56 protein-coding genes and 2 pseudogenes (1 of these 58 running past the window's edge) are annotated in these 57,671 nt (G+C 35.6%); 53 read left to right on the top strand and 5 right to left on the bottom strand.

The window, feature by feature from the left end:
- The 5 genes from PHD84_02975 to PHD84_02955 all read left to right on the top strand — a co-directional run.
- Positions 1-1,766: the 3' portion of a molybdopterin biosynthesis protein gene (locus PHD84_02975; protein MDD5636766.1), read on the top strand. Its footprint begins 214 nt before the window's first position; the window shows 1,766 of its 1,980 coding nt (coding positions 215-1,980); the start codon falls outside the window, past its left edge; the stop codon is at positions 1,764-1,766.
- A complete protein-coding gene (gene moaA, locus PHD84_02970; protein ID MDD5636765.1) occupies positions 1,750-2,760 on the top strand; it encodes a GTP 3',8-cyclase MoaA in 1,011 nt (336 codons plus the stop codon). Before PHD84_02975 ends, moaA begins: the two co-directional genes overlap by 17 nt.
- A gap of 3 nt (positions 2,761-2,763) precedes the next feature.
- On the top strand, positions 2,764-3,756 hold the full coding sequence (gene moaC / locus PHD84_02965; GenBank protein ID MDD5636764.1) for a cyclic pyranopterin monophosphate synthase MoaC: 993 nt from the start codon (positions 2,764-2,766) through the stop codon (positions 3,754-3,756).
- A gap of 1 nt (position 3,757) precedes the next feature.
- Complete coding sequence (gene mog / locus PHD84_02960) at positions 3,758-4,249, top strand: molybdopterin adenylyltransferase (GenBank protein MDD5636763.1); 492 nt, start codon at positions 3,758-3,760, stop codon at positions 4,247-4,249.
- Between the two features lie 63 nt (positions 4,250-4,312).
- Positions 4,313-4,894: a LysE family transporter gene (locus PHD84_02955; GenBank protein MDD5636762.1), complete on the top strand. Its 582-nt coding sequence runs from the start codon at positions 4,313-4,315 to the stop codon at positions 4,892-4,894.
- 31 nt (positions 4,895-4,925) lie between these two features.
- On the opposite strand, the gene PHD84_02950 is transcribed toward PHD84_02955, so the two are convergent.
- The gene (locus PHD84_02950) at positions 4,926-5,675 is read right to left on the bottom strand and encodes an HAD family hydrolase (GenBank protein ID MDD5636761.1); all 750 of its coding nucleotides are present in this window, start codon (positions 5,673-5,675) and stop codon (positions 4,926-4,928) included.
- Positions 5,676-5,798: 123 nt separating this feature from the next.
- Here PHD84_02950 and nadE point away from each other — a divergent pair, with 123 nt between their 5' ends.
- From nadE to PHD84_02935, 3 genes are all read left to right on the top strand, one after another.
- A complete protein-coding gene (nadE, locus tag PHD84_02945; GenBank protein ID MDD5636760.1) occupies positions 5,799-6,716 on the top strand; it encodes an NAD(+) synthase in 918 nt (305 codons plus the stop codon).
- A 129-nt stretch (positions 6,717-6,845) separates the two neighbouring features.
- Complete coding sequence (locus PHD84_02940) at positions 6,846-7,277, top strand: YbhB/YbcL family Raf kinase inhibitor-like protein (GenBank protein MDD5636759.1); 432 nt, start codon at positions 6,846-6,848, stop codon at positions 7,275-7,277.
- Between the two features lie 198 nt (positions 7,278-7,475).
- Positions 7,476-8,384: a RimK family alpha-L-glutamate ligase gene (locus tag PHD84_02935; protein MDD5636758.1), complete on the top strand. Its 909-nt coding sequence runs from the start codon at positions 7,476-7,478 to the stop codon at positions 8,382-8,384.
- A gap of 262 nt (positions 8,385-8,646) precedes the next feature.
- Here the strand turns inward: PHD84_02935 and PHD84_02930 are convergent, their stop codons facing one another.
- The gene (locus PHD84_02930; protein MDD5636757.1) at positions 8,647-9,618 is read right to left on the bottom strand and encodes a zinc metalloprotease HtpX; all 972 of its coding nucleotides are present in this window, start codon (positions 9,616-9,618) and stop codon (positions 8,647-8,649) included.
- Positions 9,619-10,021: 403 nt separating this feature from the next.
- Here PHD84_02930 and deoD point away from each other — a divergent pair, with 403 nt between their 5' ends.
- From deoD to PHD84_02905, 5 genes and pseudogenes are all read left to right on the top strand, one after another.
- Positions 10,022-10,735 carry a purine-nucleoside phosphorylase gene (deoD, locus tag PHD84_02925; protein MDD5636756.1) on the top strand — a complete coding sequence of 238 codons (714 nt, stop codon included), beginning with the start codon at positions 10,022-10,024 and terminating at the stop codon, positions 10,733-10,735.
- A gap of 146 nt (positions 10,736-10,881) precedes the next feature.
- Entirely contained in the window at positions 10,882-11,280 is a 399-nt protein-coding gene (gene speD, locus PHD84_02920) for an adenosylmethionine decarboxylase (GenBank protein MDD5636755.1), read from the top strand.
- A gap of 49 nt (positions 11,281-11,329) precedes the next feature.
- A pseudogene (locus PHD84_02915) lies at positions 11,330-11,674 on the top strand (S-adenosylmethionine decarboxylase).
- Between the two features lie 5 nt (positions 11,675-11,679).
- Entirely contained in the window at positions 11,680-12,525 is an 846-nt protein-coding gene (gene speE / locus PHD84_02910) for a polyamine aminopropyltransferase (GenBank protein ID MDD5636754.1), read from the top strand.
- A 120-nt stretch (positions 12,526-12,645) separates the two neighbouring features.
- Positions 12,646-13,308, top strand: coding sequence for a phenylalanine--tRNA ligase beta subunit-related protein (locus PHD84_02905; GenBank protein MDD5636753.1), 663 nt, complete (start codon positions 12,646-12,648; stop codon positions 13,306-13,308).
- Here PHD84_02905 and PHD84_02900 read toward each other — a convergent pair.
- Entirely contained in the window at positions 13,298-14,203 is a 906-nt protein-coding gene (locus tag PHD84_02900; protein ID MDD5636752.1) for a dihydrodipicolinate synthase family protein, read from the bottom strand. The genes PHD84_02905 and PHD84_02900 overlap by 11 nt on opposite strands.
- A gap of 250 nt (positions 14,204-14,453) precedes the next feature.
- Here PHD84_02900 and PHD84_02895 point away from each other — a divergent pair, with 250 nt between their 5' ends.
- The 16 genes from PHD84_02895 to PHD84_02820 all read left to right on the top strand — a co-directional run bounded on the left by PHD84_02895 (position 14,454) and on the right by PHD84_02820 (position 29,889).
- The gene (locus tag PHD84_02895; GenBank protein ID MDD5636751.1) at positions 14,454-15,437 is read left to right on the top strand and encodes a ketoacyl-ACP synthase III; all 984 of its coding nucleotides are present in this window, start codon (positions 14,454-14,456) and stop codon (positions 15,435-15,437) included.
- 12 nt (positions 15,438-15,449) lie between these two features.
- The gene (gene fabK / locus PHD84_02890; protein ID MDD5636750.1) at positions 15,450-16,409 is read left to right on the top strand and encodes an enoyl-[acyl-carrier-protein] reductase FabK; all 960 of its coding nucleotides are present in this window, start codon (positions 15,450-15,452) and stop codon (positions 16,407-16,409) included.
- A 17-nt stretch (positions 16,410-16,426) separates the two neighbouring features.
- Positions 16,427-17,380 (top strand): ACP S-malonyltransferase, encoded by a 954-nt coding sequence (gene fabD, locus PHD84_02885; GenBank protein ID MDD5636749.1) that lies wholly within the window; start codon positions 16,427-16,429, stop codon positions 17,378-17,380.
- Positions 17,365-18,114 carry a 3-oxoacyl-[acyl-carrier-protein] reductase gene (fabG, locus tag PHD84_02880; GenBank protein ID MDD5636748.1) on the top strand — a complete coding sequence of 250 codons (750 nt, stop codon included), beginning with the start codon at positions 17,365-17,367 and terminating at the stop codon, positions 18,112-18,114. The genes fabD and fabG overlap by 16 nt, the downstream gene beginning before the upstream one ends.
- A 14-nt stretch (positions 18,115-18,128) precedes the next feature.
- Complete coding sequence (gene fabF, locus PHD84_02875; protein MDD5636747.1) at positions 18,129-19,367, top strand: beta-ketoacyl-ACP synthase II; 1,239 nt, start codon at positions 18,129-18,131, stop codon at positions 19,365-19,367.
- On the top strand, positions 19,355-19,813 hold the full coding sequence (fabZ, locus tag PHD84_02870) for a 3-hydroxyacyl-ACP dehydratase FabZ (GenBank protein ID MDD5636746.1): 459 nt from the start codon (positions 19,355-19,357) through the stop codon (positions 19,811-19,813). The genes fabF and fabZ overlap by 13 nt, the downstream gene beginning before the upstream one ends.
- 29 nt (positions 19,814-19,842) lie before the next feature.
- Positions 19,843-20,943: a nitronate monooxygenase gene (locus tag PHD84_02865; GenBank protein MDD5636745.1), complete on the top strand. Its 1,101-nt coding sequence runs from the start codon at positions 19,843-19,845 to the stop codon at positions 20,941-20,943.
- A gap of 262 nt (positions 20,944-21,205) precedes the next feature.
- Positions 21,206-22,060: an orotidine-5'-phosphate decarboxylase gene (gene pyrF / locus PHD84_02860; GenBank protein ID MDD5636744.1), complete on the top strand. Its 855-nt coding sequence runs from the start codon at positions 21,206-21,208 to the stop codon at positions 22,058-22,060.
- Positions 22,048-22,755 (top strand): dihydroorotate dehydrogenase electron transfer subunit, encoded by a 708-nt coding sequence (locus PHD84_02855; GenBank protein ID MDD5636743.1) that lies wholly within the window; start codon positions 22,048-22,050, stop codon positions 22,753-22,755. The genes pyrF and PHD84_02855 overlap by 13 nt, the downstream gene beginning before the upstream one ends.
- A 1-nt stretch (position 22,756) precedes the next feature.
- Positions 22,757-23,656 (top strand): dihydroorotate dehydrogenase, encoded by a 900-nt coding sequence (locus PHD84_02850; protein MDD5636742.1) that lies wholly within the window; start codon positions 22,757-22,759, stop codon positions 23,654-23,656.
- Positions 23,657-23,674: 18 nt separating this feature from the next.
- Entirely contained in the window at positions 23,675-24,286 is a 612-nt protein-coding gene (gene pyrE / locus PHD84_02845; GenBank protein ID MDD5636741.1) for an orotate phosphoribosyltransferase, read from the top strand.
- Positions 24,287-24,389: 103 nt separating this feature from the next.
- Positions 24,390-25,559 carry a galactokinase gene (gene galK / locus PHD84_02840; protein MDD5636740.1) on the top strand — a complete coding sequence of 390 codons (1,170 nt, stop codon included), beginning with the start codon at positions 24,390-24,392 and terminating at the stop codon, positions 25,557-25,559.
- Positions 25,560-25,972: 413 nt separating this feature from the next.
- Positions 25,973-26,551 carry an HDIG domain-containing protein gene (locus tag PHD84_02835; protein ID MDD5636739.1) on the top strand — a complete coding sequence of 193 codons (579 nt, stop codon included), beginning with the start codon at positions 25,973-25,975 and terminating at the stop codon, positions 26,549-26,551.
- Between the two features lie 36 nt (positions 26,552-26,587).
- On the top strand, positions 26,588-27,304 hold the full coding sequence (locus PHD84_02830; GenBank protein MDD5636738.1) for a DUF2461 domain-containing protein: 717 nt from the start codon (positions 26,588-26,590) through the stop codon (positions 27,302-27,304).
- Between the two features lie 176 nt (positions 27,305-27,480).
- A complete protein-coding gene (gene pgeF, locus PHD84_02825; GenBank protein MDD5636737.1) occupies positions 27,481-28,365 on the top strand; it encodes a peptidoglycan editing factor PgeF in 885 nt (294 codons plus the stop codon).
- 18 nt (positions 28,366-28,383) lie between these two features.
- Complete coding sequence (locus PHD84_02820; protein MDD5636736.1) at positions 28,384-29,889, top strand: DUF4070 domain-containing protein; 1,506 nt, start codon at positions 28,384-28,386, stop codon at positions 29,887-29,889.
- 590 nt (positions 29,890-30,479) lie between these two features.
- Here PHD84_02820 and PHD84_02815 read toward each other — a convergent pair.
- On the bottom strand, positions 30,480-31,403 hold the full coding sequence (locus PHD84_02815) for a methylenetetrahydrofolate reductase (GenBank protein MDD5636735.1): 924 nt from the start codon (positions 31,401-31,403) through the stop codon (positions 30,480-30,482).
- A gap of 459 nt (positions 31,404-31,862) precedes the next feature.
- Here PHD84_02815 and PHD84_02810 point away from each other — a divergent pair, with 459 nt between their 5' ends.
- The 19 genes and pseudogenes from PHD84_02810 to phoU all read left to right on the top strand — a co-directional run bounded on the left by PHD84_02810 (position 31,863) and on the right by phoU (position 50,786).
- Entirely contained in the window at positions 31,863-32,105 is a 243-nt protein-coding gene (locus PHD84_02810) for a hypothetical protein (GenBank protein MDD5636734.1), read from the top strand.
- Positions 32,106-32,173: 68 nt separating this feature from the next.
- Positions 32,174-32,695: an integrase core domain-containing protein gene (locus PHD84_02805; protein ID MDD5636733.1), complete on the top strand. Its 522-nt coding sequence runs from the start codon at positions 32,174-32,176 to the stop codon at positions 32,693-32,695.
- 197 nt (positions 32,696-32,892) lie between these two features.
- Positions 32,893-34,206: a PocR ligand-binding domain-containing protein gene (locus PHD84_02800; protein ID MDD5636732.1), complete on the top strand. Its 1,314-nt coding sequence runs from the start codon at positions 32,893-32,895 to the stop codon at positions 34,204-34,206.
- 262 nt (positions 34,207-34,468) lie between these two features.
- Positions 34,469-35,101 (top strand): corrinoid protein, encoded by a 633-nt coding sequence (locus PHD84_02795; protein ID MDD5636731.1) that lies wholly within the window; start codon positions 34,469-34,471, stop codon positions 35,099-35,101.
- 31 nt (positions 35,102-35,132) lie between these two features.
- Positions 35,133-35,930 (top strand): methylenetetrahydrofolate reductase, encoded by a 798-nt coding sequence (locus PHD84_02790; GenBank protein MDD5636730.1) that lies wholly within the window; start codon positions 35,133-35,135, stop codon positions 35,928-35,930.
- Between the two features lie 24 nt (positions 35,931-35,954).
- Positions 35,955-36,743, top strand: coding sequence for an electron transfer flavoprotein subunit beta/FixA family protein (locus PHD84_02785; GenBank protein ID MDD5636729.1), 789 nt, complete (start codon positions 35,955-35,957; stop codon positions 36,741-36,743).
- 15 nt (positions 36,744-36,758) lie between these two features.
- Positions 36,759-37,778 carry an electron transfer flavoprotein subunit alpha/FixB family protein gene (locus tag PHD84_02780; protein ID MDD5636728.1) on the top strand — a complete coding sequence of 340 codons (1,020 nt, stop codon included), beginning with the start codon at positions 36,759-36,761 and terminating at the stop codon, positions 37,776-37,778.
- A gap of 116 nt (positions 37,779-37,894) precedes the next feature.
- Positions 37,895-38,716: a methyltetrahydrofolate cobalamin methyltransferase gene (locus PHD84_02775; protein ID MDD5636727.1), complete on the top strand. Its 822-nt coding sequence runs from the start codon at positions 37,895-37,897 to the stop codon at positions 38,714-38,716.
- Positions 38,717-39,166: 450 nt separating this feature from the next.
- Positions 39,167-40,339, top strand: coding sequence for a homocysteine biosynthesis protein (locus PHD84_02770; protein ID MDD5636726.1), 1,173 nt, complete (start codon positions 39,167-39,169; stop codon positions 40,337-40,339).
- A 43-nt stretch (positions 40,340-40,382) separates the two neighbouring features.
- On the top strand, positions 40,383-40,790 hold the full coding sequence (locus PHD84_02765) for a 4Fe-4S binding protein (GenBank protein ID MDD5636725.1): 408 nt from the start codon (positions 40,383-40,385) through the stop codon (positions 40,788-40,790).
- Positions 40,791-40,816: 26 nt separating this feature from the next.
- Positions 40,817-41,581, top strand: a complete 765-nt coding sequence (locus PHD84_02760) for a UPF0280 family protein (protein ID MDD5636724.1) — start codon at positions 40,817-40,819, stop codon at positions 41,579-41,581.
- A gap of 305 nt (positions 41,582-41,886) precedes the next feature.
- Positions 41,887-43,609: pseudogene (locus PHD84_02755) on the top strand (YgiQ family radical SAM protein).
- A 384-nt stretch (positions 43,610-43,993) separates the two neighbouring features.
- The gene (locus PHD84_02750; GenBank protein MDD5636723.1) at positions 43,994-44,671 is read left to right on the top strand and encodes a response regulator transcription factor; all 678 of its coding nucleotides are present in this window, start codon (positions 43,994-43,996) and stop codon (positions 44,669-44,671) included.
- 5 nt (positions 44,672-44,676) lie between these two features.
- On the top strand, positions 44,677-46,419 hold the full coding sequence (locus tag PHD84_02745) for an ATP-binding protein (GenBank protein MDD5636722.1): 1,743 nt from the start codon (positions 44,677-44,679) through the stop codon (positions 46,417-46,419).
- A 183-nt stretch (positions 46,420-46,602) separates the two neighbouring features.
- On the top strand, positions 46,603-47,436 hold the full coding sequence (locus tag PHD84_02740; GenBank protein ID MDD5636721.1) for a phosphate ABC transporter substrate-binding protein: 834 nt from the start codon (positions 46,603-46,605) through the stop codon (positions 47,434-47,436).
- Positions 47,437-47,554: 118 nt separating this feature from the next.
- Positions 47,555-48,439 carry a phosphate ABC transporter permease subunit PstC gene (pstC, locus tag PHD84_02735; GenBank protein MDD5636720.1) on the top strand — a complete coding sequence of 295 codons (885 nt, stop codon included), beginning with the start codon at positions 47,555-47,557 and terminating at the stop codon, positions 48,437-48,439.
- A gap of 4 nt (positions 48,440-48,443) precedes the next feature.
- Complete coding sequence (gene pstA / locus PHD84_02730) at positions 48,444-49,301, top strand: phosphate ABC transporter permease PstA (GenBank protein MDD5636719.1); 858 nt, start codon at positions 48,444-48,446, stop codon at positions 49,299-49,301.
- A complete protein-coding gene (gene pstB, locus PHD84_02725) occupies positions 49,291-50,052 on the top strand; it encodes a phosphate ABC transporter ATP-binding protein PstB (GenBank protein ID MDD5636718.1) in 762 nt (253 codons plus the stop codon). The genes pstA and pstB overlap by 11 nt, the downstream gene beginning before the upstream one ends.
- Positions 50,053-50,117: 65 nt before the next feature.
- On the top strand, positions 50,118-50,786 hold the full coding sequence (gene phoU / locus PHD84_02720; protein MDD5636717.1) for a phosphate signaling complex protein PhoU: 669 nt from the start codon (positions 50,118-50,120) through the stop codon (positions 50,784-50,786).
- Positions 50,787-50,802: 16 nt separating this feature from the next.
- On the opposite strand, the gene thrC is transcribed toward phoU, so the two are convergent.
- The gene (thrC, locus tag PHD84_02715) at positions 50,803-52,308 is read right to left on the bottom strand and encodes a threonine synthase (protein MDD5636716.1); all 1,506 of its coding nucleotides are present in this window, start codon (positions 52,306-52,308) and stop codon (positions 50,803-50,805) included.
- A gap of 468 nt (positions 52,309-52,776) precedes the next feature.
- On the opposite strand from thrC, the gene PHD84_02710 reads away from it, so the two are divergent.
- The 5 genes from PHD84_02710 (at position 52,777) to PHD84_02690 (ending at position 57,599) form a co-directional block, all read left to right on the top strand.
- Positions 52,777-53,940: a M20 family metallopeptidase gene (locus PHD84_02710; protein ID MDD5636715.1), complete on the top strand. Its 1,164-nt coding sequence runs from the start codon at positions 52,777-52,779 to the stop codon at positions 53,938-53,940.
- A 23-nt stretch (positions 53,941-53,963) separates the two neighbouring features.
- Positions 53,964-54,923: a threonine/serine dehydratase gene (locus PHD84_02705; GenBank protein ID MDD5636714.1), complete on the top strand. Its 960-nt coding sequence runs from the start codon at positions 53,964-53,966 to the stop codon at positions 54,921-54,923.
- A gap of 70 nt (positions 54,924-54,993) precedes the next feature.
- Complete coding sequence (gene panB, locus PHD84_02700; GenBank protein MDD5636713.1) at positions 54,994-55,848, top strand: 3-methyl-2-oxobutanoate hydroxymethyltransferase; 855 nt, start codon at positions 54,994-54,996, stop codon at positions 55,846-55,848.
- 90 nt (positions 55,849-55,938) lie between these two features.
- Positions 55,939-56,361: a C-GCAxxG-C-C family (seleno)protein gene (locus PHD84_02695; GenBank protein MDD5636712.1), complete on the top strand. Its 423-nt coding sequence runs from the start codon at positions 55,939-55,941 to the stop codon at positions 56,359-56,361.
- Positions 56,358-57,599: an NAD(P)/FAD-dependent oxidoreductase gene (locus PHD84_02690; protein ID MDD5636711.1), complete on the top strand. Its 1,242-nt coding sequence runs from the start codon at positions 56,358-56,360 to the stop codon at positions 57,597-57,599. Before PHD84_02695 ends, PHD84_02690 begins: the two co-directional genes overlap by 4 nt.
- Positions 57,600-57,671 lie beyond the last annotated feature (72 nt).

Genomic DNA, 57,671 nt, shown 5'->3' with positions numbered 1-57,671 from the left:
CCGTACATTCCCGCAGTGCAGAGGATGCCTCAGAAAAAAATCCAATTATTCTAAGTCATAAGAAAGATTTTTTATATGTAAATACCGGAGATCCTTTACCAGAAGAATTTGATTCAGTGATAAAAATTGAAGATGTAGTTCCTGTTAGAACGGATAGTAATGTGCCGAATCAGAAAGAGAATTTCGCGCAACTGAAAATATTTCAATCTGTTTCCCCGGGTATGAATGTTCGTAATATAGGAGAAGATATTGTCACTCACCAACTCATATTAACTGCGAATCATAAAATTAGACCGGTGGATATAGGTGCTTTAATGGCAGGAGGGATATCAGAAATAGAGGTTTGGAAGAAGCCGCAAGTTGCTATTATTCCCACTGGAGAAGAATTGGTCGGACTTGATGAAGGAGAGATAAAAGCAGGGGATATCCTTGATTTTAATTCTAGAATGTTATCAAATTCGGTGATTCAATGGGGTGGAGAGCCTGTTATATATCCAATTATTCGTGATATTAAAGAGGATTTAAAAAAGATATTACAGTCAGCAGTAAAAGATAATGACATTGTTACAGTAATTGCAGGAACCTCTGCTGGTAGTAAAGATTTTACTGCAAAAGTACTGGCAGATATGGGAGAAATATTATTTCATGGTATAGCTATGATGCCAGGAAAGCCTACATTAGCCGGGATGGTTCAAGGTATTCCCGTTATTGGTTTACCGGGATACCCGGTTTCTTACTTATTAGCAGCATGGGAATTTGTTTTGCCTTTGGTTTATAAAAGTTTAAGGCTGAGCCCTCCAGGAAGGATTAAGACCAAGGTATTAATGGCTAAAAAGATAGTTTCCAAGTTAGGAAATGAAGAATTTCTTCGGGTAAAATTAGCTAAGATTGATGATAAAATAATGGCATATCCCTTAAATCGCGGAGCAGGGATTATTTCGTCATTGGTAGAAGCTGATGCACTTATTAGAATACCGTCACTTAGCGAAGGTTTGAGCTTTAAAGAAGAAACTGAAGCAGAATTATTATTAGAGCATGATTTTAATATAGATAACACCATAATTATTATCGGCAGTCATGATCTGATATTGGATATTTTAAAGAATGAGTTGCAAACCAATTCGCCAGAATTTCGTCTAGCATCTTTTCATACCGGAAGTATGGGAGGACTGTTAGCATTGAAACAGGAGATTGCCCACCTGGCAACTTCTCATCTTTTGGATGTGGAAAGTGGAGAATATAATTTTCCCTATATCAAGCGTGTTTTAATAAGTCAAAGTGTCGCGGTAGTAAATATGGCTTTTAGACAGCAGGGCTTTATGGTAGCAAAAGGCAATCCTAAAAACATTTTGGCAATAAAAGATTTAGCAAGAGATGATATTCGTTATATTAATCGACAAAAAGGGTCGGGAACACGGATTCTTTTAGATTATTTGCTTAAAAAGAACAATATTAATCCTACCTCAATTCAAGGATATAATCAGGAGGAATTTACCCATCTAATGGTAGCTTCTGCAGTTGTCAACCAAAGAGTAGATGTAGGTTTAGGAATTTTTTCAGCTGCTAAAGCATTTAATCTGGACTTTGTCCCTCTCATTAAAGAGCGCTATGATTTAATTATTCCCGAAAGATATTTTCATAGCCAGAGAATAAAAAAGATATTAGAAATAATAAGAACAAATCATTTTAAGGAGCAGGTTGCCCAGCTTGGTGGATATGATCTAAACGAATGTGGCAACATATTATTAAATGGAAAAATTAATTGATTCGTATAATCGACAAATTATCTATTTCAGAATTTCATTGACTGACCGTTGTAACTTTAGATGCATTTATTGTTCTACTTCAGAGAAAAATTTTTACTTTATTCCTCATCAAGAGATTCTTCGTTATGAAGAAATTGCAGAGATTGCCCGGGTTGCTGGTGATTTGGGAATGACGAAGATTAGATTGACCGGAGGGGAGCCTTTAGTTAGAAAAGGAATTGTTGATTTAATCAAGCAATTAAGCCGGATAAGAACATTAGAGGATATTTCCATGACGACCAATGGTTATTTTCTGGCTGACTTGGCAACTTCTTTAAAAAATGCCGGCTTGAAAAGAGTTAATATTAGCCTCGATTCATTACAAAGAGAAAAATTTAAACAAATTACCGGATTTGATGGGCTGGAGAAGGCATTACGAAGCATTGATACTGCCTTGAAAATTGGCTTAACTCCAGTTAAAATAAATGTAGTTTTATTAAAAGGAATCAATGAGAACGAAATAGAAGATTTTATTCAGCTGACATTCGATAAGCCAGTTTATGTTCGGTTTATCGAATTAATGCCTACCAATAGGCAATTAACCAAAGTGAATATGAAACACTATGTTTCTGCTCAAACTATTCTAGAAAAGATGAAAATAAAATTTTCTGATTTAAAACCGTCATTAAATGAAGAGGCTTGTGGTCCTGCGGTTTATTATCAATTGCCTGGCGCAAAAGGAACGATAGGTTTCATTACTGCAATCAGTCAGCATTTTTGTGCGAGGTGTAACCGTATTCGATTAACTGCTGAAGGGAAATTAAGGCCTTGTCTTTATAGTTCTAAGGAAATTAACCTTAAAGGGAGATTACGGTCTCTACCTTTGGAAAACCGAAATTTGCGAAGAAAGATCATCCAGGAAAGTCTGGAAGAAGCGATACGCATTAAACCATTCAGACATCATATCAGAGATAATCATATTTCTGAATTTAATATGTCTGAGATAGGAGGTTAGCTAATGGATCGTGAGAAATGGTTCACCCACTTAAATGAAAAAGGAAGGGCGCGTATGGTTGATGTGGGAGAAAAACAGGATACTCACCGGATTGCTATTGCGGAAGGGGAAGTTATCATGAAACCGGAAACCCTTGCTTTGATTAGAGATAGAAAGATGGCTAAAGGAGATGTCTTGGGTATAGCTCAGGTTGCTGGAATCATGGCTGCCAAGCAGACCAGTCAATTGATTCCCCTCTGTCACCCTCTTATCCTGACCAATGTGGATATGGATTTTTACTTTATGGAAGAAAGGAACAGCATCTTAATTCGTTCCATTGTCATGACTACTGGTAAAACTGGAGTGGAAATGGAGGCTTTGCATGCTGTAACAGTGGCTGCCCTTACCATTTACGATATATGCAAGGCAGTAGAACGGGGTATGGAAATAAGTCATATTCACCTGGTGGAAAAAGACGGTGGGCAGAGTGGTCATTATCAGGGAAAATCATATCTCAAGATAGAACATGAAGGAGTACAGGATAATCAAGAGGAAGCAGTTAATAGAGAAAACCAGCAAAAAGGAGTGGTATTAGCAGTTTGTGTGGGAGATAGCCGAAAAATTCCCAAAAAGCAAGTACCCAGCGCCATTGTGATTGAAAATGTTGGGCTAAAAGGAGATATACATGCAGGAATAGATCATAAACAGGTAAGCCTGTTAAGTCTATCCAGTTTGGAAAAGAAAAAGGAAGAAGGGTATGAACTGAATTATGGAGACCTCTTTGAGAATATAGTCTTTCAGGGTCTGGAAGATTTATACCAATATCCCATAGGTACTATAATTAAGATAGGACCAGAAGTTATCCTTAGTATTACTCAGATAGGTAAAGACCATGATGTGGATATTGTGGTTCGTAAACAGAAAGTTCGTTCTATTATGCCACAGGAAGGGATTTTTACTCAAGTCGTTAGGGGAGGCACTATTCAGGTAGGGGACTCTATAGAGGTGATAGCTTGATATGATTAAGGTTGCCATTATTACCGTAAGTGATAAGGGAGCGCAAGGACAAAGAGAAGATATAAGCGGAAAGACTATAGAAAATTTACTGAAAAAAGTAAAAGCCCAGGTGGTATGGTATACAATTGTTCCAGACGAACTGGGTGTAATTAAAACTACATTAATCGAAGCTATTGAGATGTATGATGCCGATCTGGTTCTTACCACCGGCGGTACAGGTTTGGCACAGAGAGATGTGACACCTGAAGCAACTAGAGCTGTTATAGAAAAGTCAGTACCTGGAATAAGTGAGATTATAAGAATGGAAAGCTTTAAAAAAACACCTCATGCCATATTATCCCGAGCTATAGCGGGTATTAGAGGCAAAAGCATCATCATTAATTTACCGGGTAGTCCTAAAGGAGTACGGGAATCACTCAATGTTATTTTAGAAGCCCTACCTCATGGCATTGCTCTATTAAAGGGCGAGGCAATCGAATGTGGTAATGAATAATATGGAGAAAAATGTACCAAAGAAATGTTTATTTCTTTTTTACTAAAAGCAGTTCTTATTTCTTTGTCAGGAGTAATGGCTCCCGGACCCATTACCGCTGTAACGGTAAGCAAAGGCACTGAGCAGCCTCAAGCTGGTGCTTTTATTGCTTTGGGACACCTCATGGTAGAACTACCACTTATCTTATTAATAATAGTTGGTCTGGGTAAATTTCTGGAAATTAACTGGATTAAGATGGTTATAGGTATTTTGGGAGGTTTATTTTTACTTAAAATGGGAATTGGATTATTGAAAAATATATCTAATGCCAGAGTAGGACAGACTACCTCTTCCTATACTCCCTTGCAAGCCGGTATTGTATTGAGTATTGCCAATCCCTATTTTTTAATATGGTGGGCAACCATAGGAGCTATGTTAATCACTGGTGCTTATCAATTCGGATTAGTTGGCTTAATTTCTTTTATTCTGTTGCACTGGGGTTGTGATTTTTGCTGGTACTTTTTTCTTTCTTCTCTGACCTTTAAAGGTGGTCGATTTTTCGGGCGGAGATTACAGCAGATTCTTTTTGCTGTTTGTGGTATATTTCTTTTGTTCTTTAGTGGAAAATTCATTTATGATGTTATAATAGCTGCCTTTAGAGCGTGATTTATACTACCTGATAGTTAAAACAGGATAATTATGAATTAAATGACGGGATAATTTTCTGAACTTGAACTAAAGAACCGGTATAATCAGGCTTGACCCGCTTTTTGCCTCTGCTAAATCTTATTTTTTTACTAATAATCCTTAATGTATTACTAAACCTTCTACTATCAGTGATTAAAAAGGTTTTCATACCGGTCTTTCCTGCTATCATATCATTAACCGGATCATCTCCAACCATCAGACAATCTTCGGGATTTATCTTAATTTTATTACAGATTTCCTGGTAATATTCCAAACGAGGTTTACAGAAGTGCATATTTTCCAGATGGGTAATTAAATGAACCTGTTCTTTAGTTAAGCCTGCCCAAGCCATTCTTTTTTCCATTGCTGAACATGGCCAGAAGGGATTGGAGGCAATCACAATTTTTATTCTTTTCTGAGAAAGGATAGAAAAAATTTCTGAAACACCTTTATTTACAGTAATTAAAGTTTTTAGGTGGTCGAATTCATTTTCATAAAATTGTTGAAAGCGATTCCATATTTCTTCAGTTTTATCTTCCAGTCCCTGAGTAAAGGTATGAAAGAAAACTTCCTGATTTGTTAATTTACCATTGTTGTGCAAAACCGCTTTGGTAGCATTTAGCACCAATCGCCAAAGGGTATGGGGTGAGACAATATCAGACATAATTGGAGCGACTTTTTTAATATAGGCTTTGAAAAATTTCACTTCATCGAATAATATTAAGGTGTTGTCAAGATCAAATAAAATTGCTTTTGTCATTTTTTATTTTACCCGCTAATATATTATTATAGATATTTTTTTCTATTTTACCAGAAAATTAGTAAATTTTTAGTCCTAATTAATAAAATTATTGTAATAAAAAAAAGAAAGTGTATTTCTGGAATGAATGAAAAACTCGAGTATCTGAAAGATAAGATAAGAATAGATGCTCAAAATGTTTGTCATGACCTGGTACAAGATATTATTAAATCTAAAAAGGAATTTAAAAAACAGCGTGTCATTGTTGGATTGAGCGGAGGATTGGATTCATCAGTAGTAACTGTCTTGTGTGTCAGGGCATTGGGAAAAGATATGGTAAAAGCCCTTCTGCTACCCGATAGCGAATCAAGCCAGATGCATTTGCGAGATTCTTTTGATCTTGTCAGGGAGCTGGGGATACCATGGGAGGTCATTGATATTACTCCTTTTTTGAGAGACCTTAAAATAAAAAAATATGGTTTTGCCAGTAAAATCCCTTTCCAAAATAAGATAAAAGGCTTTCTATTTAAAAAAGCCTATCAATATTATCAGAGCATTAGCGGAGAAACTCCCTTTGCCTCGAAGTTAAAGGGACAAGAGGGGAAACCTTATCATAACTATATCCAGAGAGGCCAGGCAATTCTGCAAGCAAAAAACCGTTTTAGAATGGCAATACTCTATTATTATGCAGAATTGGAAGGTAGAATTGTGGTTGGTTGTACCAATAAAACAGAACAGCACATTGGTCTTTTTGTAAAATATGGTTGTGATCATCTGGCTGATATTATGCCCATCATAGGTTTATACAAGACTCAGGTAAGACGGTTAGCTAAGTATCTGAACATATCTAACCATTTAATAGAGAAAGAACCTTCACCGGATTTGTTGCCTGGTCTGGATGACCGAACTATGATTGGGCTTCCTTATGAAGAGATAGACTTAATATTATTAGCCAAAGAAAATGGTTTGCCACCTGAAGAGATAAGTCAGTTACTGGGCATAGCATTAGAACAGATAGTATATGTATTTGATTTAGCCTATTATGCTGGCTCACTAAGATGATGATAGAAATTAAATTTTATTATGGGTGACAATTAAATATTTTGTTTTATAATATTTACATAAATATAAATTTAAAAAGATTCTTAAAGATGAAGGAGTCAGAAAATTTATTTTAAGGAGGTTTAGAAAATGAAATTAAGTAGTCCTGACTTTGAACATGAAGAGTATATTCCTGAAAAATTTACCTGCGATGGAGAAGATATCAGTCCTAGTTTAATCATTGAGGATATTCCGCAAGAAACAAAAAGGTTAGCACTGATAGTAGAGGATCCTGATGCACCGGCAGGCACCTGGATCCACTGGATTGTTTTTAATATTCATGTAACTGATGTGATAGAAGAGGGTGAAGTGCCCGGTACTCAGGGATTAAATGATTTTCGGAAATTAGAATACGGAGGTCCCTGCCCTCCATCCGGTACCCATCGTTATTTCTTTAAACTATATGCCCTGGATACAAAACTCGATTTAGAAGAGGGTTGTCGCAAAAAAGATTTATTAAAAGCCATGGAAGGACATATCTTAGCAGAAGCAGAATTAGTAGGTCTTTATCTGCGCAAATAAGTTTTACTTTTTTTAGATTATTGTTAGAAGCACACTTTTTTTATTTGACCTTGGGAAACACCTTCTTAGAAGGTGATAGAGGTAATTTATTAGAATTCAATTTCATGATGCTATTCAGAATAAAAAATATTTTAAAGCCTTTTCAAGTTAGATAAAAAAGAAAAATTCTATTAATAAATAATAAATAGGAGAAAATATATGGAAGGCTGGATTCTTTATAAACAGCGGCAGAGTGAAATAACATCAGATAAATATGAAATGAATCGCTTTCTTGAAGCAGCAGAACAAAGAGATATAAGTTTAAAAATATTATGTCCGGAACAATTTGATTTGCTGGTTAATCGGGATGACAATAAAAGTGTAATCGTGGATAATAATTATACCAAATTACCACAATTTTTATTACCAAGACAGGGTGCCAGTACACCTTATTTTTCCCTGGCAGTTATTCGACATCTGGAGAGATTGGGGGTTAATACCTTTAATTCTTCACAGAGCATTGAAATAGTTAAAGATAAATTATATACACAACAGATCTTAGCTGCCAATAATTTCCCTGTTCCCCGTACTATGCTGGCTAGATATCCCTTAAATATTGAATTAATTGAAGAGACCATAGGTTTTCCTATAGTAGTTAAAACTATCTCTGGTTCACAGGGCAGTGGAGTTTTTTTATGTGAAAATCAAGGACATCTGGAAGACCTAATGCAATTAATCGATACTGCCAAAACCCAGGCTAATTTTATTATCCAGGAATTCATTAAAACAAGTAAAGGGCATGATTTAAGAGTATTCATTGTGGGAGGCAGAGTAATTGCCTGTATGGAAAGAATCTCTCGTGATGGTAATTTTAAAGCCAATTTTTCTCGTGGTGGTGAAGTAAAAGCTTTTACGGCAAGTAAAGAAGTTGAGTGGTTAGCTACTGAGTGCGGCAGAGTATTAAATCTAGATATTGCCGGGATTGATTTGTTATTTGATGGAGAGAGTTTTAAAATTTGTGAAGCCAACTCTTCACCGGGTTTTAAAGGAATTGAAAGTTGCTGTGATGTTAGTATTCCTGATGTCATCTTCGATTTTATCAAAATCAGATTAGGGCTTTTATCGTAATCAAATAGTAAGAATGAAAAAATAAAATTGAGTTAGGAATGATAGTTCTAATTAAAGCATAGATATTTTTAATTGATAGGATATGCATTAGAAATTCAGATTGAGCAATTTCTGCTCATGTTCCCCCTACCCTGATGTTAAAACTAATTTAGTATACATTGTACTTAATTAGAAAAGAATATTTAATAGTATCAGAATTTTTTGAGATCCCGATGTTATTACATAGAGAAGTAAGAAAAGAGGAAGCATATTATCTTTATCTTTAAGATAAAAGAGATAAAGTTTTAATCCTTTTTAACATATTAGGATGCGTGGTAAAGATTTCCATCATCTTTTCAGGTGCATTTATGCTCACTTTTTTTTCTCTCAAAGCAAGTAACTCCTGAGCATCAATGGTGCCACTAAGATCTTGATCAACTTCTTTTAGGGTTTTGAACTCTTGATAAGCTTTGGCAATATCGTTCAGAAAAAATGCTCGAAAACCCTCAACCTGGTTGAGTGCTTGTTCTCCCATCCGACTTCCTTTAAGTTTAGCAGAGCCATAGGTTAATTTATATAGAGCAGAAGCAAGCTGATGAGGAGGATTCCCTAAACTGACACTCCCCTGATCAGCATAGTATTCCCTAATCCTAGAACCGTAAAGTACTAACAGATTAGACACAAAATATAAAAGGAAGGCAATCATGCCAACAAGGGCAGCTGATCCTCTATTTTCTCTATCTTGCCAAGTCCCTCCGTACATCAAACGTGTACCTAACCAGTAAAGTATCAGAGGGATAACTGATAATACAGTGACAATAATCATATCCCGGTGCTTGATATGAGAAAGTTCATGACCTATTACCGCTCTCAATTCATTTTTATTTAGTAGTTTTTGCATTCCACTGGTTACACAGACTCGACCATCTTTAAGGCTTCTACCAAAGGCAAAGGCATTGGGAACTGCTACCTGTGAAATACCGACTTTGGGCTTAGGTATACCTGCTTTATTAGACATTTCTTCTATCATCTGATGAAGTTCAGGCTCTTCTGATGGGTTTACCCATTTTACTTTCATCATAGAAGCAACCATATTGGGACCGATAAGATATTGAAACAATGTTATTCCTATAGCCAGTATGATATAGCTCACAACACTTCCGGCTCCCATATAAGTACCGATACCTGCAATAACACCGTAAAGTATAGCAAACATTAATATAACTAAAATCCACATTTTCATTTGCAGATTCATGAGAAATCTCCTTTTACCTAATAAATATTTAAGATGTTTAAGATTATTATATTATAATGTATTATAAGTACATCCTCAAGCAAAATGATTATAAATAATAACCAATTGAAATAGTAATAAAAACATGTTAAGTTATTATTTATAGAATAGATGGTATTCAGTTGATTTTTATTGTTTTTATTGATTCCTTGCTCTTTATTTAAATATAAAGGTTAAGATGTAAAGTTTTATTCCATGTTATTCTCCTGCAGTTCCAGTATAGAGCAATGTCGCTAAGTAATTTGCACTGAAAAGACTGATTAGAGAAAAAGAAAATGGCAAAAAGGCCAAGATTTTTAAAATAATATAAAAAATTTCTGGTTTTTTTGTTTTTAATATTATAAAATTAAGGAGGTATTTAATAATGAGTATTCATATTAATGCGGAAGCGGGTGATATCGCTCCTATTGTATTATTACCAGGCGATCCCATGCGAGCTAAATACATCGCTGAGAATTACCTGGCAGAATCATATTGTTACAATAAGGTAAGAGGAATGTATGGTTTTACTGGTCGTTATCAGGGGAAATTAGTTTCTGTACAGGGAACCGGCATGGGTATACCCTCTATTTCTATTTATCTCCACGAACTGATTAACCAATATCAGGTTCGCAATTTAATCAGGGTTGGTAGTTGCGGTTCATTGCAGCCTGATATAAAAGTGCGCGATATAATCCTAGCTATGAGTGCCTCCACTGATTCCAGTTTGAATAAAATCCGCTTCAATGGGAATGATTACTCCCCCACTGCTTGTTATCAACTTCTCAGGAAAGCTGAGTTAATTGCCCAGGAGAAATCTTTGCCAGTAAAGATTGGAAATATTCTCACTACTGATATGTTCTACCACGATGATCCCGATTACTGGCTTTTGTGGGCATCTTATGGTGTATTGGCGGTAGAAATGGAAACTGCTGCCTTATATACCATTGCAGCAAAATATAAAGTAAAGGCACTTTCTATCTTAACGGTAAGTGATAGCTTGATTACCGGGGAGGAAACCAGCTCTACGGATAGAGAGATGACCTTTAATGAGATGGTGGAATTAGCATTAAATTTAATAAAAGAACAAGAAAAATAAGATATTTTGAAGGATTAGAAAATTAGTCAGATCAGGTTAGTGGTAAAATAAAAATTTTATGAAAAAAAGATTGATTTTTATAAAATTTTCTGTTATTTTATGTTAGTTTCTTAAATAATTTTAATGGAAAAAAGAGGGTAAAGAAAATGGATTATTTGGGAAATCATCTTTTAGTGGAATTGTATGAATGTGATTCGTTAAAACTCAACAACCAGAACCAACTTGAAAGAGTATTAAAAGAGGCAGTTCGAATCTCCGGGGCTACTGCTTTAAAAACGTCTTTTCATCAATTTGCACCCCAGGGAGTCAGCGGTGTTGTTATTATAGCTGAATCTCATTTTACGATTCATACCTGGCCTGAATATGGTTATGCCGCATTGGATATATTTACCTGTGGAGAAACTATAAATAGCCAGAAAGCATTGGACTATATCGAGAAAGAGCTGGACGTAAAAATGTTATCAGTTACAGAAATGAAAAGAGGTAACATCCAATTTCCATTAAAGATAGATAAAAAATCATCTTCTAAGGTAGGGGTATGTTAAAATGGAAAAGATTAAGGATTCGAAAGAAATATTTTTAAAGGAAAATATGTGGGGCTTACTTACCAGTATTGATTTACATCACTGCAATCCTGCCTTGATTCGGGATGCAGAAGCAATAAGACGTTATGTAGATGAATTATGCCACTTAATCGAGATGAAGAAATTTGGGGATACTCAGGTAGTAGATTTTGGGGAAGATGAAAGGGTAGCAGGTTTTTCTATGACCCAACTCATTGAGACATCTTTAATTTCCGGTCATTTTACCAATCTAACCAATGCTGCCTATATTGACATATTTAGCTGCAAATATTATGATCCTCAGGTTGCTGCCGATTTTACCCAAAAATTCTTTCAGGCAAAAGATATGAAAATTCACTATATTCTGAGGAAGTAATTGCCTTGAGTCAGATTGAATTATGGTTTGGAGAGCAATACGGAAAAGAAAATGGACGTTATCTACAGATAAAAGTTGATAACGTCCTGGAAAGAATAAAGTCACCCTTTCAGGAAATCTGTGTGTTATATTCATCTGCCTTTGGTAAAATTCTTGTTAATGATGGTATTATTATGCTTACTGAAGCAGATGAAGCCAGCTATCATGAGATGATTGCCCATATACCTCTCTGTACCCATGCACAGCCAGAAAAAGTATTGGTGATAGGAGGAGGAGATGGTGGAACTGTTCGGGAAATCATAAAACATCCTCAAGTTAATAGAGTGGACGTTTGTGAGATTGACAAGCAAGTTATTGAGGTCTGCCAGAGACACTTTCCAAGTTTGGCAAAAAGTTTTAATCATGATAAAGTACATCTCTATTTTCAAGACGGAGCCCAATTTTTAACTACTAAAAAAAATCAATATGATGTAATTATTGTTGATTCTACAGATCCTATCGGACCTGGTACTACTCTATTCACCAAAAAATTTTATCAATCTATATTTTATTCTTTAAAAAAGGATGGGATTGCCGTGAGCCAGATGGAATCAATCTTTTGGCACACTAGTTTTATCCAGAATAATTTTAGATTTATGAAAAAAATATTTCCCATTGCTGCATATTACTACACTATGGTGCCTACCTATCCCAGTGGTATGATTGGATTCAGTTTTTGTTCTAAAAAGTATCATCCCATTAAGGATTTTATAGCAGAACGGGTGGAAGGATTACCAGAATTAAAATATTACCATACTGATATTCATAAAGCTGCCTTTGTGCTCCCTGCTTTTACCAGAAATATTTTTTAATTTATACGGCATTGTAGCTAGAACCGATCTATTGATGGGGAAAATAACCAGACTGATCTACAATTTATTTTCTTTCCCTCTATTAATAGTGATTTAATTTTTTAGTTTGGATTAATTATAATGGTTGATATCATAATTTCCGATAAATTAAAACAAGTCTGTTCTAATATAAGGTTAGGAGTTATTCAATCAGATATTAAATATGAAAAGAAAAACAAACTTCTCTGGTATGAGATTAAGCAAGCAGTTTCTCAGATTAAAAATTCTCTAAGCCAGAATCAAATAGCTGAACTTTCTGTCATAAGACATACTCGGGATGCTTATCTTGCCCTGGGAAAAGAACCAGCACGATATCGTTGTTCTGCTGAGGCTTTGCTACGGCGAGTTATTCAAGGAAAAGAACTATATCAGATTAACAACGCGGTTGATATTATCAATTTAATCTCTCTTTTATTCTATTTTTCTATAGGATGCTATGATTACAATAAATTAACAGAACCAATTGTCTTTGATATAGGTAAGGAAAAGGAAAACTATCAAGCCATTGGAAGAGGAATGATGAATATTGCTCATTTACCGGTTTTCAGAGATTCTCGGGGTGCCTTCGGTAGTCCTACCAGTGATTCAGAGAGGTCAATGATTACCGCCAAAACCAGAGAAATAGTGATTGTTATCATTGATTTTAAAGGAACAGGCCCTTTACAGAATTCACTGGAAAAGACACTATTCTGCTTACAAGAGTACGCTGGTGCGAAAAACTCTAAATACTCAATTATTGTATAGGAATTATTTTTAAACCAGCTTCTAATAAGATATTTCTAATTTTCTCTTTTTCCTCATTCTTAAGCGGTAAAAGCGGTAACCTGGTCACACCACCTTTATAACCTAATAAATCCATTGCATATTTAAGACCGCTTATGCCATAAATGGTAGTAGTGGCATGATTTACGGGTATCATACGTAGCTGAAGCTCTTTTGCTTCCATTAATTTACCATCCTGTACTAATTGATAAATTTCTACACACTTTTCCGGAGCAATGTTAGCCAAGGCGAGAATACCTCCTTTGCATCCCAGAATCAGTGCCCCCAATAATGCTCCTGCGGTACCGACTAAGATACTGAAATTATTATTAACTTTATTAAGATATCGACCCAGCTGATTGACATTTCCACTGCTATCTTTAATACCAATTATATTGGGGTGTTTGGAAAGCAAGGCTAAGGCTTCTATGCTCAGGTTAACACCGGTAAATTTTGGCACATTGTATAGCAAGATAGGTATTTCCGTTTTATCAGCTACCATGGAATAGTATTTTATTAGTGCCTCATCATTCATTTTACTGCCATAATAGAAGGGTGTGACAACCAGAGCAGCATGAGCTCCTAATCCAGCTAATTTGTTGGTAAGGTAAATAGTTTCTCGAGCTGATTCACAACCAGAACCCACTATAATAACCATATCTTTAGCCGCATTTTCAATTACAGTTTTTGCTACTTTAATTTTTTCCTCTTCGGAAAGGAAAACATTTTCTCCATTGGAACCCAATACTACAAAACCTTTAATACCACTATTATTCCACTTTTCAACATTTTCCATTAAATAATTATAAGCTATCTCTTCTTTTTGGAAAGGGGTAACAATGGGTGGGAAGATACCAGATAAGTTTATATTGGTCAAAATAAACACCTCCTGATTAATTAATAAAAAATTATTGTTGGAAAATCTGCTAATTAATTATAAGAGAAAATTTGGTTTTAGTAAACTTATTCACTAAGAATCTTGCTTATAGATATTGACAGGAGTTTGAAGTGAATATATACTTACTATTAGTATATAGTATTAATATAAACTATTATATGTAGTTACTAAAATACTAAAAGAAATTTCTATCTATACCTAAATTAAGAAAATAACCAGGGGAATAGAGATGTATTGCAGTGAAATTGTGGGAGTGGGAGGATATGTACCGGAAAAGATTGTCAGTAATGAAGATTTAGAAGGCATTGTTGCTACCACTGATCAATGGATTACTACTAGGACGGGCATTGTGGAACGCAGGATTTCTACTGGCGAGAAAACCAATCATATGGCGGTAAAAGCAGCTATTAAAGCCATAAAGCATGCCGAGATTGATATCAAGGAAATTGATCTGGTAATTTTAGCAACTATTACCCCTGATTTTTTTACTCCTTCCACTGCTAATCTTGTTCAAGGAGAGTTAGGGCTCAGAGATATTACCAGTTTTGATATTTCTGCCGGCTGTACTGGATTTATTTATGGGATTCAGATTGCTGACCAGTTTATCAAAACCGGTAAGAGTCAATGCGCTCTGGTAATTGGTGCTGAAATATTATCTAAAGTACTGGATTGGCATGATCGAAACACCTGTGTTTTATTTGGAGATGGAGCAGGAGCAGTTATATTAAAAAGAAGTAGTAGAGAGGGAATTATATGTACATACACCGGTTCACGTGGTGATTTAGAAGGATTATTGAAAGTGCCGGCAATATCTTTAAAGAATCCATTTTTTACCAATGATTTAATTTCAGAAAATCATTCCTATATTTATATGAATGGAAAAGAAATTTTTAAATTTGCTACTAATATTATGTTAAAAAGTATTGAGAAAGTTTTAAGTCAAAACAAACTATCAATTGATGAAATTGATTATATTATTCCACATCAGGCGAATTATCGTATTATTGACTATGTTGCTAAAAAAATCAAAGCATCACCAGGAAAATTTTATAAAAACATGGACCATTTTGGTAATACTTCTGCAGCTAGCATCCCTTTAGCTTTAGATGAGATGATAGCTAAAGGGATAATTCAGGATGGCCATCGTATTATTATGGTCGGTTTTGGTGGAGGATTAACCTGGGGCTCAATTCTGTTCAATTGGACTAGATAAGGGGAATGAAAAATGATACACACAGTTATTAATGAACTTCTTAATATTGATTATCCTATAATACAGGGAGGCATGGCCTGGATAGCTGATGCAGTTTTAGCTTCTGCAGTTTCCAATGCCGGAGGATTGGGTGTAATTGCTTCTGGTTATGCTTCAGAAGACTGGATAAGAAAAGAAATCAGAAAAACCAGGTTATTAACCAAAAAGCCATTTGCCTTAAATATTATGCTTTTGAATCCAGAAGCAGAAATGGTAGGGAAAGTGGCTATAGAGGAGGGTGTGGAAGTTATTATAACTGGTGCTGGTAGTCCTGGAAAATATATTTCTTCCTGGAAGAGTTGTGGAATAAAAGTAATCCCTGTTATTCCATCAGTATCCATCGCCCGTAGAATGGAAAATATGGGAGCAGATGCAGTTATAGCAGAGGGAGGGGAAGCAGGAGGGCATATCGGCGAATTATCTACTATGGCTCTTATTCCTCAGGTGGTAGATGCAGTTCGTATTCCAGTAATTGCTGCCGGAGGAATTGGAGATGGACGTGGCCTGGCTGCTGCTCTGATGCTGGGGGCTTTAGGTGTACAAATTGGAACCCGATTTTTAGTGGCACATGAATGCAATATTTCCAGAGCATATAAAGAAAAAATTTTGCATGCTAAAGATACCAGTACTATGGTAACTGGCAGAGCTACCGGCCACCCGGTTAGAGTAATAAAGAATCAACTAGCACGAGAATTTCAAAGATTGGAGAAAAAAAATGCCTCACCAGAAGAATATGAAGAATTAGGTCAAGGTTCACTTTATAGAGCAGTACGGGAAGGTGATATGGAAATGGGTTCCATTATGGCTGGTCAGATTGCTGGTTTAGTGCAAAAGGAACAGAGTTGTCGGGAAATCATTGCCGAAATTTTTCAACAGGCTGAACAGGTGATTACAGGGGAAGCCCTTTATTTAAGTGAAAATAAGACTCTATGATAAAGGGGTGATAAAAAATGGGGAAAATTGCCTTTTTATTTTCGGGACAGGGTGCTCAATATGTTGGTATGGGTAAGGAACTTTTTGAAAATTTTTCTTCCTGTCGAAAAATATATAAAATTGCTGAAGAAGCCCTTGACTTGGATATGACAAAACTCTGCTTTGAAGGCGCTGCCCAAGAATTAAATCAGACTGAAAATACCCAACCGGCAATTTTAACTGCCAGCATTGCTGCCTGGAAAATATTACAGGAAAGAGGATTTCAGCCAGATGTTACTGCTGGTTTAAGTTTAGGGGAATATTCTTCTTTAGTTTGTGCAGAGGTCCTGGATTTTACTACTGCAGTACAGCTGGTTCGGAAAAGAGGCAAATTTATGCAGGAAGCAGTACCATTAGGAGTTGGCAAGATGCTGGCTGTTTTAGGTCTGGCAGATGAAACAGTGGAAAGAATATGTCTAGAAGCAAGTTCGGAGGGGATTGTAGAGCCAGCCAACTATAATTACCCGGGACAGGTGGTAATTGGTGGTGAATGCAAAGCGGTCGATGTAGCTGGAGTAATAGCAAAAAAAGAAGGTGCTAAAAGAGTTATGCCCTTACAGGTCAGTGCTCCTTTTCATACTTCCATGCTTCGCCCGGCCTCAGAAAAATTAGCCCATGAACTTGAGCAAGTAGAGGTGAAAGAAATTCAAATCCCTGTTATCAGCAATGTTATTGCTGACTATATTGAGAAAAAAGAAATGATTAGAGAATTTTTAAGAAAACAGGTAATGTATCCCATTCTCTGGACAAAATGCATTATAAAGATGTTGCAGGAAGGTGTAGATACCTTCATTGAAATTGGTCCGGGTAAGGTATTGAGCGGTTTCTTGAAAAAAATTGATAGAAATATAATGGTCAGTAATGTAGAAGATTTGAAATCCTTGAATAATACCTTGAGAATACTGGAGGATAATTTATGTCAACAGGTTTAAAAGGCAAAACTGCTGTGATAACAGGGGGGGCTAGAGGGATTGGAAAGGCTATTGCTTTAAGACTATCTCAATCCGGTGTTAATTTAATTGTTAACTATAATAAGAATGAAGAGGCAGCCCGATCTTTATCTCTGGAGATAAATTCTTGGGGTAGCAAATGTGTAACCATTCAAGGAGATGTTAGCTGCCCTGCTGATGCTCAAAAGGTAATTCAATCTTCCCTGGAACACTTTCAGAGCTTGGATATTTTAGTAAATAATGCCGGGATTACCAGAGACAATCTGTTGATAAGAATGAAGGAGGAAGAATTTAATAGTGTTATTGCTGTTAATCTTCTGGGGACCTTTTATTGTACTAAATATGCCAGTAAGATTATGATAAAGGCGCGACAGGGTAGAATTGTAAATATATCTTCAGTGGTGGGAATCGGTGGAAATATTGGGCAAGCAAATTATGCTGCATCTAAAGCAGGTGTTATTGGATTTACAAAATCGGTAGCCAAGGAATTAGCTACCAGAAATATTACAGTTAACGCCATTGCTCCGGGATTTATTAGGACCGATATGACTGATCGGCTTTCCTCGGAGCAGAAAGAGAAAATATTATCTTACATACCTATGGGCAGACTTGGATTACCTGAGGAGGTAGCCCATATGGCACTTTTTCTGATTTCTGATGAAGCAAATTATATAACTGGTCAGGTCTTTCGGGTTGATGGCGGTATGGAAATATAAAGGTGGTGCAAAGAATGAGACATAGAGTGGTAATTACTGGAATGGGTGCCGTGGCACCTATTGGAAATGATGTACCAACATTCTGGAATAATATTAAAAAAGGTACCTGCGGTATTGATTTTATCAAGTCTTTTGATACTTCTGATTTTAAGGTTAAGATTGCAGCTGAGGTAAAGGAAATAGAGGAACAGAACATCTTGGATTACAAAGAGGCTAAAAGAATGGATCGTTATGCCCAGATGGCCATGATAGCAACAGATGAAGCAATAAGGGATGCCAATTTAGAAATTAATAGTAATTCTGAAAATGATTGGGGAGTGATTATAGGAACTGGAATCGGTGGCTTTTCTACCATGGAAAAGGAAAATGAAAAAATTATTAGGAATGGTCCCAAAAAAGTATCACCTCTCTTTATTCCCATGGCGATTTCCAATATGGCCTCTGCCAGTATAGCAATTAAATATGGATTAAGAGGGGTATGTGAAAGTGTAGTAAGTGCTTGTGCTTCAGGTGCTTCAGCGATTCATTATGCCTTTCGTTTGTTACAACAGGGTATTGCTCCGGTTATTTTAAGTGGAGGAACCGAAGCTGCTATTACACCTTTGGCTTTAGCCGGATTTACTTCTATGGGAGCTTTATATTCCCATAATGAACCAAAGCGAGCTTCCATTCCTTTTGATGCAGAAAGAAGCGGATTTGTTATGGGAGAAGGTGCAGGAGTCATAGTAATGGAGTCTTTAGAAAATGCTCAGCAAAGAGGAGCAAAAATATATGCAGAGCTAATTGGTTGTGGAGTAACCTGCGATGCCTATCATATTACTGCTCCCGATCCGGAAGGAGAAGGGGGAGCTTTAGCTATGCATAAAGCAGTGAAGGAAGGAGGGATAGATCCTTCTGAGGTATCATATATAAATGCTCATGGCACCAGTACTCCGTATAATGACCTTTGTGAAACAAAGGCCATAAAAAGTGTTTTTGCCGATAGTGCTTACACCATACCTATCAGTTCTACTAAGTCCATGACTGCTCATATGCTGGGAGCAGCCGGTGCAGTGGAAGCCATTATCTGTATAAAAGCCATGCAGGATAGTTTTATTCCTCCTACTATTGGTCTGGAACAGCCAGATCCGGATTGTGATCTGGATTATGTTCCCAAACAGGGTGGAGAAAAAGAATTGGCCTACTCACTATCCAATTCTTTTGGTTTTGGAGGACATAATGTCAGCCTTTTATTTAAAAAATGGCAATCTTAGTAAGGAGTAAATTTAAATTGTTAAAAATCGATGATATTAAGAAAATTATCCCCCATCGCTATCCCTTTCTTCTGATAGATCGTATCGATGAAATTGTGTCAGGAGAAAGGGCAGTGGGCTATAAAAATGTTACTGCAAACGAATCCTTTTTTCAGGGACATTTTCCGCAGGAAATGGTTATGCCAGGGGTACTGGTGGTTGAATCCTTGGCCCAGGTAGGAGCAGTAGCTATTTTAGTACAGAAAGAGAACAGGGGGAAACTGGTTTATTTTGGAGGAATTAACAAAGCTGTGTTTAAGAGGAAAGTAATTCCAGGTGATTGCTTAAGATTGGAAGTGGAAATAATAAGAAGAAAAGGGCTTTTTGGGCTAGGTAGGGGTACTGCTACTGTGGATGGCCAGATTGCTGTTAAGGCGGAACTTCTTTTTGCCCTGGAGCATAAATAGAACATAAAGGAAGATTGAAAAGACAAATTATGAAACTACAAGCAATGCCTGAGTTAAGAATTGGTGATTTGACGATAAATATTCCTATAATTCAGGGTGGTATGGCAGTAGGTATTTCATTATCAGGTTTAGCTTCTGCTGTTGCCAATGCAGGTGGAGTTGGAGTCATAGGCACAGCCGGGATTGGTATGATGGAACCTGATTTTGACACCAATTATAAGAAAGCCAATCAGAGGGCATTGCAAAAGGAAATTAGGAAAGCAAGAAAAAATTCCCATGGAGTTATCGGTGTAAATATTATGGTAGCACTTTCTGATTTTGTGGAGATGTTAAATATAGCTCTTAAAGAAAAAGTGGATATAGTATTACTGGGTGCTGGATTGCCTTTAAAAGGCATGGAAAAGTTGATTCCCCGCTATCCTGGAGAAAAAAAGCCCAAAGCTATTCCTATCATTTCTTCTGCCAGAGCAGTAAAACTAATCTTCCAGCATTGGCAAAAAAGTTATAATCATATACCTGATGCAGTTGTTGTAGAGGGACCGTTAGCAGGAGGTCATCTTGGTTTTAAGAGAGAACAGATTGATAACCCTGATTTTACACTGGAAAAAATACTACCTGAGACTATTTCTACCTTAAAGTCATTTGAAGAAAAATATCAAAAGAAAGTTCCTGTCATTACCGCTGGTGGTATCTATACCGGTAAGGATATTTTTCATTTTTTACAGTTAGGAGCACATGGAGTACAAATGGCAACCCGTTTTGTAGCCACAGAAGAATGTGATGCTTCCAAGCGGTTTAAGCAGTCTTATATTAATTCTAAAAAAGATGATCTGGTAATTATCGATAGTCCAGTAGGATTGCCAGGAAGGGCAATTAAAAATAAGTTTTTAGAGGATGTTTCTAAAGGGAATAAGCAGCCTTTTAAATGTAATTGGAAATGTCTAAAAACCTGTGATTTTAAGAACGCACCTTATTGTATTGCTTCCGCCCTTACTCATGCTCAAAAAGGAGATTTTAATAATGGGTTTGCCTTTGCTGGTACAAATGCTTTCCGAATTCAAGAAATTATAACAGTCAATGAATTAATAGCTATTTTGAAAAATGAATATTTACTGGCGTCAATGCATTGAATTGGAGAATAAATAACAATCGGAGGAAAATTGCTTGAATAATTTTATTTGACATGAAAGATAGTAAATGGTAATATCCAGTTGATAAAGTATCTTTAATTTAGTCCTGAGAGACTAGAAAGGTAATAAGCAACTGTGAGCACTTTAACCAGAGCATTTTTATACCTAATAAGAATAAAAAAGGAAGTTAATGAGAATCTTCCCCATTTCATTGGGGAAGATTTTTTTATATTTGATTATAAATTAAAGGAAGGTTAGTAAGATGATTATTGACAAACTTTATGAGGAAGCCTTGAGAAGTCCAATATGTGTTGGATTAGATTTTAGATATCATTTATTGCCAGAATATCTAATACATTCTTTGATCAGTCTGGAAGAAAAGATATTTCTTTATAATCGCCATATTATAGAAGCAACTAAAGATATTGTAGCCTGTTATAAACTACAGATAGCTTGTTATGAGGCTTTAGGTATTGAAGGATTAAAAGCATATAGTCGTACCGTACGATATATAAGGGAACAAGGCAAAATAGTCATTGGGGATATAAAAAGAGGTGATATTCAGATTACTGCAGAATTTTATGCTAAAGCCCATTTTTCGGGAGATTTTGAGGTAGATTTTATAACTATGAATCCCTTTTTAGGGAAAGATAGTATTAGCCCCTATTTTAAATATTTAGAAACGGGAAAAAAAGGAATTTTTATATTGATTCATACCTCAAATGAAAGCTCACGTGATTTTCAAGAATTAATGGTAGGAGGACAACCACTTTATATTAAGATTGCCCAAAAGGTCAATGAATGGGGAGAATCCTTTATGGGTTCCAGTGGTCTCAGCCTTATCGGTGGTGTTGCCGGACTTACTTTTCCAGAGGATATGCGCAAAATATGGGAAAGCTGTCCCAATTCTTTTTTTCTTATTCCAGGGTATGGAATGCAAGGGGGAAAATCAATTAATCTTACACCATTACTACAGAAGAAAAAGAGATTCATTATTAATTCTTCCCGGGATATTATTGGCGCTCATAAAGGCATAAAAGAAAAAGATAATTTTGCTGAATGTGCCAGAGAAAAGGTACAAAAAATGAAAGAAGATATTTTTAAATGGCAAAGATAATTCTTAATGACCAAATAGATAGCGATATCTACTATCTAAAAATTGCTGGAAAATATAAGGGTTCTGTGGGGCAATTTTATATGCTTAGAGGTTGGAATTCCTATCACCCTGTTCTTGGCAGGCCTTTTAGTATCTTCGATCTTGATAATAAATCAATAAGTTTTATCTATAAGACAGTGGGAGAGGGCAGTAATCTATTAAGCAAATTAAAAGAAAACGACAATATAGAACTTTTTGGTCCTTATGGGAGGGGGTTTCCTCAAGCAAAAGGGAAGGTGGCCTTAATTGGAGGAGGAATGGGCTTAGCTTCACTTTATTTTACTGCCCGAGAACTAAAAGTTCAGAGTTCAATAGAGATGGTTCATATTTATTTAGGTTTCAAAGAAAGAGCAATTTTAGTAGATTTATTTGAAAAGGTGTCTCATAAATTGATTATTGATATAGGTGGATTTATTTCTCAAAAAGTAAATATTAACAGTTATGATTATATATTTGCCTGTGGACCGGAAGATATGATGAAGGCAATTGTGCGCCAGAAAAGGTCAGAAAAAACCAAAATATTTATATCTTTAGAAAGAAGAATGGGATGTGGTTTAGGTGCTTGCCTGTCCTGCTCCTGTAAGACCAGAGAAGGAAATAAATTAACCTGTAAGGATGGCCCTGTATTTCCTGGGGAGGATATTTGCTTTGAATAATATACTTCAAGTACTATTTGGGAAAATTATTTTTAAAAATCCGGTTATTGCTGCTTCTGGGACTTTTGGTACAGGATTTGAGCAGCATTTCGACCTTTCTCAAATAGGCGGAATTTGTACCAAAGGATTAACTTTATGTCACCGAACAGGGAACAAAGGGATTAGAATTTGGGAAACTGCCTCAGGAATAATGAACAGTATTGGATTAGAGAATAAGGGAATAGATTTATTTATCAAACAGGATTTACCGATGTTAAAGAAAATAAGGGATGAGGGAGTAAGAATAATTATAAATATAAGCGGCTCAACAATGGCAGAATATGTTGAATTGGCTGCTCTTCTTTCTGAAGAAGAGGCAGATATGATTGAGTTAAATATCTCCTGTCCTAATGTAAAGGAAGGAGGAATGCTTTTTGGAATAACTTCTAGTACTGCCAGAGAATTAGTGAGACAAGTAAGGAGTGTTAATAAATTACCTTTAATAGTCAAGCTATCTCCCAATGCTGATGATATAGTTAAGATTGCCCAGTGCTGTGAGGAAGAGGGGGCTGATGGATTATCATTAGTTAATACCTTTAAGGCTATGGCAATTGATATAAAAAGGAGGATGCCTGTATTTGATAATATATATGCGGGACTTTCTGGTCCAGCTATCAAACCGATTGCGCTGCGTATGGTTCACGAGGTATGCCAGAAAGTTAAAATACCGGTTATGGGAATTGGTGGTATTTGTAATGGACGAGATGCCCTTGAATTTATTATGGTTGGAGCAACCTGTATTCAAGTTGGGACTGCTAATTTTATAAATCCTAATTCCTGTTTACAGATTATTACTGAGATAGATAATTTTTTAAGAACAGAAGGAATCCCATCATTAGATGAGATTCGTGGTATCATATAAAAAGAGGAGAGCAGTAAGATGGGAAATTTATTGTTAAAAAATTATAATATGCTATCTTTTGAAGAAAGAGAGATTTGGGAAATACTTAACAAAACAGGGGCAATATTAGACGGACATTTTTTACTTTCATCAGGAATTCACAGTGATGGATACATTCAGTGTGCTAGAATATTACAATATCCTTCTTATGCTAAGAAGGTTCTGGAATTGGTTGTTGAAAAGGTTAAACACCTGGATATGGAAATTGTAGTAGGACCGGCTTTAGGAGGCATCATCGTAGCCTATGAACTGGGGCGACAATTAAACAAGAAAGCCATGTTTGCAGAGCGTAAAGATGGGATAATGCAATTAAGAAGAGGTTTTGTGATTAAACCTGGTGAGAAGGTATTAATAACAGAGGATGTTGTTACTACTGGCAAATCTACGATAGAAGTGAAGGAATTGGTAGAAAAAAGGGGTGCCAATGTAATTGGGGTAGCTTGTATTGTTGATCGAAGGAGCCAAGAATATCCTTTAAAATTACCTTTATATAGTGCCTTACAAATGAATATAAATACCTATACTGCTGATGTATGTCCTCTCTGCAGGATTGGTAAACCTCTTGAAAATCCAGGGAGTCGTTTTATCTAAAAATATTCCAATATTCAATGATAATTTCAAAAAAGGTACAGCATTTAATAAATTAGCTAATAATATATTGGTTAATAAATAAAACTTTATTAAGGAGTGAATTTTGAAGGGCACAAATATTAGCGATATATTTGAGGATGAGAAAGATTTTTTATTCTATCATGCACCAGGGAGAATAAATATTATTGGTGAACACACTGATTATAACAAGGGTGTTGTATTGCCGGCAACCATTAATCGCTATATTAGTTTAGGCATAAGAAAAAATAATTCCAGGGTATTAAGGGCATATTCTACAGAGTATCCCGGATTAATTGTGCAAGAATATCCACTTATACCAATAAAGAGAGAAGATGGTTGGGCAAAATATCTAAAAGCCATCCTATTTATCCTGCAGCAGGAACTGGATTTTACAGATTACCCAGGATTAGATGTTTATGTAACCAGCGACATACCTGTGGGAGCCGGTCTCTCCAGTTCAGCTGCACTGGAGGTCGCCTTTTTATTTGCCCTAAATGAGATATTTAGTCTAAATATCAATCCCAGAAATATGGCTGAATTAGCTCAAAAAGCAGAAAATGATTTTATAGGTGTAAAATGTGGAATTATGGATCAATTTGTCTCCATTATGGGCAAGGAAAATCATGCTCTATTTTTAAATGTTCAAAATATGGATTACCAATATATTTATTTACCATTGAGCAATAATACTTTTATATTAATAGATACAACGGTTTCTCACAGTTTAGAAAAAAGTGATTACAATATAAGGCGTTCCGAATGCCTAACCGGTTTAGAGATACTGAAAGAGTTTCTTAATCCACAGTTAAAATCATTAGGAGAGGTAGAGTTAAAAGATCTACTACAACTCAGGAACAAATTTCCACCTACTATATTTAAAAGAATAATTTACATTGTTGAAGAGAATCTAAGGGTAAAGAGGATGGTGCGGGCTTTACAGAATAAATCATTTAATCAGGTAGGGCAATTACTCTATTCTACACATAATGGGCTTAAATACCTTTATGAAGTTAGTTGTCCTGAATTGGATTTTATTGTAGATTATCTCGGAGCAAGTGAAGGAGTGATAGGTGCCAGAATGATGGGAGCTGGTTTTGGAGGGTGTGTACTGGCATTAATTAAGAAGGAGAAAGTAAACAAGATATTTTCTGCAATTAAGGGAAAATATGAGCTGGTATTTAATAAATTACCTCGTTTTTTATCGGTACAAATTACCGATGGTCTTTGGGAGAAAAAAATTGGTCATATGTAAGAACTTTGATTGACTGGAAGACGGTAAGACTTTAAAGAAAATATACTAAATAATAGTTTGCTTTTCATTCTATTGATATAATGCTATAATGATGCAATAATTGAAGACCCATTTCGAAGTGTCGGAGTTTAAAAAAATTTGATACCTAGAAATATCTTTATGTAAATAAGAAACAATATACTATAAGTTAAATTTTAAGATAAGATCAAAATAGGATTTATTATAAAAGTGTTAAAACCAAAAAAATCAGTGGAAGAATATCCTGAAAACGTGCCAGCAAAATACTTGTTCAAGAAATCCTATCTTGGTTAATAAACAAGATAGGTGGGGATGAATAAAATATAATTTTAGCTTAACTTAAGAAGTTTTCAAGGTGAAGAATTCCCCTTGAATATCTTGAGAAGGAGGTTATCATGAACAGATATAATCCCACCAGAGGAGATGCCTTACAATTATTAAAAGAGTACAATCAGGATGATGGTCTTATAAAACATGCTCTAGCGGTGGAAGGGGTAATGCGTTATATGGCCAGGAAAAATGGTGAAGATGAAGAGAAATGGGGAATAATTGGTTTAGTTCATGATCTTGATTATTATAGATTTCCAGAGCAGCATTGCCAGAAGAGCAAAGAAATACTTGAAGAAAAAGGCTGGCCAGAGGATTATATCCGTGCCGTAATTAGCCATGGCTGGGGAATATGTTCAGATGTAAAACCGGAAACAACATTAGAAAAGACTCTTTATGCTATTGATGAATTAACGGGATTAGTAGTGACTACTGCTTTAGTGAGACCTTCCAGAAGCGTGATTGATGTGGAGGTTAAATCAGTTAAAAAGAAATGGAAGGATAAACGTTTTGCAGCAGGAGTTAACCGCGATATTATTCTGAAAGGAGCTGAAATGCTTGGTATAGAACTTTCACAATTAATTGATGATACTATCAAAGGTATGCAAGAAGTTGCAGAAGAAATTGGATTAAAGGGTTTTGCTTAAAGAGCGTACCTGAACAATTAGTGGAGGTAAATTAGTATGTTAGTCCGCAAACATAGTCGCTTTGAAGGTTTTTCTGCCGAAACGGTCTTCTTTCTAAAAAATTTGAAAGAGAATAATAATCGTGAATGGTTTTTAGCACGCAAAAAGGATTATAGCAAAAAAGTGTTGCAACCAGCCAGTATTTTTGTAGCAGAGCTTGGGGATATGCTGCAAAAAATATCTCCCGGGATTCAGGCTGATCCACGAGTTAATCGTTCCATATGCCGCATCTATCAGGATGCCAGGTTTTCAAATGACCAGAATCCTTACCGACCATTCTTGGGCCTGTGGTTTTGGCAAGGTATAAGGAGAGCAAAAAAATCTCCAGGTTATTATTTCGAATTAAGGCCGGAGCAATTATATCTGTCCGCAGGTATCCAAGTATTTTCCCGTAAGGCTTTGCGTTATTTTCGTGAAGCAATTGTCGATCAGGCAAGTGGAGAAGAATTATGGCAAATAATTGATAAGATAAAAGGAAACCAGGAATATCATATAAGTGGAAACTATTATAAAAATATTCCAGAGGGATACCAGGTAAGCAATGACAAGCTGAAAGATTTAATTCGTTTTAATGGTCTGTTGGTCTATAGAGAGATGTCTATTCCTCCTGAACTATACAATCGAGATCTTCTGAAATTAGTTTATAATATTTACAAAGATTGGTCTCAGCTTTACAATTGGATAACCAAGTATGTCTATAGCGAAAAGCAATAACTAAAGTAACTTAGTTAAAAATTTTTAATTTTCTGAGGACATTTACTGCCCAAAGTTATAATCCCTCAGGATCCTATAAAATATATAACTACAATAACTACTTTATATAGGAACACTACTACGGTTTACTAAATACCATATACTCAATAATAATACAGGGATTCTCAGGGGGAAGAATGCCTCTTGATTATCCCGTAGATTATGTTATGATTGAATCCAAAGATAACATCAAATCAAATATATTTTTTACTAAAGTTGGTTTAGATGGCATTCCAATTACTCGCTTTCTCGGTTTATCTCAACATGAAGATGTTCTGCATTTCATCACTACCCGACATGGTGGTTACAGTGAAAAACCATTTCATTCTTTTAATTTAGCTTCTCATGTGGGAGATAGAGAGGAACATGTTCTCAAAAACCGTGACCGCTTGGCTAAATCCCTCGGCATATCTACTGAAAGTTTTATTTTTACTCAGCAGGAACATGGAACGAACGTATTTTTAATTAACAACAGAAAGGGATTAAAGAATAACAAGGATTTAACTAATCCAGTGCAAATCAGTGATGCTATGATTACTGCTTATAGAAATATCTGTCTTCTAATTTTTGTTGCTGATTGCGTGCCAGTAATACTTTTTGACTATAGAAAAAAGGTTATTGCTCTGGTTCATGCCGGATGGAAGGGAACAGTCGGCCTCATTACTCAGAAAACTATTCGTTTAATGCAATCTCATTATCACTGCAGAGCCCTGGATATTATCTGTGCTATTGGTCCTTCTATTGGTCCCTGTTGCTATCAGGTGGGAAAGGATGTATTATATAAAGTTAAGGAGTCTTTTCCAAAAGAGCAAAATTTAATTCGTTCTTTTTCTAATGGTGAAAGGTTTTTTTTCGATTTGTGGCAGGCTAACAAAATACAATTGTTAAGTTGTGGGATACCGGAGGAGCATATCGAAATCGCCTATCTGTGTACTTCCTGTCATTCTAATCTATTTTTTTCCAATAGAAAAGAACATCGATGTACAGGTCGTTTTGCTGCTGGAATTATGTTGAGAGAATAATAGGGAGGGTTTATTATGATGAAAATATTAATGATTTATCCTTCTTATCCCGAAACGTTCTGGAGTTATAAATATGTTCTCAAATTTGTGGCAAAGAAAGCCAGCTTACCCCCATTGGGATTGCTTACTGTAGCTGCTTTACTTCCTGCTGAGTGGGAAAAAAGGTTGATAGATCTTTCTGCTGGTGATTGTCTGACTGAACAGGATATTAAGTGGGCTGATTATGTTTTTATCGGTGCCATGTCTATCCAGCGAAAATCAGTAACCGACCTTATTGGACAATGCAAGAGAATCGGAGCAATTATTGTAGCAGGAGGTCCCCTTTTTACAGCCGCTTATCAGGATTTTCCCCAGGTAGACTACTTAGTTTTGAATGAAGCAGAAGTGACCCTACCTTTGTTTTTAGCAGATTTGCACAGGGGGAATCTGAAAAGAATTTACGCCAGTAAAGAAAAAGCTGATCTGGAGCATTCCCCGGTTCCGGCCTGGGAATTAATTAAAGATTTAAAACAATATAACTCTCTTTGTATGCAGTATTCCAGGGGCTGTCCCTTTGATTGTGATTTTTGTGATGTCACCATGCTTTTTGGTCATAAGATCAGGACTAAATCAAAATATCAACTACTGAAAGAGTTAGATAAAATATACCAATTGGGATGGCGGGAAGGAGTTTTTATGGTGGATGATAATTTTATAGCTCATAAGAGTAAATTAAAGAAAGAAATCCTGCCTGCCCTGATTAGCTGGAATAAAGAAAAAGGACACTGTTTTTCTTTTAGTACCCAAGCTTCCATTAATATTGCTGATGAAGAGGAGCTAATGAATATGATGGTAGAGGCAGGTTTTGATTCAGTTTTTATTGGTATTGAAACTCCTCATGAAGAAAGCCTGGAAGAATGTCATAAAAACCAGAATAGACATCGTAATTTAATTGATGCAGTCCATAAGGTGCAACAATGTGGACTTCAGGTAACCGGTGGTTTTATTGTGGGATTTGACCATGATCCTCCCAGTATCTTTGATGAAATGATTAATTTTATTCAGAAGAGTGGCATTGTCACAGCTATGGTTGGTCTTCTCAATGCACCGGTAGGAACTAAATTATATCAAAGACTTATTAAAGAGAAACGCTTTTTGAGAATACCCAGCGGTAGCAACACTGATTTTACTATTAATTTTATTCCCAAAATGGATTATCAAGAATTGTTAAAGGGTTACCAAAAAATATTACATACCATTTATTCACCAAATTATTATTATAATAGAGTATTATCTTTGATTAAAAGTTTAAATACCAAAAAATTTAAAATACGGATAAATCGCCTGCGCTGGATTTACCTGGCAGCCTTCTTTAAATCAGTTTGGTATCTGGGAATTAAGGAAAGGGGAAGGAAATATTACTGGAAGATGTTTTTCTGGACTCTATTTCATCGACCTAAACTTTTCCCGGCAGCAATCACTTACGCTATAACTGGTTTTCATTTTCGAAAAATTTTTGAGGGGAATAAAGTAGTAACAGAATAACAGAAAATTTTATAGAATTATTTATATCTTACATGATAGCAATAAACGGGGTATTTATCTATTCCTTTCTTGAGGAAGATTTTTTTAAATATCTCTCTGTTATTCTTGAAATACGTGAAATATCAAGCATAATTAATGATATTGCTACAATGGATCCTATTTTCTTTCATTATTTTATCTCACTTTCCTTCCTTCAGTCATTAAAATATAATGTGTATTCCAATGGAACATATTTTTTCGGAAGGATACCAGTACATATTCTGATTATGTTAGATGAAGCCTAAAGGTTCAACTATCCTATTCTGTTAATCGTTTAATTCAAGTTACTGCCAGGTCTTTCTTAGTGAAGGGTGTTTGTCGTAAAAAGCTATATTACAACAATAAACAGGGGAAGGAATTTCTATACAACAGTTTGCTAAGTTAAATCTGTCTTATATACCAGTGAAGCGAATTTTATCTTTTCTAGATTTCAAACGGTAACGGTATGCTGATATAATTGCCATAAGTGAATGAGAGAATGCATTCTGGCTGTTCTGCCAAAATTTGGCATTGCTCTGCCTATATCAGGATAACAATAGGTACTGAAAAAATCATAAGATAGTATCCATCTTCGAAAAAACTTCAGGGGAATAATAATCTAAATGTTCATCTGGATTTTTAACGATTAGTCGAGGAATAACCGACAATTTATTCATAGGAAAGATATGGATGCCCGCTATCTCTTTTATAGTCAGAAGTTCTTTAACTAGCTCCTGCGCAATAGTTATACCTTCTTCTAAGCCCGAATTAATCATCCTAGATCTTATACTGTCAGGAATAAAAATATGGGAAAGATTTTTTTCAATATAATCAACCATCTTTTTACCTCTTAATGGCATTATACCGATAATTTTAGGAATGATTATGTGACTGGTAATATTCAGAAAATTTTCCAGTATTTTTATACTAAAAATAGGTTGGGTCTGGATAAAATTTGCTCCAGCAGATACTTTTTTTTCCAATCTTGATAATTCTCTATCAAATTCTTTAGATCCTGGATTTACTGCTACACCTGTAAAAAAGTCAGTTTTATAATTAGAAGTTTTATTGCTAGAAAAATATCCTTGATTTAATTCCTGAATAATTTTAATTAAGCCTATGGAATCTACATCAAAAACGGCAGTAGCTTGGGCATGATCTCCCATTTTGGGATGATCTCCGGACAGAGCAAGAATATTTTTCACACCCAAAGCATAAGCTCCCAGCAATTCCGCCTTTAAAGCTAACAAGTTTCTGTCTCTACAAGTAATATGAAAGATAGTTTCTAAATGCACACTTTCCTGAATAATATGAGAGAGAGCAATAGGTCCCATTCTTAAGCAGGCTAAGGGACAATCGGTGATATTAATAGCATCAGTTAGATTTAAATATTTTTTAATACTTTCTAGTAGATAGTCAATATTCACATTAAGGGGCGGATCCAATTCTACAGTAAAAACAAATTTTTTCTTTTCTAATTTTTCTTTTAGTCTCATTTAGAATGGCTTTCTGAAAGTTATATGGTTCCAACAAGAAAATCTATAAGATAGCTTTTATTAATTAAATTGAACAGATATTATCATTTTAAGATAAAGATGTCAATTCATAATGTTTGGTTCAGGTAAAATTTTGCTAAATATTTAGGTACTAATTTCGAGTAGTGTTAACAATTTAGTATAAATTAGTTTAAAAAAATTGGTCATGCATGTTGTCTTTCCTATAGAATATAGTTGAAAAACAAATTTTAAATAGGAAGGAGAGAGCATACATGATCATAGATGATTTCATTGCTCATTAAAAGCATAGTGTATCCTAACATGCATATAAAAACAAGAACATTACTGATACCTGTAGATTGTTTAACGTATCCAGAACGGTCTATTACTAGTGGCTAAAAAAGATTCAACAAATTCGATTATCAAGGTTTGTTCAATAGACAAAAGTCTAGGTCCGACATGCCCAATCAGATCAAACTGAAATCTGAGACAATCATTTACAATTACACAACAGATTACCCGACCCATGGACTCAGAAGAATATCCAATGAGCTGAAAGCACAGGGTATTACCATCAGTGAAACCGGCATCTATCATGTCCCAAGACGAAGAGGGTTAAACAAACGTCTAGATAGACTCTTTTGTGCCCAGGAATACTCGGATAATCCAGTCATTACCGAAAAAGGTATCTCAGAGAGGTAGAAAAGAGAGAAGAAATCCATATCCAGGCTTTCTATCCCGGTGCTCTCTTCTGCCAGGATACCTTCTATGTGGGCACCATCAAGGGCTTGGGTAGGATCTACCAGCAGGTCGGTATTGATGCCTATGTCCACTTCAGCTTTGCCAATGTCTATACCAATAAGAGAACTGACAGTGCTATTGACCTTGTCAAGACCAAAGTGATACCAGTCTATGAGGTGTTTCATATTCCCTTAGATCACATCTTAACCAATAATGGCAAAGAGTATACCACCTACTGGGAAAATGGCAAGCATGATTATGAAACATTTCTGGCCAAGCATGGTATCGCTCACACTAAGATTAAGCCCAGATGTCCCAGGAGTAACGTTATCGTAGAAAGATTTAACAGAACACTGTTAGAAGAGTTTTACCAACTAATAATGATTAAGAATATCTATACCTCTTTGGACCAGTTACAGGATTATTTGGAAAAGTTCATCTACTATTATAATTTTAAAAGAACGAATCAGGGTAATCGTCTAAAGGGAAAGATTCCTTACCAGAAATTTATCAATGGTAAACGTAAATTCACTTTACCGGAACCCAGATAAATAGTATTCTATTGTTATAGGAAAGAAATAGATATGTAAAGACATCTTGGAAATCATACAAATTATCTTATTAAAGAAAGGGATAATCATTGATTTACTATGCACATAATATAATGTTATCCTATTGACACTATTATTAGGGCATTCTCTGGTAAAGTCGTGAAATTACCTCTCCTATATATGAAGTGGTGCAAAAAATGAGTCAGAAAGAAAATTTTAAAATTATTGATACCGTAAGATGGCTAATAGATTCCTATTATCGGGCAGTAGGAATAAGCGTGATTTTTGTGCCAGGAAATGGTAAATTTATTTTTCCTACTCATAGTGGTAGATATTTTTGTGAATTTTGTAAGTTAATTCAGAAGAATTCTATAGGAGAAAAGAACTGTCTCAATGCCTTTTATAATAGTGCCGAAAAGAGTAGCGAATTTGGTTTTCCTTATATATATCAATGTCATGCTGGACTAATCGAATGGTCAGCTCCTTTTTGGTGTGCTGGTGAATTATTAGGTAATTTTGTTTCCGGCGGAGTGTTAATGAGAGAGCCAGACACTTCTTTATGGAAAGAGATGAGGAAAATAAGCAAATCTTTAGGGGTAGAAGAATTACTCCTACAAAAAGCTCTTAGCAAGATAAAGATAGTATCAGAAGAAAGGGTAAGAGCTGCTGCTGATATTCTTTATATCATGGCAAACTACCTGGTAAAGATGGAATTAATTGATATTAAATTGCGTCAGGAAAAGTATTTGCAACAAGCAAAAATTTCTGAAGAGATTCAGCGTATAAAAAGGACAGAAATAGAGTTACTAGAGCAGAACGTAGAAGATGAAAATTCTCCCCTTCCCATCTCTTCGCTTTATCCTTTAAAAACAGAGAGAGAATTGCTGCGTAGAGTGAAATTAGGTGATAAAGAGGGCGCTAAAGAAGTATTAAATGAAATTTTAGGTCAGATATTATTTAAGAATGCCGGTCAGATTGAGTTGGTTAGGGCTCGTATCCTAGAGCTGGCAGTTATCCTTTCTCGAGCTGCTGTGGAAGCCAAGGCTGAATTAGAAATGGTTCTGGGATTAAATTTTGAATATATCCAGGAAATCGGTAAACTAAAATCTATTGAAGAATTGTGTATCTGGATTGTAAAGGTTCTGGATAGATTTACTGAATCAGTATATGAAAATAGGAATATTAAAAACGTTGATATTATTAGAAAGGTAAGGGAGTTTATTCGGTCAAACTATAAGAAGAAGATAACATTACAGGATATCAGTAAAGCAGTATATCTGAGTTCTTATTATTTAAGCCATATTTTTAAAAAAGAAACTGGCTCTACCATATTGGAATATCTTACCAAGGTACGAATCGAGGAAGCAAAGAAATTATTAGAGAATACTTCATGGAGCTCTACTCAAATTGCTTTTGAGGTAGGTTACCCCGATCAAAGCTATTTTTGTAAAGTTTTTAAAAAGATAGAAGGAATATCTACTTCTGATTATAAGGAAAAAATGAAGAGATAGTGTTTCTAATCCATTTTACTTTTATTATAATTCCTCTATCTTTCCTCTGATATATTTAAGCTCCTAATTTTCTGTTAACTCATTATAATAGTAATTGTTTCTTTAGGGCATTTCCCATTAGGTTAAGTTTCCAAAAGTCTAAATATACAATAATATTCTTAAAAAAAGCAAGAAATTACCTAACAGGACAATCCTGATATAGTATTAGATTTTTTTATTCTTTAAAATTAAGAGAAACTATAAATAATAGGGGGGATATAAGATGTTAGATTTGAATGAAATATCTGAAGCACTTCAAAGAGGTGATGCAGGTAAAGTAGAAGAATTGGTTCGACTGGCTTTAGCAGAAAAATTGTCTCCAAAAGAGATACTTGAAAATGGCTTAATCAAAGGAATGAATATTATCGGGGTAAAATTTAAGAATAATGAAGTATATGTGCCAGAAGTATTAATTGCTGCCCGAGCTATGCATGCCGGAATGGATGTATTAAAGCCTAAATTAGTTGAAACAGGAGTAAAAAATATAGGCAAAGTAGTAATAGGAACCGTAAAAGGAGATCTACATGATATAGGAAAGAATTTAGTAAAAATGATGTTAGAAGGAGCAGGTTTTGAAGTTATAGATCTAGGAGTAGACGTCTCAGCAGATAAGTTTGTATCTGCGGTTAAAGAATACAAACCCAATATATTAGGAATGTCAGCACTCTTAACTACTACTATGGTTAACATGGTGGATGTAATCAAATCCCTTCAATTGTCAGATTTGCGTGAGAAGGTAAAAGTAATGATTGGAGGAGCTCCCATAACCCAAAATTATGCAGAACAAATTGGTGCTGATGGCTACTCTCCTGATGCTGCTTCTGCAGCCGAAGATGCTAAAAAATTTATAGCTTAGAGTGAAAAATTTCAATTCATCGGAGAATTTTATGATTCATCACATTCGTAACAAGAATTACTTGGTGGAAGTTTTACCACCAAAACAGGATTCAGAAAACCTGGAGTCAGACCTTGAAAAATTTTACACTAGATATATGAAGGTTATTAACAGTGGATATTGTGTTTGTATTACTGATAATACTATGGGTAATTTATCTTTCCAGGGGACTGAAATAATTGAAGAATTTAAGCTTCCGGTAATGCTAAAACAGGTAATGATTCATCTTAATACTTTCCATAGAAAGGATGACCTGGATAATATTCTTAATGCTTGCCTCCGAAAAGGCATTAAGTATATTCTGGTAATTACTGGAGATGGATCTATTCGTCTTCCCAAGCTCCGACCCGTAGATGTAAATTTAACCAATATTGATTCTGTTACTTCTGTCGAATTGCTGAAATATATAAGCCGAGAGTATCCTGGGGCTTTTATTCTGGGGGTTGCTTTTAATCCTTATGAACCGGAGGAGCATGAATTTGAAAAGATGGAAAAAAAGATTAAAGCCGGCGCTACATTTATCATTACTCAACCATTATTGGGAAGAAATAAGGTAATAAATAAACTTCTTAAAAAGTATCCCCAAATACCAGTAATAGTAGAAGCATGGATGAGTAAAAAGCTACATCTTCTTTCTGAAGTAGTAGGTTATGAGATAACCATGAACGGTGAATATGATCCTATAGCAAATTTAAAAGTTCTTCATAATTTATATCCGGGGTGTGGTGTTTATTTATCTCTATTAGGAATAAAAAACCAGTTTGATTTGATTAAAGAAACCTTAGTTTAAGCAGCATAAAGGCAGGGAGGAATTATGAAGATAGTAGTTTGCATCAAGCAGGTACCAGCAACTAATGATACCAAAATTGATCCGGAGACAAAAAGAATAGTTAGAGAAGGAGTAAGAGCAATTCTTAATCCCTTTGATACCTATGCAGTAGAAGAAGGAATACAGTTAAGAGATAAATTTGGTGGAGAAGTCTTAGCCCTCACTATGGGTCCTCCTAAAGCTGAACAAGCACTACGAGAAGTTCTTTCTCTGGGAGTGGATAAAGCAATTTTACTTAGTGACCGGGATTTTGCTGGTTCAGATACCTGGGCAACGAGTTATGTTCTAGCCAGGGCAATAAAAAAAATAGGTAAAGTTGACCTGGTCCTTTGTGGTAAACAGGCCATAGATGGAGATACAGCCCAGGTAGGTCCTGGTATCGCTGCTCATTTGAATTGGGTACAGGCCACTTATGTTATGGCAGTAGAAGAGCTATCATCTTCTATTATCAGGGTGAAAAGAATGCATGAAGATGGTTACGATATTTGTGAAATAGCACTGCCTGCAGTGATGACTGTGGTAAAAGATATTAATATTCCCAGGGTACCAACCCTCAAAGGGAGATTAGCTTCTCTGAAGCGGGAAATTCCAGTTTGGAAGCCAGAAGATATAAAAATTGAAAAAACAAAGATTGGGCTTGATGGCTCACCAACCAGGGTAGTAAAAATAGAACAGCCTGCTCCAAGGCATGCCAGTACTAAAAGGATTGAAGGATCGGCTAGAGAATGTGCCAGAAGCTTGCTGCGAGAATTAAGAATGCGCAATATAATTTAATATAAGGATGATAGTATGAAGGTTACTACAGAATTTGATAGGAAAAAGTATCGTAATATTTGGGTAATAGCAGAACTCTTATTTGGGAAAATACAAACAGTAACTTATGAATTAATTGGAGTAGCTAGGAATTTAGCTGATTTGAGGAATAGTGAGGTTTGGATTATTGTTCTGAGTTCTAAGTTAGAGGATAATTTGGAACTGCTTTTTGCCTATGGTGCAGATGTAGTAATAATATTAGATAATAAGGCATTTTCTGGATTTATTGATGAACTGGAATCTAAAATATTAAAGAGAATTATTGTTAAATATAAGCCTGAAACAATTATATGTGGAGCTACTTCAAGGGGAAGGGCTTTGATTCCTAGGGTCGCTGTCATGACCCATTCTGGCCTTACTGCTGATTGCACAGGACTTTCCATTGACCCAGAGAGCGGGGATCTACTTCAAACCAGACCAGCTTTTGGTGGTAACATTATGGCTATTATACGCAGTTCAAATTATCGACCTCAAATGGCAACTGTTCGACCAAGGGTTATGAAGATGCCAGAGCCCAATTATACTTGTACCGGTAGAATAATAAAAGAGAAGATTTTTAATGGTGATATCAAAAATATTAAGAAGATAATTAGTGTTTTCCATGATACTAAAACTGCTGTTAATCTCGCTGATGCTCAGATAATAATTTCAGGGGGAAGAGGAATGCAGGGGAAGAAGGGTTTTGATCTCTTAAAAAGATTTGCCGAAAAGGTTGGAGGTGCAGCCTTAGGAGCAAGCAGGGCAGCTGTTGATGCAGGCTGGATTTCCTATGCCCATCAGGTTGGACAAACAGGACAAACAGTTCAAACAAAGGTTTATATAGCCTGTGGTATTTCGGGACAGATACAACATCTGGTAGGAATGCAGTCCTGTGACTTAATAATAGCTATTGACCAAAATCCACATACACCTATGATGCAAATAGCCGATATAGCGGTAATAGGAGATTTATTTGAAATTATTCCGGAAATTATTTACGAAATAACTGAACTATAAAATTAGAATAAGAATATGCCTCATCATTCAGACAAAGATGATAATTAAAAGGTTTCTCACTTCAAAATTTATGAAATTTCAATTACTTATATGAAATATGAAAAGGAGATTTAGTTATGCTAATTATTGGTGAAAAATTAAATTCTACCAGAGAAAGAGTCAGAAAGATGATTGAAAATAGAGATGTAAAATCTATTCAGGAATTAGCCAGGAAACAGGTAGAGGGAGGAGCCAATATCCTGGATGTGAATGCCTCCGCTGCCAGTGGTAACAGTAAAGAGAATATGAAATGGCTGGTTAAAACTGTACAGGAGGTAGCAGCAGTTCCTTTATGTATTGATAGCCCCAATGCTGAAGAAATTGAAAAAGGTCTGGCAGCACATAATTGGGCTAATGGAAAGGCATTCATTAATTCCGTTACTGGAGAAAAAGAAAAGATGGATAGACTACTACCCAGTATAAAAAATTATAAATGCGCTGTAGTAGCTCTGGTTATGGATGAACGAGGTATTCCTGATAATGCCCAAACACGTATTGAAATTGCCCGTAAATTAATACAAGTGTTAACAGATTCTGGCGTACCCTTGGCAGATATATATATTGATCCTCTGGCAGTTCCAATTGGAACTAATGATCAAAATGGTTTAATAGTTTTAGATACCATACGTGGTGTAAAGGAAATTTATCCTGAAGTTAAAACAGTAATAGGTTTAAGCAACATTTCTTATGGTCTTCCGGAAAGAAAGCTGATTAACCAGGTTTTCATGATTCTAACTATGTCTTGTGGCATGAATGCCGCCATAATTGATCCTACTGATAAAAGATTGATAGCTATGATTAAGACTTCTTTAACCCTGTTGGGGAAGGATAATTATTGTTGCGAATATATCAAGGCTTACCGAGAGGGAAGGTTAACAGCTGACCATAATTCTGTATAATGAAAAATTTATTATTTTTGGATAATCAAGCAAATATCCTCAAACTTGTATAACAGTTATTTTTAAGAAATCCTAGCTGAGATTTTACCTTTCTAATCCCCTTTTTGTGATACTTTTTCATTAGTTTAAATGAATAAATATAAGTAGAACGGCCTCTTATTTTAGACTCCAGGTAAAAAATATTCAATTAGTATATTAATCTTTATGGTAAAATTAATTTATTTAATCATTACTATCATCTAAGAAGATGAAGTTGATTTTCATGGTTAAATAAAAATGGTTTGACAATTGATTTTATTGGATTTAATATTTAGGGAAATGTTTTTATAGTACTGGATTTTAGAAATTCCGGTACTCTAAAATAGTTTTTTTAAATCTGAGGTATTTCCTTAAAACCACTCCAATAAAATACTTTTTATCCAGATTTAGAAATAGGAATGGAGATAGTTCATGGGTAAATTAAAAAGAACATATCAGGAGATTAATGAAAAAATTGCTCGCAAAGAAGCAGTTGTAATGACTGCAGAAGAAGTAATTGCCTTAAAAGATGAACAGGGAATAGAAGAAGCTACCAAATTGGTTGATGTAGTAACTACCGGTACCTTCGGTCCCATGTGTTCCTCTGGAGCATTTTTTAATGTAGGACATAGTGATCCACCTATTAAAATGCAAAAGGTGTGGCTCAATGATGTAATGGCTTATGCCGGTCTGGCTGCTGTTGATATTTATTTAGGTGCTACTCAATTATCAGAATCAGAAAGAAATGATTATGGTGGAGCCCATGTCATCGAAGAATTTGTAAAAGGGAAGGATATTAGATTAAAAGCACTTTCCAATGGAACCGATTGTTATCCTGCTCGTGAAGTTGAAGCAACTATCTCCAAAGAAACAGTAAATCAGGCTTTTATGGTCAATCCCAGAAATACCTATCAGAATTATAATGTAGCGGTAAATCAATCAACAAAAAAAATATATACCTATATGGGTATCCTTCTTCCTGATTTAGGCAATGCCAGCTACAGCACCAGTGGACAATTAAGTCCCTTGTTGAATGATCCTAGCTTAAGGAGTATTGGGATTGGAAGCCGTATCTTTATTGGGGGTACAGAGGGTTATGTTATTTGGGAGGGTACCCAATTCAGTCCCAGAACTGTTACTATTCCAGAGAAGGAGATTGTGACAAGGCAGGGAGCAACTTTAGCGTTAATAGGAAACCTGAAAAAAATGAAACCCGATTTTATTCAAGCTGCCTATTTTGCAGGATATGGTGTTTCTTTATATGTTGGTATTGGCATACCCATACCCATTCTTGATGAAGATATGATGAGAGTAGTTAGTATTAAAGATGAGGAGATATATACTGAAATCTTAGATTATAGTTATCCACATCCTGATAAACCATCCCTGGGCTGGGTCAATTACGCCCAACTTAGATCTGGTCAGATAGACATTAAGGGCAAAAAAGTTCCGACCTCTTCCTTATCCAGTTATGCCAGAGCGAGAATTATTGCTCATTCCTTGAAAGAATGGATTGGAAAAGGACAATTTTTTTTACAGGAGCCTATTGAATTTTTTCCTTCCCAAGGGGAATTAGGTAGATTAAAGACCATTAAAATTCGTTAGTTGAGGCAATTAATCTAAGTCAGGAAAGATTTTTGGAGGAGTAATGATTAAGAAAAAAGCTATTTTACGTTTTAATCCCTCTACGGTGGAAAAACCGATTACCTATTATTTGATTAAGAAATATGAGCTGTGGATTAATATCTTGCAGGCAAAATTTGAACCCTCCTTAGGAGGCAAGCTTGTAATTGAAATTAGAGGTGATAAAAAACAGATAGACGAAGCCTTTACTTACTTGAAGGAGCAGAATATAAAAGTTGATTTTTTAGAACAGGAAATATCCTGGAATAAACTGAAGTGTAATCATTGTGGTGCCTGCGTATCCATCTGTCCGGTAGGTGCCTTAATAATTAATAAACAAACATACTATTTAGAATTCAACTATCAGGATTGTGTGGTATGTGGTTATTGTGCCGATGCCTGTCCGGTACAGGCTATAGAAATTATTTTTTAATTACCCAGTAATAACGAAAAAGGGTTATGAAAAAACAAGATTTTCTTAATCAATATAATTTTGATCCTGGCCATAGTATTCGTTCCTATCGCAAAGCAATTAAGAGTTCTGATTTAGTTTCCTTTCCGGTAAAGGAAAAAGAAAGTGATTTGTTAATACAAGCTCCTGTGATACTTGAAGAAGAAGCCCTTGCTTCCTTAAAGTATTACCGGTCATTACTGGAGGATTATATAAAGGAAAATCCGCTATTTAGAACTACTCTCACCCCCTATCCCTTTGATAATAAGGCACATCCCATGATAAGGGAAATGATTGAAGTATCTACAAGCTGTCAAGTAGGTCCCATGGCTTCTGTGGCAGGTTGTATTGCCCAAAATGTTGCACAAGACTTACTTACCAGAATAGATGAAGTGATAATTGAGAATGGTGGCGATCTTTATATTAAAAGTTCTTCTTTGAGGAGGGTAATTATTTATGCCGGTTCTTCTCCTCTCAGCAATAAATTGTATCTTAAGATAGATTCCCGTAAAAATGGTTTAGGAATATGTACTTCTTCGGGAACAGTAGGACCTTCCTTTAGTATGGGTAAAGCAGATGCAGTTACAGTAATTTCTTATTCCGCTTCCCTGGCTGATGCGGCAGCTACGGCTATCGGGAATATCATTCAAACCAAAGAAGATATTAGAAAAGCACTAAATCTAGTCCAATGTATTTGCGGTCTTCGGGGAGTTGTTATCATTAAAGATGATAAGATAGGGATGTGGGGAGAAATAGATTATGGTTTAACTTAGATTATATTTTAGCATGGTAATTTGAAAATTCCCGATACCACAAAATTTTTTTGAAAACTAATTTATAATATTCTTAGGGAAGAGGGAAGGAAAAATTAAATAATGAAAAGGTTTGGGAAAGACAAATAATCAGATATAATTTAAAACAGTTTGCCCTTAGAACCAAAAACTAGTCACTAAATGTTGTTAGCCACCTTCTACCTTCTACCAATTAAATTAATACTATACATTATACAACAAACTGAGTTACAATTTTATTGTTGCTCTTCTTCAGTAAAGAAGTTGAAAAGAGAAAGGTGAAAAAAGTGTTTTTACCAACTACTAAAGATGAAATGAAACAATTAGGCTGGACTAGTCTGGATATAATAATAGTTACCGGAGATACCTATATTGATACCCCCTTTATAGGAATAGCCCTTATTGGTAAACTATTACTCAATACCGGTTACCGGGTAGGAATTATTGCTCAGCCTGATATTGATAATCCCAAAGATATTGGTCGCCTGGGGGAGCCACAACTTTTTTGGGGAGTAACGGCAGGTTCCCTAGATTCCATGATAGCTAACTATACTGCTACTGGTAAGAAGAGAAAAAAGGATGACCTTACACCGGGTGAAATAAATAATCGTAGACCTGATCGAGCTACTATTGTCTATAGCAATCTCATAAGGCGTTATTTTAAAAATACCAAGCCTATTGTTTTAGGTGGTATTGAGGCCAGCTTAAGAAGACTGGCTCATTATGATTTCTGGGATAATGAAATCAGACACTCTATTTTATTAGATAGTAAAGCAAATTTTTTGATATATGGTATGGCTGAAAAGAGCGTATTACAGCTGGCGGAACGGCTTAAACGACAGGAGCAAGTTGATGACCTAAGAGGTATCTGTTATATCTCAAAATCACCAGTCCAGAACAGCATTATTTTACCCTCTTTTTCCGAAGTAAGAAAAGACCGGAAAAAATTTATAGAAATGTTCCATCTCTTTTATGAGAATCAAAATCCCTTTTCCGGCCAAACCCTCTCTCAGAAATATGATAACCGTTATCTAATTCATAATCCCCCTTCTTATCCGTTAACAACAACAGAACTAGATAAAGTATACGAATTTGATTATGAAAGAGAAGTTCATCCTTATTATAGGAAGTGGGGGAAAGTAAGGGCTTTGGATACAATAAAGTTTTCAGTTACTTCTCATCGGGGATGCTTTGGAGAATGCAATTTTTGTGCCATTACTGTACATCAAGGAAAGTATATCCAATCCAGAAGTCAGAAGTCTATTATCAACGAAATCACAAAATTAACCTGTCGGAAAGATTTTAAAGGATATATCCTGGATGTAGGTGGTCCCACTGCCAATATGTATGGTATGGAATGTACCCAAAAGAGAAGGGGTGATTATTGTGGAAAGAAACGCTGTTTATTCCCTTCTTTTTGTGTCAATTCATCAGTTGACCATAAGGCACAAATCAAATTATTAAGAGTAATCAGGAGAATAAAAGGAATAAAAAAGGCATTCATTGCATCCGGGATTCGTTATGATCTGGTATTAGCAGATCAGAAATATGGTGAACATTATCTCCGAGAACTTATTACTAATCATCTTTCCGGACAACTAAAGATTGCTCCTGAACACATCGATTCCAAAATTCTAACCTTAATGGGCAAGGATAATAATAATCTGTTAAGCAGATTTAAAAAATTATTTAACCAGATTAATGATCAGGAAGGGCTTAAACAATATCTTACCTATTATTTTATGGCAGCTCATCCTGGTTGTAGAGAAAAGGATATGGTACATCTAAAAGAATATATTGAGCAGGAACTAAAGATAAAACCTGAGCAGGTACAGATTTTTATTCCGGCACCCTCAACATATTCTGCTCTTATGTATTATACAGAGCGTAATCCTTTTACTGGAGATAAAATTTTTGTAGAAAAGAAGGTTAAAAGTAAGGATAATCAGAAAAAAGTAATCATAAATTGGTAAACAAAAATATTTTCTTTATAAGGTAAATAAACATTGAACTTTCTCTCAAAATAATTGTTTGAATAAACTGAGGACAGTTAACACCAAAGCTTATGATTCCTCAGAATCCTAAAACAATAAATGTAAATAATTTTACTATTATATAATAATAGTATATTACGCACCACGCATTACAACGTTATACGATTTACCATATACTGAATATACTATATACGAGAAAAAGGGGTTCTCAAGGGGAATCCTTCCCCTTGAATATACTGAGGACAATTACCACCTGATAATATGAACCTCAGGATAAAATAAATTAAAATATAGATTAATTATCTACCTTAAGTAAAAGATGTATTTCAGGGGTTCTCAAGGGGAAGGATTCCCCTTGAATAATTAATGATTTTTGGATAGGAAGGTATATATTAATTTGATGCCACTTATTTATGTTATTGATGATGAGCAGGATATTGTTGATCTTATTGCTTTGCATCTAGAGAGATCTAATTTTTGGGTAGACGGATTTTTAGATGCAACAACTTTTTATCATCAGTTGAATAAAAAAATACCTGATTTAATTATCTTGGATCTTATGCTTTCGGATCAGAGCGGGTTTGAGGTATGTAAATATCTAAAAAAAGAAGATAGATATAGCAATATACCCATTATTATTCTTTCCGCTCTTATGGGGGAAACTGAAAAAATTCTTGGTTTAGAACTAGGAGCTGATGATTATATCACCAAACCATTTTCTCCAGGTGAGATGGTAGCTAGAGTAAAAGCAGTACTAAGACGACAAACCAATAAATCAAGAGAGAATAGAATTATAATGGATGATGATTTTATTATTGAAACAGAAAAGCACAGAGTATTTATCAATAAAAAGGAAGTGCCTCTCACTGCCACTGAATTCAAGATTTTAAGTTTACTGGCTAATAAACAGGGGTGGGTATTTACCCGGGGACAGATACTGGATTATCTCTGGGGTGAAGAAAAGGCTGTTCTGGAGCGCACTATTGACGTTCATATTAAAAATTTACGAGAAAAATTAGGCTTTAAGAGATGTTTGATTAAAAATATAAGGGGAATCGGTTATAAATTAGAACAATGATTAAGTTGCGCTTGCTAAAAAATATACTTGTTTATCTTATTATTATTGTTTTATTTTCAATATTATGTTTAATTTCCCTTTCCTCGTTTATCAAATCTCAATATATCAACAGCAAAATTAAAGAACTTACCGATCTTTCCTCCACTATACAAACAGTTATAGAACCTCTTTTCGAACAGGAAAACTGGCTAGAATTAGAAAATCTTATTAAAGAGATATTTAACCAGTCAGAGACAAGGATATCAATTATCCTCACTGATGGCAAAGTAATAGCTGAAACATTTAAGGATTTATCAGAGATGGAAAGTCACTTCAACAGACCAGAAGTAAAAGTAGCTTTACAGGGGGAAATAGCACACAGGATAAGATACAGTAGCACCACAAAAGAGGATATGCTCTATGTCGCGATTCCTGTTTTTATTGAAAATAATCTTAAGGCAATTATCAGGTTAAGTACCTTTTTAGAAGAACTAAATTTTATTTTAAGCAGACTAAGAAATATGATAGTTCTTGTTAGTGTTCTGATGATTTTGCTATCAATGGGGATTGCCTATCTAGTTGATCATAAAACCAAAAGAACCATGAAGGAATTGATCCAGGGATTCCGGGAAGTGGGAGAAGGCCATCTGGAAACTAGAATTTTATTACCTTCCAGAGAGCCAGAAATCAATGAACTTATTAATCAATTTAACAGGATGACTGTAAAGCTAAGCCAGATTATACGAGGATTATCACAACAGAGAGAAGAATTAAGTAGTATCATCGCTTCCGTTCCCAGTGGCATCGCCCTGGTAGATGAGGAAGGAAGGATTATTTTAAGTAATAGTCATTTTGATAAAATATTCTCCTCCTATTCTTATGATAGTAAAGATAAGTATTTTTGGGAGATATTGAGAGAAAATAAATTGAATCAAAAGGTAAGTGAATTAATAGAAAAGAAAAGGAATTTTAGCACTGAGTTTGAATTAAATGGAAACATTTATCTGGGCAAGGGAACTTATCTGGACCAAAAGAGTAAGTCTGTTCTGGTTTTGTATGATATAACCACCTCCAGAAAATTAGAGCAGTTGAAAAAGGAACTGGTAACCAATATTTCTCATGAATTAAGGACACCTCTTACCTCTATTAAAGGGTATCTGGAGACCTTAAAAGGTGCTAGTGCCAGGGATAGAGAAAAATATCTCTCCATTATCAAAAGAAATTTAGAAAGAATTATTAATATGGTTAATGACCTTCTTTTTTTATCTGAGTTAGAAGATAAAGAAGGCAAAGTGCATCTTGAGAAGGTGGATTTAGGTGAGATAGTAGTTAATATGCATAAAATTTTTGCACTTTCTCTAAAAGATAAAAACCTGAGATTTAATATTAATATCCCGCTCGATTTACCCAAGATTGAGGCTGATCAGTTTAAAATTGAGCAAATGTTTATTAATTTGATTGATAATGCAATTAAATTTACCGACAAGGGTGGTATAACTATTTCTCTGGAATTAATTACTGAGCAGAGGATAAAAATAGAAGTTGCCGACACCGGTATTGGATTAAAAAAAGAAGAGCTAAGCCGTGTTTTTGAACGCTTTTATGTAGCAAATAGAGCAAGATCACGAAAAGAAGGGGGAACAGGGTTAGGGCTTTCCATCGTTAAACATATTGTACTATTACATCAGGGCGATATAGAAATTGACAGTCAGCCAGGCTTAGGTACTAAAGTAAAGGTTATCTTGCCTATTAATCCTATCTTATCTTAAAAAATTAAGTAATTAGATATTTTTCCTTTACTTTAAAGGTGAAGGGTAAAAAGAAAAAAGAATTTTTTAAAAAATATTAAAATTAACCAAAAATTAACAATCTATTTATATATTATTAACAAACCTCCTTTATTTTATAATTAAAAGAATAGATGTAAAACATCTAAAAAAAGGAGAGAAAAAATGAAAATCTCAAAAAAATCAAATTGTATTTTTCTGGCATTTATCACACTTCCTTTCTTACTAATAAGTTTTGGTATTCTTGCTTCTGAAAAAGTAATTGTTATAAAAGGTTCTACCACTGTGCTTCCTATTGCCCAACCATGTGCCGAAGTCTTTATGGATCAAAATCTGGATATTGATATATCAGTACAGGGTGGTGGATCAGGTGTAGGCATTGTTTCTCTTATTGATAGTACCTGTGATATTGGAAATTCTTCCCGGCCAGCAAAAGAGGAAGAGATTAAGATAGCTCAGGAAAAAGGAGTAGAAATCTACGCTAACATTATTGCCAGAGATGCCATTGCAGTTATCGTAAATCCCGTTAATCAGATTGATGGATTAACTCTGGACCAGATTAAGGATATTTATACCGGAAAAATTTCTAACTGGTCAGAAATTGGGGGAACCAACCAAGTGATTGTAGTTGTCTCCAGAGATTCCGCCAGTGGCACTTTTGAAGCTTTTAATGAATTAGCTTTACAGAAAGATAAGTTGAGAGCCGATGCCCTTATGCAATCATCCAATGCTGCTGTAGCCACTACTATTGCTAATACTTCTGGTGCCATAGGCTATGTGGGTTTAGGATATGTTACCGATAAGGTTAAAGCTATAAAGATTAATGATATTATACCCAGTAAGGAAACAGTTAATGCAAATTTATATCCCTTAGCCAGACCATTGTTTATGTATACCAATGGTCAACCTGAGGGGATAGCAAAAGAGTTCCTTGATTTTGTATTAAGCGCAGAAGGACAGAAATTAGTGGAAGAAAATGGATTTCTTAGTGTTCAGTAGCTGATATTATAATAAAATTATTAGCTAAATATACCAGACAGGGGAAATGATATATACCCTATCCGGTTGTTGGCTTATAAAATTAATAAATATTTTGGAAAAAGAGATAATCATATCAATGTATAAAGAGAAAGAGAAAATAATTAGATGGGTATTTTCTATATTAGCTTTTTTTTCACTATTCTTTCTGGTAGGAATTACTATCACTTTATTCACTTCTGGATTACCAGTTTTTAGGGAAAAAGGAATCCTGGAATTTATATTGGGTAAGGAATGGTATCCTACTTATAATCCACCTAATTTTGGTATTCTTCCTTTAATTATGGCTTCTTTCCTGGTCACCATTGGGGCGGTAATGATATGTGTACCATTAGGTGTAGGCAGTGCACTTTTTATCAATGAATTAGCTAATCATTGGCAGAAGGCTATCTTGAAACCTATCATTGAAATCTTAGCCAGCATACCTTCTATTGTTTATGGATTTTTTGGTATGGTTCTGGTTGCACCCTATTTACAAAAAATCTTTCACCTTCCGGTAGGACAGACTGCCTTTACCGGTAGTTTGATATTAGGAATTATGGCTACTCCTACTGTGTGCAGTATTTCTGAAGATGCTTTAAGTTTTGTACCTCAGAGTTATCGTGAAGCTTCTTTAGCTTTAGGAGGTAATAGATGGCAAACCCTAACCAGGATAATTATCCCAGCAGCTGGTTCGGGGATTTCTACAGGAATTATACTGGGTATGAGTAGGGCAATTGGGGAAACCATGACCGTCTTGATGGTTACTGGCGGAGCGGCAATTATCCCCACTTCTTTCTTTCAACCGGTAAGACCTATGACTGCTACTATTGCTGCAGAGATGGGAGAGGCAGTGGTGGGCAGTATCCATTACCATGCATTATTTGCCATTGGCTTGGTTTTGTTTTTGATTACCTTATTGTTCAATATTATTGCTGAAATAGTCAGTCGGCGCTATCGCTTAAAATTAGGTCTGGGAAGGTAAAATTATGAATAATAAGATTAAACAGCAATTTGGATTTTTTTTGCTCTTTCTTTGTATCTTGATTACAATCTTTTTTTTAGGTTTAATTTTATATTTCGTAATAGTTCAGGGAGTTGGTGTATTATCCTACGAATTCCTGACTCAGGTGCCTAAAAGATCTATGACTGCTGGCGGAGTAGCTCCGGCTATTGTGGGAACTTTTTATCTTACCTTGGGAGCCATGATTTTTGCTATTCCCCTGGGAGTATCTTGTGCCATATATTTAAGTGAATACAGCCCACAGAGTGTTGTTATTAATATAATTAGAATTAGTATTAATAATTTAGCAGGAGTGCCCTCAGTAGTATTTGGTTTGTTTGGATTAGCTGTCTTTGTCAAATATTTAGGATTTGGAGTATCCATCTTATCTGGTTCTTTGACTCTAGGGATCATGATATTACCAGGTATTATTTCCGCAACACAGGAAGCACTTTTAGCGGTACCTCAATCATATCGGGAGGCATCACTGGCTCTGGGTGCTACTTTATGGGAAACAATAAGAAAAGTGGTTTTACCCAGTGCTTTACCTGGTATCTTAACCGGTATAATACTGAGTATTGGCAGGGTTGCTGGTGAAACTGCACCAATTATGTTTACCGCTGCCACTTTCTATACCCGTGGATACCCTAATTCCATCTTCTCTGAAGTAATGGCTTTACCTTATCATATCTATGCCTTGATGACAGAAGGGGTACATCCAGAAGTTCAAACCAGAATCGCTTATGGATGTGCTCTTATATTATTAATTTTGGTTCTATCAATGTCTACTCTGGCCATTATGTTGAGACAGAGACAGAGGGGTCATACTTATTATGGAATCTAAAACTAAGATAGAAGTAAAGGATCTTTCCTTTTATTACGGTCAGAATCAGGTATTAAAAAAAATTAATCTTGGTATCTTTAAAAAAAGGATTACCGCTATTATTGGCCCTTCAGGTTGTGGTAAAACTACTTTAATTAGAATGTTTAATAGAATGAATGACTTGGTTCCCATAGGCAGGCTGGAAGGAGTTATCCTCTTAGATAAAGAAGACATTAATGATCCCAAAACTGATGTAGTAGAAATTCGACGTAGAGTAGGAATGGTATTTCAAAAACCAAATCCTTTTCCCAAAAGTATTTTTGATAACGTTAGCTATGGATTAGAAGTCAACGGCATTAGAGATAGGAGAAAGAAAGAAGAAATTGTGATACAATCTTTAAAAAAAGCTGCCATCTGGGAAGAAGTAAAAGATCGTCTTAATGAAAGCGCTTTAGGATTATCAGGAGGACAACAACAACGCCTCTGCATTGCTCGTTGTCTGGCAGTTGCTCCAGAAGTATTATTATTTGATGAACCTTGTGCCAGCCTGGATCCTATCTCTACTCAAAAGATTGAAGAACTGATAACAGGGCTAAAGAAGGAGTATACTATAGTTATTGTAACTCACAATATGCAACAAGCTGCTCGGGTGTCAGATTATACAGCATTTTTATACCTGGGAGAATTAATTGAATTTGGTGAGACGGAAAAATTGTTTACTATTCCCAGGAATAGGATGACTGAGGCTTATCTAACTGGTAAATTTGGTTAAATTAAAGAAGTCATTGTTATAATCTTTCTATTGAGTGCTATGTTTAGTATTAAAAATGAGGGACAATGATGTTAGAAGAACGCATCAGACTATTAAAACGGGAATTAATAGAATACGCTACTCTAGCTGAAAATATGGTGGCAAAAGTAGTTAAAGGGCTTTTGGAAAAGGAAAAGGATTATCTCCTGGAGGTCATGGAAAAGGATGAACCAAAGACAGACCGATATGAAATTAATTTGGATGAAAAATGTATCTGGATTCTTGCTCAATTCCAACCCATGGCTGTTGATTTAAGGACTATCCTGATGATGTTAGAAATTAATAGAGATTTGGAAAGAATCGGGGATCTATCGGCAAGTATGTCTCGAAGCGCCCTTTTTCTTATTGAGAGACCGCAGGTAAAACCATATATTGATATTCCCAGAATGGCTGATATTGTCCAGGGTATGATAAAAGGAAGTGTAAATGCCTTTATTGAAAATGACTCCCTACTTGCCCGAGAGGTATTTCAGCGGGATAAGATAGTAAATGCCTTAAGAGATCAGATAATCAGGGAACTCCTTACTTTTATGAGCTCCGATCCAGCTACTATAGAGAGGTCTTTCCATTTAATCTCTCTTGCTTTAGATTTAGAACGAATGGGAGATCATGCTACCAATATCTGTGAAGATGTGGTATTTATGGTAGAAGGAGAAGTGATTAAACATCAGTATGATAAAAACAAAGGAACATAGGTAGTCTTAATAATTGTTATTCTATTTTTAATATCTCCAATAAACATTGCTGGACTTTATCTTTGGGGCAAATGAATTGTTTTTTGATTGGCTTTTTATCCAAATCCCTGAGCATAGCAGGTATAGGAAGATCCGTATAGTTACTTAACTTCTGCAACAGAATAAATTCTTCTTTCTTATGGTCTCTGACTTCTCCTATTAAGGCAGTTAAAACAGCCTTATTAAATTTAAAGGGTGTTGCAGTGGCAGTGATAACTGTTTTGGTTTTTTGGGTACTTATTCTTTGATAGCCAGTAAATACTTTTATCCCTACTGCAGTATGCGGATCAACAAGGTAATGATACTCGTGATATACTGATTTAATAGTGGATAATGTTTCAGTTTCATCGGCAAAGCTAGCAAAAATTATTTCCCTCATCTTGTTTTTTAACGATTCTTCCAGAATAAACATTCCCTTTTCCCGAAGATCCTTCATCAATTTAACAATGAATTCACCCTGACGACCTGAAATCTCAAAAAGAAATCTTTCTAAATTATTAGAAATAAGTATATCCATAGAAGGACTGATAGTGGTGACCAGTGGTCTATTTATATCATAGACTCCTGAATTAAAGAAGTCTGTCAGCACCTTATTGATATTTGAAGCACAAATTAATTTTTCTATAGGCAAACCCATTTCTTTAGCATACCAGGCTGCTAGGATATTACCAAAATTTCCGGTCGGTACTACAAAATTGATTGTTTCATTATGCCGAATATGCTTTTTCCGTAAAAGATATAGATAAGCATAGAAATAGTAAACTATTTGCGGGAAGAGTCGCCCCCAATTGATGGAGTTAGCAGAAGAAAATTCAAATCCTTTTTTCTCCAGCATACGGCAAAAATCCGCATCAGTAAAGATTTGTTTTACCGCATTTTGACAATCATCAAAATTACCCTCTAGAGCAATGACATGGGTATTATTCCCTTCAGTAGTAAGCATTTGCCATTCCTGGACTCTGCTCACCTTTTGAAAGGGAAAATAAACTACGATCTGAATCCCTGGTATATTTTTAAATCCTTCCAAGGCTGCCTTACCGGTATCACCGGAGGTAGCTACCAGTATCAATAGCTGATTATTGATAGAAAGTTTTTTTATAATCAAAGATAAAATAAGGGGGAGCGCTTGTAGGGCTATATCTTTGAAGGCACCGGTTGGTCCATGAAAAAGCTCCAGCAAAAATAATTGATCATTCAATCTGGTAAGTGGTGTGATTTCTTCGGTTGTAAAGTTTTCTTTATGGTAGGCTTGATGAACTATCTGGGTGATTTCCTTTTCAGAAAAATCATCAGCTAAGAATAATTGAAAAATCTTCTGAGCTAATTGGGTATATGATAAATTCATCCAGCTGTCAAGTTGTTGGTGAGAAATAGCTGGAATTTCTTTCGGTATAAAAAGCCCCCCCTGGGGCACCATTCCACTTTTAATTGCCTCAATCCCGGAGACTGCTTTAATATTGTCCCTGGTGCTAATATATTTCATGATTATTCTTAATTACCTCTATTTCCTTTTTTCTTCCTTTGTTGCAAAAAAGGGTACCTGATTGTTTTATGGTCAACTGATTTAAATTATGTCTTACATTATAATAAAAAGATACAGAGGGAACAAGGATAAAAGCAAAGTTTTTAAAAGGCTAATCTTGTTCTAGTCATACGAATGTTTTAATAGTTAAGAGTAAACCGAATCTATTTGCTACAAGTTTATAACTTTAGATGTCTGTTTTGCAATTTTTAAATAATCAACAAAAAATGTTAGTGGTAGAGCATCTCTTGCAAAATTGAATTTAATGGAATAATATTTAGTTGGATTATCATGAATTAATCACATTTCATTCTTTAAAAAAGAACAGGAGTAAAAAAATAGTGAAAGTTTTTCCTCCAGATGTTTTAATTGAAACCGATGCTATTGCTGTAAAGAATTAATGAGTAGATATCGCCAGGAGAAAACAAGATGAATGTTAGGGAATTATCAGAAAAATACCAGAAGGAAATTATTGCTTTAAGAAGAGAATTTCATCAAAATCCGGAACTCAGCTGGCAAGAGGTTAAAACTTCTAACAGAGTTAAAGAAGAATTAAAGAAAATAGGGATTGAAGGAAAAAGAGTTGCCGATACAGGAGTTGTAGGATTAATTAAAGGAAGAGAAGGTAAAAAGGTAGTTGCTCTAAGGGCAGATATGGATGCTTTGCCAGTTCAGGAAGTAAACAATGTGTCTTACCGCTCCCAAAAGGATGGTGTCATGCATGCTTGTGGACACGATGGTCATACTGCTATGCTTTTAGTTGCTGCCAAAATTTTATGGGAATTAAAAGACCAGTTTGAGGGAACAGTCAAATTAATATTCCAACCGGCAGAAGAGCTTATCCAGGGAGCTAAAAAGATGTTAGAGGAGGGGGTATTAGAAGGAGTCGACTCGATTTTAGCTATTCATATCTGGTCTGACCTTCCTTCCGGAAAGTTTTCTCTGGAAGCGGGTCCTCGCTTTGCGGCAGGAGATCGATTCAAAATTACGGTAACAGGAAAAGGAAGTCATGGTGCGATGCCCCATATGGGTATCGATGCCATTGTAGCGTCTTCAGCTATAATCATGAATTTACAAACTATTATTAGCCGGGAAGTCGATCCCCGGGAACCGGCAGTAATAAGTATAGGAAAAATTAAGGGAGGCGGTAACTTTAATGTTATTTCTGATCAGGTAGTAATTGAAGGAACTACCCGAAGCTTTAATTATCATCTCCAAAAAAAATTTCCCTTGCTCATGGAAAGAATTATAAAACATACTGCCTCTTCATTTAATGCCCAGGCTGAACTTGAATATATAGAAGGGGCGATGCCCTGCGTCAATGATCCTATGATTTCTAAAATTGCTCAGACGAGCTTAACTAAATTATATGGAGATAATATAATTATTCCCTATCATAAGACTACTGCCACAGAAGATTTCTCCTTTTTCCTTCATAGAGTACCTGGTGTCATTGCATTTCTGGGGACGGCTAATAAAGATAAAGATATTATCTTTCCTCATCACCATAAACAGTTTAATATTGATGAAGATGTTTTATCAGTTGGAACATCTTTATATGCCCAGTTTGCCATTGATTTCTTAAATAAATAAAAACATAATATAGAGGTGGTTAAATGTTGGACTATACAGACATTGTCCAGGCTTATGAAAAAATAACGAAATATAAAAATCCTACCTTCTTGCAATACTCAGGTACCTTGAGCAGTATGACCAATAGTCAGGTATTTTTCAAACCAGAAAACTTACAGCTTACCGGTTCCTTCAAGCTTGGTGGAGCGATGAATGTAATGATGAACTTAATTAAGAAAGAGAAGAATAGAGGTGTGGTAACCTGTTCAGCTGGTAATTGGGCCCAAGCAGTGGCTTATGCTGCTCGCTTATTTAATATAAGATCAGTTATTGTTATGGCAGAACAGGCCTCTCCCATTAAAATAGATGCCACTAAAGGATATGGAGCGGAAGTGGTAATCTTTGGAAAAAATTCTAATGATGTAGCCACTAAGGCAAGAGAAATTGCCCAGCAGGAAGGATTAACCTTTTTAAGTCCTTTTGAAGATGAAGATTTAATTGCCGGTCATGGAACGATTGGGCTGGAGATTTTAAAAGAGAAACCGGATGCTGAGACAATTTTTTGTCCGGTGGGAGGTGGAGCTTTTATTTCTGGTATTGCCCTGGCCATAAAAGAGAAAAATCCTAAGGTAAAGATTATCGGTGTGGAACCTTTAAATGCTAATGCTATGTGGCTTTCCCTGCAGGAAAATAGGATTGTGGAGAAAGAGCATGTTGATACCATTGCTGATGGATTGGCTTTAAAGAAACCTGGAGAAAAACCATTTCAAATAGTTCAAAAATATGTTGATGATATTGTGCTGGTTAATGAAGATGAAATTAAAAAAGCAGTGGTTTTTCTGTTAGAGAGAGCAAAGTTATTAGTGGAGCCATCAGGAGCAGTTTCTGTTGCAGCTATTATGGCTGACAAGTTTAGTATAAAAAACAAGAAAACCGTGGCTATCCTTAGTGGAGGAAACCTGGATCTGGATAAACTGGTAAGCTTAATTTCTAATGGCAAATAAGATATAATAAAATAGTAAATAGTAAAATCAAATCCTGATAACAAAATAAAAAAAGGAGGAGGTTTCAGATATGGCTAATAAGAAAACCCGTCTAGATTTCTTGGAGATGAAAAAGAAAGGAGAACAGGTAGCGTGGATTACCGCTTATGATTTCCCAATGGCCTCTTTTGCCGAACAGGCTGCTATGGATATGATCCTGGTAGGTGATTCGCTGGGTATGGTAGTCTTGGGCTATCAGGGTACTGTTCCGGTTACCATGGAGGACTGCATCTCTCATTGCCAGGCAGTCCGGCGTGGTGCACCCCATACCTTCTGTATCGGTGATATGCCCTTTCTTTCTTATCAGGTCTCCTGTGAAGAGGCGGTAAGGAATGCCGGCCGTTTCTTAAAAGAAGCGGATATGGATGCCGTAAAATTAGAAGGGGGACAAAGAGTCTGTAACCAGATTAAAGCTATTGCTGATGCTGGTATCTTAGTCATGGGACATATCGGCTTAACTCCACAAAGTTCAGGTCAGTTAGGTGGTTTTAAAGCACAAGGCCGGGATGCAGCGAGCGCCCGGGAGCTGATTAAAGATGCCCTTTCTATCCAGGAAGCAGGAGCCTATGCCCTGCTCTTAGAGGCTGTTCCACCAGAGCTAACCACCTTCCTAACCAAAAAGCTCGCTATTCCTGTTTATGGCATAGGTGCCGGAGGACCTTGTGATGGACAGCTATTAATCTGTGGAGATATGCTCGGTCTCTTCCAGGCCTTCACCCCTAAGTTTGTCAAAAAATATGCCAATGTAGCAGAAGTGGAAATAAATGCCTTTAAGGAATATGTGAAAGAAGTAAAAACCGGTGTCTTCCCCTCAGATGAACATTGCTACCATATTTTAAAGGGAAAAGAAGAAGAGTTTTATGAGATGTTAAAGGAGTTTGAATAATCCATATTTCTATATTAAATTAAGGTATTTAATAAAACAGCATTTATAGAAAATTAGAACAATAGAGACAAATAAGGAGTAAGAGAAGAAATGACATTAAAGGAACTGATTGAACAGGGTTTTTATCCTAAAAATGATCTTAATTGTGCTGAGACCATTCTTTACGGGGCGAATCAAGTTTATAATCTTGGTTTATCTAGGGATTGCTTGAGATTATCTGCTGCCTTTGGAGGAGGAATGGGTACTGAAAATGTGTGTGGTGTAGTAACTGCTTCTGTTATGGTGCTCGGCTACCTGTTTGTGAAAGATCATGCTCACCAAAACCCTGAAATTAAAGATATATGTAAAGAATTATTCGAACTTTATACTAAAAAATTAGGTGATTTTGATTGTAAACCATTAAAAGATAAGTATCGTACAGAAGAAAAGAAGTGCTTTGATGTGATTCTAAAAGGAGCTGAAATTTTAGATTATATTATTAGTAAGGAAAAGAGAAAAAGAGAAAGGCAATGAATCCTATCAGACCCTTGGTAATTATTGGAGCAGGTCCAGCTGGAATAATGGCAGCCATAACTGCGGCTAATAGGGGAATTAAAGTTTTACTATTGGAAAGGAAAAATCATATAGGAGGAAAGATTTCGGTCACAGGTGATGGTAAAGGTAATCTTACCAATATTAATCTTAATTTATCTCACTATCATAGCTGCTTCTCGGAATTTGTTCTGCCTGCCTTAACAGGGTTTGATTTTTCCAGGACCAGGGAGTTTTTTGAAAAACTTGGTCTAAAATTTTATATTGACCATGAAGGTAGGGCGTTTCCCTATTCCCGAGAAGCCTTTATTATTCAAAAATTGTTAGCAGCAGAGCTAAGGCGGTTAAAAGTAGAAATTATTACCGGTGTTGATATTCAGGAAATAAGAAAAATCGGTTCTACCTTTGAAATTATTTTGAAACACTCGCCTTCCTTTTATGCGCACACAATAGTACTTGCTACTGGTGGTTTCGCAGCACCTCAATTGTGCGCCACTGGAGACGGTTATCGTTGGGCGAAAAAATTAGGTCATCACCTGGAGCCACAATTTCCTTCTTTGGTACAATTAACTACCAATCTTGTCCATGGTAATTTCTTGAATAAATTGAAATTAGCTGAGGTAATGATTACTCTACTGGTGAATAATCAAGTAAGGGCAAGCGAAAGTGGAGGTTTACTTTTTATACCACATGGTATCTCGGGGACAGCCATATTCTCCCTTAGTCGTCTGGCTAGTGAAGCACTCGCTCAGGACAAAGAAGTCGCAATTAGGATTAATTTTATGCCCGATTTAACTGGTGAAGAATTGAAAAAATATTTCTCGGGAAAAACGAAAAGCGATTCACAAAAACCGGTAATCCTTTTATTGCAGGGTATTTTACCAGAAAAGCTGAGTCAATTTATACTTAGGGCATTAAATATGGAATTTGATTTAGCGGTAGGTAGTATCTCAGAAAACAAAATTCAAAGTATTATAGATAATATTATCAATTTCTATCTTCCTATAACTGGAACCCAATCCTGGAAATATGCTCAGGTCACCTGTGGTGGTATATCCGTTAAAGAAGTTAATTCCAAGACCATGGAATCGAAAATTGTGTCAAATCTATATTTTGCTGGAGAAATACTTGATGTTGATGGTGATTGCGGTGGTTATAATCTGCAGTGGGCTTGGAGTTCTGGTTATCTGGCTGGTAAATCAGCTGCCGATAAAGCTTAAATAAAAAAGAAAAAACATTTTTAAAATCCTCTCTTTCTTGATTGACAGGAAGAGGGGATTTGTTTTAATATA

The organism is Atribacterota bacterium (genome assembly GCA_028717805.1).
Taxonomy (GTDB): domain Bacteria; phylum Atribacterota; class Phoenicimicrobiia; order Phoenicimicrobiales; family Stramentimicrobiaceae; genus Stramentimicrobium.
This window is presented reverse-complemented; position numbering and strand designations above follow the sequence as displayed.

Bases quoted from the DNA above. Each gene is read 5' to 3' on its own strand.
- PHD84_02695 (MDD5636712.1), top strand. From the start codon at position 55,939: ATGACATTAAAGGAACTGATTGAACAGGGTTTTTATCCTAAAAATGAT.
- pyrF (MDD5636744.1), top strand. From the start codon at position 21,206: ATGATTATTGACAAACTTTATGAGGAAGCCTTGAGAAGTCCAATATGT.
- PHD84_02710 (MDD5636715.1), top strand. From the start codon at position 52,777: ATGAATGTTAGGGAATTATCAGAAAAATACCAGAAGGAAATTATTGCT.
- moaA (MDD5636765.1), top strand. From the start codon at position 1,750: ATGGAAAAATTAATTGATTCGTATAATCGACAAATTATCTATTTCAGA.
- PHD84_02835 (MDD5636739.1), top strand. From the start codon at position 25,973: ATGAACAGATATAATCCCACCAGAGGAGATGCCTTACAATTATTAAAA.
- PHD84_02750 (MDD5636723.1), top strand. From the start codon at position 43,994: ATGCCACTTATTTATGTTATTGATGATGAGCAGGATATTGTTGATCTT.
- phoU (MDD5636717.1), top strand. From the start codon at position 50,118: ATGATGTTAGAAGAACGCATCAGACTATTAAAACGGGAATTAATAGAA.
- PHD84_02690 (MDD5636711.1), top strand. From the start codon at position 56,358: ATGAATCCTATCAGACCCTTGGTAATTATTGGAGCAGGTCCAGCTGGA.
- deoD (MDD5636756.1), top strand. From the start codon at position 10,022: ATGAGTATTCATATTAATGCGGAAGCGGGTGATATCGCTCCTATTGTA.
- PHD84_02905 (MDD5636753.1), top strand. From the start codon at position 12,646: ATGGTTGATATCATAATTTCCGATAAATTAAAACAAGTCTGTTCTAAT.
- PHD84_02855 (MDD5636743.1), top strand. From the start codon at position 22,048: ATGGCAAAGATAATTCTTAATGACCAAATAGATAGCGATATCTACTAT.
- PHD84_02815 (MDD5636735.1), bottom strand. From the start codon at position 31,403: ATGAGACTAAAAGAAAAATTAGAAAAGAAAAAATTTGTTTTTACTGTA.
- PHD84_02950 (MDD5636761.1), bottom strand. From the start codon at position 5,675: ATGACAAAAGCAATTTTATTTGATCTTGACAACACCTTAATATTATTC.
- pyrE (MDD5636741.1), top strand. From the start codon at position 23,675: ATGGGAAATTTATTGTTAAAAAATTATAATATGCTATCTTTTGAAGAA.
- PHD84_02940 (MDD5636759.1), top strand. From the start codon at position 6,846: ATGAAATTAAGTAGTCCTGACTTTGAACATGAAGAGTATATTCCTGAA.
- PHD84_02930 (MDD5636757.1), bottom strand. From the start codon at position 9,618: ATGAATCTGCAAATGAAAATGTGGATTTTAGTTATATTAATGTTTGCT.
- PHD84_02830 (MDD5636738.1), top strand. From the start codon at position 26,588: ATGTTAGTCCGCAAACATAGTCGCTTTGAAGGTTTTTCTGCCGAAACG.
- mog (MDD5636763.1), top strand. From the start codon at position 3,758: ATGATTAAGGTTGCCATTATTACCGTAAGTGATAAGGGAGCGCAAGGA.
- PHD84_02785 (MDD5636729.1), top strand. From the start codon at position 35,955: ATGAAGATAGTAGTTTGCATCAAGCAGGTACCAGCAACTAATGATACC.
- PHD84_02775 (MDD5636727.1), top strand. From the start codon at position 37,895: ATGCTAATTATTGGTGAAAAATTAAATTCTACCAGAGAAAGAGTCAGA.
- panB (MDD5636713.1), top strand. From the start codon at position 54,994: ATGGCTAATAAGAAAACCCGTCTAGATTTCTTGGAGATGAAAAAGAAA.
- PHD84_02795 (MDD5636731.1), top strand. From the start codon at position 34,469: ATGTTAGATTTGAATGAAATATCTGAAGCACTTCAAAGAGGTGATGCA.
- PHD84_02935 (MDD5636758.1), top strand. From the start codon at position 7,476: ATGGAAGGCTGGATTCTTTATAAACAGCGGCAGAGTGAAATAACATCA.
- thrC (MDD5636716.1), bottom strand. From the start codon at position 52,308: ATGAAATATATTAGCACCAGGGACAATATTAAAGCAGTCTCCGGGATT.
- fabD (MDD5636749.1), top strand. From the start codon at position 16,427: ATGGGGAAAATTGCCTTTTTATTTTCGGGACAGGGTGCTCAATATGTT.
- PHD84_02790 (MDD5636730.1), top strand. From the start codon at position 35,133: ATGATTCATCACATTCGTAACAAGAATTACTTGGTGGAAGTTTTACCA.
- PHD84_02895 (MDD5636751.1), top strand. From the start codon at position 14,454: ATGTATTGCAGTGAAATTGTGGGAGTGGGAGGATATGTACCGGAAAAG.
- PHD84_02780 (MDD5636728.1), top strand. From the start codon at position 36,759: ATGAAGGTTACTACAGAATTTGATAGGAAAAAGTATCGTAATATTTGG.
- moaC (MDD5636764.1), top strand. From the start codon at position 2,764: ATGGATCGTGAGAAATGGTTCACCCACTTAAATGAAAAAGGAAGGGCG.
- pstC (MDD5636720.1), top strand. From the start codon at position 47,555: ATGTATAAAGAGAAAGAGAAAATAATTAGATGGGTATTTTCTATATTA.
- PHD84_02770 (MDD5636726.1), top strand. From the start codon at position 39,167: ATGGGTAAATTAAAAAGAACATATCAGGAGATTAATGAAAAAATTGCT.
- pstB (MDD5636718.1), top strand. From the start codon at position 49,291: ATGGAATCTAAAACTAAGATAGAAGTAAAGGATCTTTCCTTTTATTAC.
- PHD84_02820 (MDD5636736.1), top strand. From the start codon at position 28,384: ATGAAAATATTAATGATTTATCCTTCTTATCCCGAAACGTTCTGGAGT.
- PHD84_02765 (MDD5636725.1), top strand. From the start codon at position 40,383: ATGATTAAGAAAAAAGCTATTTTACGTTTTAATCCCTCTACGGTGGAA.
- pgeF (MDD5636737.1), top strand. From the start codon at position 27,481: ATGCCTCTTGATTATCCCGTAGATTATGTTATGATTGAATCCAAAGAT.
- PHD84_02760 (MDD5636724.1), top strand. From the start codon at position 40,817: ATGAAAAAACAAGATTTTCTTAATCAATATAATTTTGATCCTGGCCAT.
- PHD84_02705 (MDD5636714.1), top strand. From the start codon at position 53,964: ATGTTGGACTATACAGACATTGTCCAGGCTTATGAAAAAATAACGAAA.
- speD (MDD5636755.1), top strand. From the start codon at position 10,882: ATGGATTATTTGGGAAATCATCTTTTAGTGGAATTGTATGAATGTGAT.
- fabF (MDD5636747.1), top strand. From the start codon at position 18,129: ATGAGACATAGAGTGGTAATTACTGGAATGGGTGCCGTGGCACCTATT.
- PHD84_02800 (MDD5636732.1), top strand. From the start codon at position 32,893: ATGAGTCAGAAAGAAAATTTTAAAATTATTGATACCGTAAGATGGCTA.
- nadE (MDD5636760.1), top strand. From the start codon at position 5,799: ATGAATGAAAAACTCGAGTATCTGAAAGATAAGATAAGAATAGATGCT.
- fabG (MDD5636748.1), top strand. From the start codon at position 17,365: ATGTCAACAGGTTTAAAAGGCAAAACTGCTGTGATAACAGGGGGGGCT.
- PHD84_02865 (MDD5636745.1), top strand. From the start codon at position 19,843: ATGAAACTACAAGCAATGCCTGAGTTAAGAATTGGTGATTTGACGATA.
- fabZ (MDD5636746.1), top strand. From the start codon at position 19,355: ATGGCAATCTTAGTAAGGAGTAAATTTAAATTGTTAAAAATCGATGAT.
- pstA (MDD5636719.1), top strand. From the start codon at position 48,444: ATGAATAATAAGATTAAACAGCAATTTGGATTTTTTTTGCTCTTTCTT.
- PHD84_02740 (MDD5636721.1), top strand. From the start codon at position 46,603: ATGAAAATCTCAAAAAAATCAAATTGTATTTTTCTGGCATTTATCACA.
- PHD84_02810 (MDD5636734.1), top strand. From the start codon at position 31,863: ATGCCCAATCAGATCAAACTGAAATCTGAGACAATCATTTACAATTAC.
- fabK (MDD5636750.1), top strand. From the start codon at position 15,450: ATGATACACACAGTTATTAATGAACTTCTTAATATTGATTATCCTATA.